Origin of the sequence: Rhodococcus sp. MH15, from assembly GCF_019266045.1 — a bacterium.
Taxonomy (GTDB): Bacteria; Actinomycetota; Actinomycetes; order Mycobacteriales; family Mycobacteriaceae; genus Rhodococcus_F; species Rhodococcus_F qingshengii.
The window spans coordinates 517191-574058 of the sequence record NZ_LPNP01000061.1; the positions used below are offsets into that span (position 1 = coordinate 517191).

Below are 56868 nucleotides of genomic sequence, written 5' to 3' on the forward strand. Positions count from 1 at the left end.
GTCGCGCATCAACTGCGAACGTTGGAGCGCAAGGGCTTCCTTCGACGCGATCCCAATCGCCCTCGTGCAGTCGATGTTCGGGGTCTCGACGAGGTTGCGGCCGATACCGCCATCGCGTCGGTGTCGAAGCATTCCGGCGAGTACAACAGTGCCGACCCGCTGCCAGAGCCGGCGTTCGTCCCCATTCTGGGCCGCATCGCTGCCGGCGGACCGATCCTCGCCGAGGAAGCTGTGGAGGATGTGTTTCCACTCCCCCGCGAGCTCGTCGGCCAAGGTTCGCTCTTCATGCTCAAGGTTGTCGGTGAGTCGATGATCGATGCAGCGATCTGCGATGGCGACTGGGTTGTCGTCCGTCAGCAGAACGTCGCCGAGAACGGTGACATCGTGGCCGCAATGATCGACGGCGAAGCCACCGTGAAGACGTTCAAGCGTACGAAGAAGGAGGTGTGGTTGATGCCGCACAACGACCTCTTCGAGCCGATTCCCGGCAACAACGCCGTCATATTGGGCAAGGTTGTCACGGTCATGCGGAAGATCTGAGTTCGCTCGCACCCTCGATCACAAGACTCTGGGCCCCGGCATCAGCCGGGGCCCAGAGTCTTTTCGTGACGATCAGCGGTGCATCACCCGAATCAGAGGTTCAACGAGCGTCCGATGATCTCCTTCATGATCTCGGTTGTGCCACCGTAGATGGTCTGCACACGAGAGTCCATGTACGCCTTGGCAACCGGGTATTCCTTCATGTAGCCGTAGCCTCCGTGCAGCTGGAGGCAGCGGTCGATGAGCTTGACCTGAGCTTCGGTGGTCCACCACTTTGCCATCGCAGCTTCCTGCACGGTCAGCTTCTCGGCATTGAGCTGCTCGATGAACTTGTCCACCAGGATGCGCACTGCCGTGGTCTCCGTTGCCAATTCGGCCAGTACGAATCGGGTGTTCTGGAAGCTGCCGATGGACTTGCCGAATGCCTTGCGGTCACGGCAGTACTGGATCGTGCTCTCGAGAACCGATTCCATTGCGGCGGCAGCAACGACGGCGATCGAGAGTCGTTCCTGGGGAAGGTTCTTCATCAAGTAGAAGAAGCCCATTCCCTCTTCGCCCAGCAGGTTGGCAGCGGGAACGCGTACGTCGGTGAAGCTGAGTTCGGCGGTGTCCTGAGCCTTCATGCCGATCTTGTCGAGATTGCGTCCACGCTCGAAGCCGGGCATGTCCCGCTCGACCACGAGGAGGCTGAAGCCCTGAGCACCCTTGTCCGGGTCGGTGCACGCGACAACGATGATGATGTCGGCGTTGATTCCGTTGGTGATGAAGGTCTTCGAACCGTTGAGTACCCAGTGGTCCCCGTCGCGAACTGCTTTCGTCTTGATGCCCTGCAGGTCGCTACCGGTACCCGGTTCGGTCATCGCGATCGCCGAGATCAGCTCACCCGACGCGAATCCGGGTAGCCAACGCTGCTTCTGCTCCTCGTTGGTCAACTCCAGGAGGTACGGCGCCACCACGTCGTTGTGCAGCGTGAAGCCGATACCACTGAAGCCACCCTTGGTGGTTTCCTCGGTGATGATCGCGTTGTAGCGGAAATCCTTGACACCGCCGCCGCCGAATTCCTCAGGTACCGCGGTTCCCAGGAATCCCTGCTTTCCGGCCTCGACCCAGACGTCACGATCGACGATGTTCTGCTCTTCCCACTTCTCGTGGTTCGGTGCCACGTGCTGTGCCAAGAACTTCTGGTACGACTCCCGGAAGAGTTCATGTTCCGGTTCGAACAGGGTGCGCTCCACGCCAACTCCTTGCAATTCGATATACGGCACTTCAGTGATGTACCCGGTGGGGACGATGTACCCGGTCGGGATGTTTTCGCTGAGACTGGGCACGCCGAAGTTCGCGGGCCCACGTCACTGCCTCCGACGGTAGAACCTGTTGCGATACCCGTCGATGACCCGAACGATCACGATTCGTGACTGTAGCGGTTATCTGTTACTCGAAGTACGGAATTTGGCGAGGTATCGCATGATCGGGTAGGCGACCAGGATGCCGATCGACCCCCAAGCGATGCCGCCCAGCTCGACCGAACCAATGGTCAGCGTCAGGTTCCCGATGCCGGCAACCAGTGCGGCAGCGGCGACGGTCAGGTTGACCGGATCGGTGAAGTCCACCTTCGCTTCCATCCAGATGCGCACACCGAGAATGCCGATGAGTCCGTAGAGAACCATCGTCGCACCGCCGATGACGCCGTTCGGAACCGTGAAGACCAGTGCACCGAATTTGGGCGAAAATGCCAGGATCACGGCGGTGGCGGCCGCTACCCAGTACGCCGCGGTCGAGTACACACGCGTCGCTGCCATGACCCCGATGTTCTCGGCATACGTGGTGGTTCCGGATCCGCCGCCGGCGCCCGCCAAGGTCGTGGCGAGACCGTCTGCAAACAGCGCATTGCCGGCCAGATCATCGAGGGACTTACCCGTCATGGCGGACACCGCCTTGACATGTCCGACGTTCTCGGCGACCAGAACGATCACCACGGGCAGCGCGAGCACGATCACCGACCAGTCGAACGACGGTCCGTGCAGACTCGGCAGCCCGAACCAGTCGGCTTCGCGCAGAGCGGACACTCGTTCACTGTCGAGACCACCGATGACCGCGGCGAAGACCCAGCCGATCACGACGCCGACCAGAATGCCCAACCGGCCGAGCAGCCCGGGACCGACGACCGTGACCAGCAGGATCGAAACGAGCGTCACCGTGGCGATCAGCGGCTGCGATTCGAAGGAGCCGACCGCCGTCGGAGCGAGGTTGAGACCGATCAGCGCGACGACGGCGCCTGTCACTACCGGCGGCATGACGGCGTCGATGACCCGGCTGCCGATCAGACGTACGGCGACGCCGATCAACATCAACACGATGCCGACGGCCATGACGGCACCGAGCTGCGCGGCCGGGCCTGACCCTGCTGACGCTGTCAGCGGCGCGATGAACGCGAAGGACGAACCGAGATAGCTGGGGATCCGGCCCCGGGTGATGAGCAGGAACAGCGCGGTGCCGATACCCGAGAACAACAGCGTCGTCGTGACGGGAAAGCCGGTAATGGTCGGAACGAGCAGTGTCGCTCCGAACATCGCGATGACGTGCTGCATCCCGATCCCGATGGTGCGCGGCCAACTCAGTCGTTCGTCCGGCGCCACGACGGCGCCGTCGGCGATCCGCTTGCCGTCTCCGTGGACAGTCCAGCCGATTCCGCCGGTCCCGGTCATTGTTTCTCGTTCGATCACAGGTCGAAATACTAGAGGTCAGGCGCTCGGTCTCCGACCGAGACCGACGAAACCACTTCAGCTGATTGCGTCAGCCGCCGCTTTGCGCGCTGCCACGGGATCACCGGTTGCCAGCACGGCCGCCGCAGCCGCCTCACATTGCGCCATGGTGACGGACCCGACCTTCGCTCCCACACCCGCGACCGACGCCGCAGCGCACGACAGCGAGGAAACGCCGAGACCGGCAAGTACGCAGGCCAACAGTGGATCGGCGGCCGCCTCACCGCAGACGCCGACACGCTTGCCTGCCGCCTGACCGGCCTGGGCCGTACGTGCGACAAGGGCGAGCACCGCGGGCTGCCATGGATCGGTCAGGTCGGCGAGTTCGGAGGACATCCGATCAGCGGCCATCGTGTACTGAGCGAGGTCGTTGGTACCGATCGAGAGGAATTCGACGTGTTCGAGAATCTGGTCGGCCAGCAGCGCCGCCGCCGGGATCTCCACCATGACTCCGGGAACGAGATCGCGTGCCCGCACCGCATCGGCAAAGCGTTTCGCCTCGGCCGGGGTGGCGATCATCGGCGCCATGACCCACGGGGACGAGTTGGTCGACGCCGCTGCTGCGGCGATCGCGTCGAGCTGGCGGTCGAGAATCCCCATGTCCTGCCAGGCGATTCGGACCCCACGAACGCCGAGGGCCGGATTAGCTTCCTCTTGGTGGTTGGCGAATTTGAGCGGCTTGTCCGAACCCGCGTCCAACGTGCGAATGATGACCTTCTTGCCTGCGAAGGCCTCGAGAACTTCGGCGTAGATCGCCGCCTGCTCGTCTACGGTCGGTTCGGTCTCACGGCCGAGGAAGCAGAGTTCGGTCCGGAAGAGCCCGATGCCTCCCGCTGCGGTCAACGCCGCGGCGCGAGCGCCCGCGCCGTCTTGAACATTGGCGAGAACGTCTACCGGCCGACCGTCCGACGTCCGGCCTGGTCCGGTCCACGTGCTGACGCGTTCGCGATCGATCCGGGATTGTTCGACCAGTTCGCGCGCCTGTTCGGGATCCGGCTCCGCGATCACGTCGCCGGTGGTTCCGTCGATCAGAATCGGTGTTCCGGCCGCGATGGATTCCAATTCCTTCGCAGCCACGATGCACGGGATGCCCAACTGCCTCGCGATGATTGCCGTGTGGCTGGTCGGGCCGCCGAAGATGGTCACGAGTCCGATGATCTTGGTTGCATCGAGGCCCGCGGTGTCCGCAGGAGCCAGATCGTCCGCGCACAGCACCGACGGCGTCTCGGGCATCGGAACTCCGGGTTCGGGCAATCCGGAGAGTTCGGCGATCACGCGGTCGCGGATGTCCTCGAGATCGGTGACGCGCTCGGCCATCACACCGCCGACGTTGGTGAACAGCACCACGAACTGCTCCGTCGCCGCGATCGCAGCCTGCACTGGGGGCACTCCGCCGGCGATCGACTTCTTTGCCGCCCCGATCCAGCCGCGATCGGCTGCCATCGCCGCGTTGGCCTGCAAGACCTCGGCGGCCGCGCCTGTGGCTTCGGCAGCCCGTCCGAGAAGGCGGTTCTCGACAGCCTTCGCTGCTGCGACGAAGGCGTCTGCAGCGGCCTCTCGATCGGCCTCGTCGAGTGCGGGCGCATCGGTGACGAGTTCTGGTCGGCTGGACGGCCAGATAGCCGGGCCGTAGGCAATTCCGGGCACGACGGGGGTGCCGTGCACGGTGATTCGGTTGAGCTGTTCGGTCATCTGTCCTCCTTGAGCGATGGGCCCGGTGTCACACCGGATCACCTCGAGCGCGTAAAGCCCGCACCTTCGTTGTGACGAAGATTACTCCCAAGTCTTGACATGTCAACACACTCGGGCGTAAAACAACATAAAGCAACATTCACTGTGATCCACAACGCACCGTCGGATCACATTTCGGAATCGGAGAGCACGTGTACGCGGAAGAACGCCAACAAGCGATCGGCACCATGGTGTCGCAGCGCGGACGCATGTCCGTGGCGGCGCTGTCGGAGACCTTCGGTGTGACCACCGAGACCGTGCGTCGCGATCTGGCCTTCCTCGAGCGGATCGGACAGATCAGGCGTGTACACGGCGGCGCCGTTCCGACCGGATCCCTCCATGTGACCGAACCGGGCATGGCGGAACGCGATCAGACCCGCGCGCAACAGAAGGACCGGATCGCCCGCTGCGCGGTCACCTATCTCCCTCCTACCGGCGGCAGCGTCATCTTCGACGCGGGCACGACTACGGGCCGCATGATCCCCGAACTACCGACCGAGAACGACTTCACGGCCGTGACCAATTCCGTGCCGATCGGCGCACGACTGGCATCGATGAACTCGATTTCCCTGATCCTGCTCGGCGGACGAGTACGCGGGGTGACGCAAGCCGCGGTCGGCGAGGACGCTCTGCGCCTGCTGAGCACGTTGCGGGTCGACGTCGCCTTCGTCGGAACCAATGCGATCAGCGTCGGGCACGGACTCTCCACCCCGGACAGCGAAGAGGCCGCCGTCAAACGAGCGATGGTCAAGGCCGCCAATCACGTTGTCGTGGTGGCCGATTCCAGCAAAGTCGGCCGCGAGCACTTGATCAGCTTCGCGCCACTCGACAGCATCGACGTCCTCATCACCGACGAAGAGATCAGTCCCACAGACACATCCGAGTTCCACGACCACGGAATCGAGGTGGTGATCGCATGATCGTCACACTGACAGCCAACCCGAGTATCGATCGGACCGTACAACTCGAGCAACGGCTCGAACGAGGCTCCGTCCTACGTGCCCACTCCACTCGCAGCGACCCCGGCGGCAAGGGGGTCAACGTGGCGCGTGTTCTCGCCGCAGCCGACCTCGACGTGCTCGCGGTGCTACCGGGAAATGGTGGCGATCCCTTGCTCTCGGCGCTCGCAGCCGGTGGGATTCCCCACATCGGCGTCGCCACAACGGGTCCGGCTCGCACCAACATCACCATCGCGGAACCGGACGGGACCACGACGAAGATCAACGAACCCGGCGCAACGCTGTCCGGTTCGACGCTCGACGCCCTGGCACAGGAGTTGATCGCCCGCGCCGATACCGCACTGTGGTTCGCGCTGTCCGGCTCACTGCCTCCCGGCGTTCCGCTGGGGTGGTACGGCGAACTGGTCGCCGCGCTGCGCGATCACCCGTGCAAGGTGGCGGTCGACACCTCGGACGCCCCACTGACGGCACTCGCCGAAGGCTTCCCCGGCTCGGCACCTGATCTGCTCAAACCCAACGGCGAGGAACTCGCGCAACTGACCGGCGTCGACGGCCACGTCCTCGAACGTGCTGCCGAGAACGGTGATCCCGGGCCTGCGATCACGGCGGCGCAGCGATTGGTCGATCGCGGCGTCGGCAGCGTGCTCGCCACGCTCGGCGCAGCCGGTGCCGTCCTCGTCACGGCCGACGGCGCGTGGATCGCCACCGCTCCCCCGATTGTCGCAGTCAGTACCGTCGGCGCAGGCGATTCGTCGCTGGCCGGCTACATCCTCGCCGAAGCGGGCGGCGGCTCGGAATCCGAGCGGCTACGTCACGCGGTCGCCTACGGAAGCGCCGCTGCCTCCCTTCCCGGCACAACCCTTCCCACACCCGAACAGATCGATCTGGCAGCGGTTTCGGTATCTGCAGCAGATGCCGCCTCTCCCATCCCCGTCCCCACCGAACTCGCCTGACGCCCTAAGGAACCTGACATGTCCGATACCACCGCAGCCGGCAGTTCCGGCCCGGAGATCATCAGTCCCGAACTGATCTCACTCGACACCGACCTGGGTTCGACCAAGGAAGATGTCATTCGTTCTCTCGCAGCGCGATTGACTGCAGCGGGACGGGCGAGCGACGCCGCGGGACTGGTCGATGCCGCACTCGCTCGCGAAGCGCAGTCCGCGACCGGACTGCCCGGCGGAATCGCAATTCCCCACTGCCGCGCCGAGGCTGTCTCGTCCGCGTCCCTGGGGTTTGCTCGACTCGATCCGAAGGTCGACTTCGGTGCACCCGACGGCCCCGCCGATCTGGTCTTCCTGATCGCGGCACCCGAAGGCGCCGGGGCCGAGCACATGAAGCTGCTCTCCTCCTTGGCCCGAGCACTCGTCAGGCCCGCGTTCGTCACGTCACTTCGTGAAGCGTCGACGCCGGACGAGATCGTGAGACTGGTCGACGAGGTACTAAATCCCGCACCGAAGGATCCTGCAACAAAGGCTGCGGCAGCGACACCCCCGGCACCTGTTTCCACCGGGAAACACGCTACCGAGGAGACCCCGGCACCAGCGCCCGCGGAGCGTCACATCGTCGCGGTCACCGCCTGCCCGACCGGAATCGCTCACACCTACATGGCGGCGGACTCACTCGTCGCCGCGGGTGAACGCGCCGGCGTCAAGGTGCACGTCGAAACGCAAGGTTCAAGCGGAAGCACCCCCCTTGACCCTTCGGTGATCGCGGGAGCCGCCGCGGTCATCTTCGCCACCGACGTCGGCGTGAAGGGCCGCGAACGATTCGCCGGTAAGCCCGTCGTCGCTTCCGGTGTGAAGCGGGCAATCAACGAGCCGGACAAGATGCTCGCAGAAGCGTTGCGCGCCTCCGAGAATCCCGCCGCCGCCACCGTTGACGGCACCGCCGCAGCGGCCGCGGATTCCGATGCCGGTTCCGTAGGATTCGGCACCCACCTCCGTCAGGTCCTCCTGACGGGTGTCAGCTACATGATCCCGTTCGTCGCGGCCGGCGGTCTGCTGATCGCACTCGGCTTCCTGCTCGGCGGATACGAGATCTCCGGTCCGGCCAAGGACATCGTTCTCAACAACTCGATCACCAACCTTCCCGACGGTGGTCTGGCCACCTATCTCGGCGCAGTGCTGTTCCAGATCGGTTCGTTGGCATTCAGCTTCCTGGTGCCCGCGTTGGCCGGCTACATCGCCTTCGCCATCGCCGACCGGCCTGGCATCGCTCCCGGCTTCACAGCCGGCGCGGTCGCCGTGTTCGTCGGTGCCGGTTTCATCGGCGGCTTGGTCGGTGGTCTCATCGCCGGTGTCGTCGCGCTCTACATCGGCCGGATCGCCGTCCCGCAGTGGCTGCGAGGCCTGATGCCGGTGGTGATCATCCCGCTGTTCGCGACGCTGGTCGTCGGAGCACTGATGTTCATCGTCCTCGGGCGTCCGCTCGCCGCGATCACCTCCGGTCTCACCGACTGGCTCAACGGACTGTCCGGCAGCTCGGCCATCTTCCTCGGCATCATTCTCGGCCTGATGATGTGCTTCGACCTCGGTGGACCGGTCAACAAGGCGGCTTACGCCTTCGCCGTCGCCGGACTCAACGTCAACGACCCGGCCACTTTGCGCATCATGGCGGCTGTCATGGCTGCCGGTATGGTTCCGCCGCTTGCCATGGCACTTGCCTCGACGGTGCTGCGTCCCAAGCTCTTCAGCGAAGCCGAACGGGAGAACGGAAAGGCTGCCTGGTTGCTGGGTTCGGCATTCATCTCCGAGGGCGCGATTCCGTTCGCCGCTGCCGACCCGCTTCGCGTGATCCCCTCGATGATGGCGGGCGGCGCGGTCACCGGCGCGCTGATCATGGCTTTCGACGTCACTCTCAGCGCCCCGCACGGCGGCATCTTCGTCTTCTTCGCAGTCGGCGGAATCGGCTGGTTCCTGGTCTCGCTCGCCGCGGGAACCGTGGTAGCTGCGCTCGCCGTCGTCGGAGCCAAGGAGTTCTTCCGCAAGGGGCCGTCCGATGCCGAACTCGACCCCGAAATCGTGCCCGCTGCGGCATGATCGACAGCAGGCAACACTGCAGTCACCACCTGAGTCACCAGATCTGCCCGAACACCCCATAACGTCCGCAACGACAGTTCTGCAACGAGGAGATCCCATGCCCAGCAAGACAGTTGCCGTCGGTTCCGCAGTCGGCCTCCACGCCCGCCCCGCCGCTCTCATCGCCGAAGCAGTCGGAGCCTCCGGCGCCACGGTCACCCTCGCAGTCGCCGACGGCGAACCGGTGGATGCAGGGTCGGCACTGATGATCATGACGCTCGGAGCCGCCAAGGACACCGAAGTAACCATCGAGTCCGACGACGCCGACGCACTCGCCAAGGTCGCCGAGCTGGTAGCCGCTGATCTCGACGCCTGACCCGATGTCAGTCGGTGCTGTGTAGCGGGCCGGACACTCTCACGGAGTCAGTGCGAGTGTCCGGCCCAGCCAGTCCATTTCGAGTTCCAGAGCAGTGCCCCACACATCACCCGAGTGCCCGCCGGGAAGGGTGTAGTAGTCCACGTTCATGTCGGCGGCGCGTGCAGCCTCGAACATGATCTCCTGCTGAGGGCGGTAGATGTCGTCGTCCTCACCCGCGACAAATACACCCGACAACTGCGGATACCGATTCTGCGCCATCAGGTCTCGGGCGTTGACCGCGTCGAACGCGCTTTCGTCACCGTCGAACATGGCCGCCACGGTGTCCTCGTGATCACCGGTCGACGGTTCGTCCTGCCCGGAGAAGTCCAGGAACGACGGGTATCGGTCCGGGAAGTTCACGGCCATCTCGATCGCGCATGTCCCGCCGTAGGAGAACCCACCGATAGCCCATTGCGCAGCGTCCGGATTCACTTGAAGGTTCGATTCGATCCAGTTCGGGACGTCCTGGTCCAGATACGTCGCGACGTTGCCGAGGGCAGAATCCATGCAGCCGGGGTTGGCGTCGTAGTCCCCCAACGCGTCGGGCACCACCACGACGGGAGCAAGCCCGAAATGCCTCGACGCATAGGCGTCGACGGTGGTCGCGAGCCGGCCACTGTCCAGCCAGTCGCTGGGGCTGCCGGGCTCACCCGCCACCAACACCAGTACGGGCAACTCGGCACGCGGATCGGCAAGATAGGCCGGCGGGAGATACAGCGTCGCAGGCCTCGCGTCGAATCCCGAAACGTTTCCTGGAATCGCCGCTTCCGTCACGACACCGTTGCTCGGCATCCGCACCGGAACCTGCCAATGAGTTTCGGTGGGCAGTCCCCGTTGAACCCAAGGTTCGGCCCCGGGGAGCGAATCGAAGGCAACGTTCTCGACCGAGCCCACCGGCCAGTGCCCGACCAGTGAGCCGAGTGTGGGATAGGTGCCGGTCTGCGCGTTGACCTGACCTACTGCGACGATCGCGGCCAGCCCGGCGAATGCCGTCACCGAAAGGCCACGCGCAAGCCCTGGGCGCCGAAGGAGAACGAGTGCGGCGCCGATGACTCCGAACATCGCCAGCGCTATCCAGACAAAATTCGACGCCGGTAGCTGCGCGGGCAGCGGCCGAAAGCTGAGCCACACGAACGTCGCACCGGTGGCTGATCCGAGCACTGACAGACCTAGCGCGACCAACGCGGCCCTACGCGGCAACCACCGAAGCAGAAGCAACGTGCCGACGCCGACGATGACGGAACCCACGAGCAGCGCTGCGGTGATGTGTCCGTGCTCGAGTGACATACGCGAGAGCCGCGTCAGGAGTTGATGCCCGTGCATTCGTTCCAGTATCCACATCTACCGTCGGTCTGCGAATTCGTGGAATTATCGGGAATCAGCGGCGTCGTCGAAATCTCACGAATGCCGCGCCCCCGATCGCACATCCTGCCGCGACCAATACGGCCCACACGAATGTCCACGGATCGACCCCGACACCGACCGAACCGGCAGACGAGTCAGCCGTCGCTTCTGTCGCGTCCACGAGCGCTCGCATCACGTACACCGGAGGCAACGCTCCGCCGGCAGATTCCGAACCGATCAGAACATCGCCCGCATCGTTGAATGCCACCGCCTCACCCTGAGGCTCCTTCGGGAGCGGGATCCGCAGCGGTTCGGTACCGGTGAGCGTCGCGCCGATTCCGCCGTCCACGACTTCGTACAGGTACAGGTCGGAGTAACTCCGAAGTGCGATCGCCGAACCGTCCGACGACACCGCTCCCCCGGTGAACATCACCGACACGGGCTTCTCCGGTCCGAGGGACACGGCTCCGACGCGCTCGAGCGGCGTCGGGCCGGGCTGCGCCAAGTCACTCAGTTTCTGATCCCCGATCGGTGTGTAGACACTGCTCTCGCCGAACAATTCCTTGGTCACGACAAAAACGTGGCCGTCGGGGTCGAGCAGTATCGACTCGGTGTCGTGCGCACCGTCCGGGTACGTGAGGCGGTGCAACATACCGTCACCGGAATCGAGGTCCATCGTGATGAACGCCACTGTTTCGCGGGTCCGGAGGTTGTCACCGGTGTCCGACAGAACGAGCGTTCGCCCACTCACCGCAAGATCTTCGACGTCGTAAGGATCTATCGGGACCGGAATCTGTTTCTGGACAACACAGTTCAGGTCCATTTCGAATACGAAGTCGTCACTGCCGCCGTCGCCCATCGCGTAGATCCGATCGTCGACGACGACCATCCCCGACAACTCCTGGAGCGCAGGATCGGTAGGCGTACAGAGTGGGACGAACTCGCTCGGTTCGAACGACGACGCCTGTGCGAGCGCTCCGGGAAGCAGTGCGGTTGCCGTAGTCGCAGCAATCACCGCGACCACGGCCCCGAAACTACGCACTCGGTGCGTACTCGACCAATGCCGAGGCCAACATCTGTGGCACACGTGCGTGCACCCGCGTTCCCGCCTCTTCGTGAGTCGATTCCAAAATCGTTCCGTCCGAGTGGATTCGAGCCATCAAGTCACCGCGCGTGTACGGCACCAGCACGTCGACCTCGACCTCCGGCCGAACCAGCACCTCGCTGAGATGTGCTCTTAGTTCGGCGATTCCCTCACCCGTACGCGCCGAGACGAACACGGCACCAGGCAACAGACCACGTAGTTGCGTCAACGTAACCGGATCTGCCGCGTCGATCTTGTTGACCACGATCAACTCCGGCGGAGCCTTCGAATCCGTCTCGCGCAGAACATCGGTGACGACTTCCCGCACAGCCTTGATCTGTTCTGTCGGCAACGGATCCGAACCGTCGACGACGTGCAGCAGCAGATCTGCGTCGGTCACTTCCTCGAGAGTCGAGCGGAATGCCTCGACCAACTGAGTCGGCAGGTGTCGCACGAAGCCGACCGTGTCGGTGAGAACGTACTCGCGGCCGTCGTCGAGTGCTGCGCGGCGAGTGGTCGGGTCCAAGGTGGCGAACAACGCGTTCTCCACGAGCACACCCGATCCGGTGAGCGAATTGAGCAGACTCGATTTGCCCGCGTTGGTGTATCCGACGATGGCGATCGACGGGATGTCGCTCTGCAATCGACGTGTGCGCTTGGTGTCGCGAGCGGCCTTCATGCCCTTGATCTCGCGGCGTAGTTTTGCCATGCGCTCACGAATACGGCGGCGGTCCGTCTCGATTTTCGTCTCACCGGGACCACGCAGGCCCACACCGCCGTTACTGCCGGCACGGCCACCGGCCTGGCGCGACATCGACTCGCCCCAACCACGCAGACGCGGGAGCATGTACTCCATCTGAGCAAAAGCGACCTGCGCCTTACCCTCACGCGAAGTGGCGTGCTGAGCAAAGATGTCGAGAATGAGAGCTGTCCGGTCGATGACCTTGACCTTGACGATCTTCTCCAGCGCCGTGAGCTGCGCCGGCGTCAGCTCACCGTCGCAGACGACGGTGTCGGCGCCGGTCGCCAGGACTACTTCGCGCAGTTCCTGCGCCTTGCCGGAACCGATGTAGGTGGCAGCGTCAGGTTTGTCGCGGCGCTGAACCAGTCCTTCGAGGACCTCGGAGCCGGCCGTCTCGGCAAGTGCGGCCAACTCGGTCATGCTCGCCTCGGCCTGCTCGGCAGTTCCCTGCGTCCAGACGCCGACCAGGACAACTCTTTCGAGTCGAAGCTGGCGGTACTCGACTTCGGTGACGTCCTCGAGCTCGGTCGACAGACCGGCCACGCGGCGCAGGGCGCCGCGATCTGCGAGTTGCATCTCACCGGTCGACGGGTTGCCCGATGCGGACGCTGCCGTGTATTCGGCTTGCGCGTACTCGGACTGCTCGTGAGCGGTGGACTCTTCGTTTTCATGTGTGTTCGTCATACAAGATCCATGGTCCCACGAAACCTGGCCACGGTGCATCCGTATTTCCTGCAGGCGTATTTCCCGCGGGCGATATCACACGAGCGATTGCCACCAGGCATCGCTGATCGTCCCGTTCGCCACCAGAACCGAGGGCCCCCGCAACGACCCTTTGCCGCCTTCGACGGTGACCTGCACCTCGCCACCGAGCACGCGCACCAGTACCGAGCCTTCATCGCGGCCGTCGTACCTCAGCGCCGCGGCCGCCGCTGCGACCGTTCCGGTTCCGCAGGAACGAGTCTCGCCCACACCACGCTCGTGTACGCGCATGTGGACCCCACCGTCGTGGATCGGCGTCACGATCTCGATGTTGACCCCGTGCGGGAAGAACCCGGGATCGAAGCCCGGAGAAACACTCAAATCGAGCGCACTCAAAACTTCTGCCGTCACGTGCTCGTCGACACACGCCAAATGCGGATTACCGACGTCGATGCCGACGCCGGCGAAGACGCGGCCGTCGATTGTTGCCGAACTGGTGCCGAGGTCCTTGATCGGGCCCATCGCCACAGTCACGTCACCATGTGTGGCGTCGTAGCCGTGCACCACGACCGGACGCGCTCCGGCGCGGCTGCCGACCACGAACTCGTCCTTGCTCTCCAAGCCCGAGGCCTTGAGATAGTGGGCGAATACCCGAACGCCGTTTCCGCACATCTCGGCGATGGAGCCGTCGCTGTTGCGGTAGTCCATGAACCAGTCTTCGGCAGCGACGCCGTCGGGCAGCGCACCGAGCACGCCCGCGTCCGCAAGTGCGCCTGCCCGGGCGACACGAAGGATGCCGTCGGCGCCGAGGCCACGCTGACGATCACACACCGCTGAAACTCGCGCCGGCTCGAGATCGATCCGAACGTCGAGGTCAGGGAGAACAACGAAGTCGTTCTGCGTGCCGTGGCCCTTACTGAAATCCATGGTCGCCATCCTATCCGGACCTACCGAGCGACTTACGCAGGTGACGCGGTGACCACGACGTTCTGTTCGTACGTGAATCCAGACGGCAACGAGGGGTCGGGCACGGTTGCGCCGCCGCAGGTCACCAGGACAAGCCTGGGCGCACCGGATTCGGAGAAGAACTCCGCAGGCAAAGCCACCTTTTCGTACAACTTCAGGCTCGCTGCGTGATAGGTGAACATCGTTCCGGTGTCGTCACTGACATAGATCGGTGTTCCAGGCTTCATCTGGTGCAGCGCCCACAAGGCGCCGTGCGTGCGGTCACCGTCGTCGACGTGGCCGGCAACAAGATTGGTACCCTCCGAAGATCCGAACTGCACGCCGTTGGTGAAATGCGAAACCTTGTCAGGATGCGGAAGGATCATTCCGCGGTTGGCGCCGAACCCACTGGTCACGATGTCGGCTCGCACATCGAGATCGGGAATCGCGAGCGTGTTCGGCGGCAGATCCGTTGGCGCAGGCGCCCACGTCGCCCCTGGATCGGTTGGAGCTCCCACGTCGAAGGGTGCTTCGGGAACAGGTGCGCTGATGGGCTTCCCGGCCGCACTCACCGCAAAGTAGATCAGTACCCCGCCGACCGTGAGAAATGTGACGAGCAGAAGAACCAGCGGTAGCCGACCCGCGCGTCGACGTTTCGGATGCGCGTGCGCCGCGGTCTGCGCCATGCTCGTTGACCTCCAGTTCATCGCTCGCGAAACCGATCGATCGCGAAATAGCTAACTGTAAGATAGCTGATCCGCTCGATCGTGTTACAGACCGCGATCTGCGAGCGCCGCGAAGGCGGAGTTGGGCAGCTCCGGATCGGCACCGTCGAGCCAGTGCACGCGTGCGTCACGACGGAACCATGATCGTTGTCGGCGAACATAGCGCCGTGTCCCGATGAACGTCCGTTCGAGTGCTTCGGCCAGATCGTATTCACCGTCGAAATGTGCGAGCACCTGTGCGTAGCCGATGGCTCGCGGCGCGGTGACGCCATCACGCAATCCTTGCTCGACGAGCACGGCAACTTCGTCGACAAGTCCGTCTGAAAACATCAGCTCTGTTCGCAACCGAATCCGGGCGTCGAGTTCTTCCGTATCCCGATCCACGCCGAGAATGCGAGTTCCCCATCGAGGGTCACCGATCTGCGGCGCCGAGGCCGCGAACGGCAGACCTGTCAGCTCGACGACCTCGAGCGCCCGAACCATCCGCCGACCGTCCGTCGGCAGTATCGACGCCGCTGCTACCGGATCAGCAGCAACAAGCGCCGTATGCACCGCACCGACCCCTCCTTCGGCGAGCACCGCCTCCCACTTCGCACGAACCTCGGGATCGGTTGCCGGAAAGGACCATTCGTCGAGCAAAGACTGGACGTACATCATGGATCCGCCGACGATCACCGGAACCTTGCCCGCCGCGATCAGATCCTCGGCGATCGCGATCGCGTCGCTTTGATAACGCGCGACGGTGGCGGTCTCCTTCACATCGAGAACGTCGAGCAGGTGATGCGGAATCCCACGGCGCTCGGCCGGTGTCAGTTTGGCGGTCCCGATATCCATGCCGCGATAGAGCTGCATCGCGTCGATGTTGATGATTTCACCGCCGAATTCCTCGGCCAGTGCCAGCGCGAGATCGGACTTTCCCGACGCTGTCGGACCGACAACTGCGATCGGGCGAAGTTCTTCAGGGACGTTCACGGCCGCCACGTCCCGACGTGGTAACCGACGCCGAACGGCGCATCGCTGTAGTCGACCGTCGCGCGAGGATGGGCCGACCGAGACGAGCCCGTAAAGACACCGGCCAGGACCTGCCACGCCGCGCGCCCCTGGGCTCCGACACTGCGGCAGAGCCGCGGATCGAGAGCAAGCAGCGCCTCCGGGTCCCCGGCCGTCAGGGCGTCGTCGATGGCCGACTGCACACCCGCGGCGCGCTCGTCGAAGCTTCCTGGCGCCTTTGCCGTCAGCGTGGACGCACCGTCAGCAACGATCAGAAGCCCTTGCGGTCGGTTGTCGCTGTCGAGTTGCTTGCGCAGCTGCTGCCCGAATTCACGACATTCATTCGCCGACGCCTTTGCACTGACGACGTGCATGTCGACGGTTATCTCCACGTCTGTTCGGCCACGCAGCCAGCCGGCAACAAGGGCGCACAGTTCGAGAGATGGCACCGGTTCGCCTGCCGCATCCGCGTCCAGTGACGTCCGGACATCGGCGCCGAATCCAGCGAACGTACCGATCTGCCCACGTCCGACGCCCGATCGCCAGAGTTCGCCTGCTGCTTTCTCGGGTTCTGCATTCTCTAGGCCGACGCCGACGCCCACCCAGTGCACCGCCTCGTGAGCGAGCCGGCGCACGGCGGTTGTCGCTGCAGCACGCACCTGAGCGGACTCGGCCGAATCACCGGACAATTCCGGCACGAGTAACGGCGCCGAGGGGACGAGAACAGCGGAAGTCAACACAGTTGCCACGCTAGTCGACCGCGAGGTGGCGACCTCACACCCTCTTACCTGATTCAATAGTCGGAGAACGTGAGTACCGGGTTCAATGGAACCAGGAATGCGATCAGGCAGCCGTGACGCGCGGCAGAGACGAGGACCGATGACCGAGAACAGTGAACCCACCACCGGCGCCGACAGCAGTTCGGCCAGCCCGAGCCCGGCAGCACCCAAACCCGGCGCTCCCAAACCTGGTGGACCACGCCCCGGTGCGCCCCGCCCCGGAGCACCTCGCCCCGGACCAGCAGCCTCGCATGCCGTCACCCCCGCACCGGCCAGCGACCCGAGCAAGTTCGGACGCGTCGAGGAAGACGGAACCGCCTGGGTGAAGACCGCTGACGGTGAACGTCAGATCGGTTCGTGGCAGGCCGGCGACGCCACCGAGGGCCTCGCCCATTTCGGTCGTCGCTACGACGACCTCGCGACCGAGGTCTCGCTACTCGAGGCTCGTCTGACGTCGGGCGCCGGAGACGCCAAGAAGACCAAGGCTGCCGCCATCGCTCTGTCCGAATCCCTCTCGACCGCTGCAGTGATCGGTGACCTCGACGCTTTGGCTCGCCGACTCGACGTGATCGTTGCCGGTTCCGACGAGGCCGCAGCGCACGCGAAGGAAGAGAAGGAACAGTCGCGCGCGGCAAGCACCGCCCGCAAGGAGGCCCTCGCAGTCGAGGCCGAGCAGATCGGCTCGGAGTCGACCCAGTGGAAGACCGCGGGTGATCGACTGCGCGAGATTCTCGACGAGTGGAAGACGATTCGCGGAATCGACCGCAAGGTCGACGACGCACTGTGGAAGCGTTACTCGAAGGCTCGTGAGTCCTTCAACCGACGACGTGGAGCCCACTTCGCCGAACTCGACCGGGATCGTGCGAGCGCCCGTTCGACGAAGGAAGAACTGGTCGAGCGTGCCGAGAAGCTGTCGACCTCCACTGAATGGGGACAGACCGCCGGGGAATTCCGCGATCTGCTCAGCGAGTGGAAGGCTGCCGGCCGCGCACCGCGCGAGGCCGACGACAACCTGTGGAAGCGCTTCAAGGGCGCTCAGGATGTGTTCTTCGCCGCGCGCAACGCTGCTGCATCCGAGCGCGATGCCGAATTCGAGCAGAACGCGGTTGCAAAGGAGGAGCTGCTCGCTGCCAATGCGAACATCGATCCGGCGCACGGACTCGAGAACGCCCGCGCAGCGCTTCGCGATCTGCAGGAGAAGTGGGACGCGATCGGCAAGGTGCCGCGCGACCGAATGCAGGAACTCGAAGCGAAGCTCCGGGCCATCGAAACCAAGGTGCGCGACGCGGTCGACGCCGAGTGGCGTCGCACCGATCCGGAAGCACTTGCCCGGGTCGCGCAGTTCAAGGAGCGGGTGAGCCAGTTCGAGGAGCAGGCCGCCAAGGCTCAGGCTGCCGGCAAGACGAAGGACGCCGAGAAGGCTCTCGCTCAGGCCAAGCAGTGGCGTGAGTGGGCCGAAGCTGCCGAAAGCGCCGTCAACGAGTAATCGACGACGAGCTGTAAAGACAACAAAAACGCCGGCTGACTCCGAAAGGAGTCAGCCGGCGTTGTCTTGTGCTTTGGATGGACGGCCTGCTGTGTCAGCCGACGTTCCATTCCTGATGCTTCTCGGCTTCGGCCGCAGCGATCCGGCGTTGCTCCTCGGCGGCGAGCTGAATGTTGGTTCGTGTCCAGACCACCTTGAGCCAATGGAACGTCAAGAACACGACGGCAAACCATCCGATGATCAGCCCGATCGACGGTCCTGCCACATTGAAACCGGCGGGAATGGTCTGACGCGACCAGACGGCCATCATGCCGAGAGCGCTCGCCACGGCACTGCCGGCGAGTGCGACCCAGGCCAGACTCCAACGCCGCGTGACCAGCGCTAGCATCGAGAATCCGATGCCGAAGATGACGACGAACCACACGAACAAGCGTGAGAACAGTGCAATCCGTTCGGTTTCCGCGTCCTGGTTGTACGCGAGCACATCCCAGCCGTTCGCAACTCCCGCATGGGGCAGGGCAAGGGTGCCGACCAGCACGAGCACCGCAACCGCGACAACCATGGCGCGCACACCCGGATCGATTTCTCCCGCGACCTTGCGTTCCGCGTCGTCGAGATCCTTGCGGTAGCCCTCGAAGGCGTCGTCGCCCGGCTGTGGTGTCGTGTTCTCGTGTTGCGAGGTCATGCGTTGCATCCCATCTGGACGGGTTGTGGGGCCGGGGCACCGATCTTCGGTAGTCCGAGACCTACGCCGATGGGCGGGGTCTTGGGTGTGATGCCCTTTTCGAACGAATCACCGGCGCGGGTCCGACGGTGCGTGAGCACTCCGTCATCTGCCACGAGGTGATGAGGGGCTCCGTGGGTGACGACGACCGTCACCACGTCACCGGGTCGGATTGTGCCGTCGAGGTTTCCCTCGGGGCGGAAATGCACCAGGCGGCCGTCTCGCGCGCGACCACTGAGACGTTGAGTCGCCGCGTTCTTCCGACCCTCCCCCGCTGCCACCAAGAGTTCGACCTCGGTGCCGACGAGCTTGCGATTTTCCTCGATGTTCACTTCTTCCTGAACGGCGAGCAATCGCATGTAGCGTTCCTGGACAACCTCTTTGGGAAGCTGATCGGCCATCTCCGCCGCCGGCGTGCCCGGGCGCTTGGAGTACTGGAAGGTGTAGGCGTTGGAGAATCGCGCCTTACGCACGACGTCCAGCGTCTCCTCGAAATCCTCTTCCGTCTCCCCCGGGAACCCGACGATGATATCCGTGGTGATGGCGGCGTGCGGCATTGCGGCGCGCACCTTCTCGATGATCCCGAGGTACTTCGACTTGCGGTACGAGCGCTTCATCGCCTTGAGAACCTTGTCCGAACCGGACTGCAACGGCATGTGCAGTTGCGGGCAGACGTTGGGAGTGGTTGCCATAGCTTCGATGACGTCATCGGTGAACTCTGCCGGGTGCGGCGATGTGAACCTGACCCGTTCGAGGCCGTCGATGTGTCCACATGCCTTCAAGAGGGAGGCGAAGGCTCCGCGATCGCGCGGTTGCTCCGGATCGGCGAACGACACGCCGTAGGCGTTGACGTTCTGTCCCAGCAGGGTCACTTCCGAGACACCCTCGTCGACGAGTGCCTGCACCTCGGCCAGAATGTCGCCGGGACGTCGATCCACTTCCTTGCCACGCAGGGCCGGAACGATGCAGAACGTACACGTGTTGTTGCAGCCCACCGAGATGGAAACCCAACCCGCATAAGCAGATTCGCGTTTGGCTGGCAGTGTCGACGGAAACGCCTCCAGCGCGTCGAGGATTTCGACCTCGGCGCGCTGATTGTGACGCGCACGGTCGAGCAGCGCGGGAAGCGAGCCGATGTTGTGAGTGCCGAAGACGACATCGACGAACGGCGCCTTCTTGACGACGGTGTCACGATCCTTCTGCGCCAGGCACCCGCCGACCGCGATCTGCATGTCGGGGTTCGCCTCCTTGTTCGGGGCGAGCTGGCTGAGGTTGCCGTACAACTTGTTGTCCGCGTTCTCGCGGACCGCACACGTGTTGAAGACGACAAGATCAGGATCGGTTCCGGTCTCCGCCTTCGAATACCCGGCGTCCTCGAGCAGACCGGACAGTCGCTCGGAATCGTGGACGTTCATCTGACAGCCGTACGTCCGCACCTCGTAGGTGCGAACAGACTTCGCAGTCGGCTCCGGAACTGCAGTCGGCTCCGGAAGTGCAGGGGACATTTCGTCGATCAGTGACACGCTTCAGCCTAGCTCACGTCCACTACGACGTGTAATAACGCCCTGATAAACAGCCGAAACGCGACATAAACGTCGTCACAGTAAAATTTCCATTACATATGGCAAGAACCATGGCGAAATCACGGGCGTCGACGCAAACTACGCCTAAGGTTCTCGTTTATGACCCAAGCCGACGATGCGACGACGCCGACCACCTCCGGCGATTCCACATCCATGATTTCGATGACCTCGGTGAACAAACACTTCGGGGAACTTCACGTCCTGCAAGAGGTCAATCTCGAGGTACCCAAGGGCCAAGTGGTGATCGTCCTCGGTCCGTCGGGCTCCGGTAAGTCGACTCTGTGCCGCACCATCAATCGCCTCGAACCCATCGACTCCGGCACCATCGCCGTCGACGGAAAGACGCTCCCCGAAGAGGGCAAAGCACTTGCCGCACTTCGTGCCGACGTCGGGATGGTCTTTCAGTCTTTCAACCTGTTCGCGCACAAGACGATCCTCGAGAACGTCATGCTCGCACCGATGAAGGTCCGCAAGGCGAAGAAGGACGAAGCCAAGAAGACGGCGCAGGCATTGCTCGAGCGCGTCGGTATCGCCAATCAGGCCGACAAGTACCCGGCGCAGCTTTCCGGCGGTCAGCAACAGCGCGTCGCGATTGCTCGCGCTCTTGCGATGCAGCCGAAGGTGATGTTGTTCGACGAGCCCACCTCCGCTCTCGATCCCGAGATGGTCAACGAGGTCCTCGACGTCATGACTTCCCTCGCCAAGGAAGGCATGACCATGCTCGTGGTCACGCACGAGATGGGATTCGCCCGCAAAGCCGGCGATCGTGTGCTGTTCATGGCTGACGGCCAGGTCGTCGAGGACACCACGCCCGAAGAGTTCTTCACCCATCCCAAGTCGGATCGGGCCAAGGACTTCCTCGGCAAGATCCTCACGCACTGATTACAGTCTCCCCTCCGACAGTCCTGTCCTCGTCCACAAGACAACTTGCTCGACTGCACCGTTCACCTCGGCTGCACCGTTCATCTCGACTGCACTGTTCGTGTGTCGACAACTGAGAGGATCTTCATGAAGATCAATCGTTCCGTCCGTTTCGGAATCGGAATCATGGCCATCGCGTTCGCTGCCACGGCCTGTGGCGGCGGCGAGGAGAACAAGTCGATCACCGAGAGCGCTTCCGACGGCACTCTCACCGTCGGCATCAAGTTCGATCAGCCCGGCCTCGGTCAGCGCAATCCGGACGGCACCTTCTCCGGCTTCGACGTCGAGGTAGCCCGTTACATCGCAAACGAACTGGGCGTAAAGCCCGAAGGCATCACCTTCAAGGAATCTCCGTCAGCCCAGCGCGAGACCCTGATCCAGAACGGCGAGGTCGACTACATTGTGGCCACCTACTCGATCACCGACACGCGCAAGGAAAAGGTCAGCTTCGGCGGCCCGTACTTCATCGCAGGCCAGTCGCTGCTCGTTCGCTCCGACAACACCGACATCACCGGCCCCGATTCCCTGACCGGCGGCAAGAAGCTCTGCTCGGTGTCGGGTTCGACTCCGGCGCAGAACATCCAGGACAACTACGCCAAGGACGTCCAGCTCCAGCCGCTCGACACCTACTCCGCTTGTGTCGAGGCTCTGCGCAACGGCGCTGTCGACGCTGTCACCACCGACGACATCATCCTCGCCGGCTACGCTGCCCAGTACCCGGGCGAGCTGAAGGTCGTCGGAGAACCGTTCACGACCGAAAAGTACGGTGTCGGCCTGGCCAAGGACGATTCCGAGGGTCGCGGCAAGATCAACGATGCCATCGAGAAGATGATCTCCACCGGCGCGTGGGAAGAAGCCTTCAACAACACCGTTGGTGCTTCGGGCTACCCGATCCCGGCCCCGCCCACCGTTGATCGTTACTGACCTGCTTTTTTCACCGTCAATCTCGCTGCGGCTCCCCATTTCGGGAGCCGCAGCGCGTGACGCCACCAACGGAGATCCCGTGATCTGGGGAGACGGCAAGTGAACCTTCTGAGCAAGTACGGCGACCAGATTCTGGAAGCCTTCTGGACCACGATCCAGCTGACGTTCTTCTCCGCGATCGGCGCCGTCATCATCGGTGTCCTGATCGCGGCCATGCGCGTGTCACCGGTTCCGGTCGCCCGATTCCTGGGTACCGCGTACGTGACCGTGTTCCGCAACACCCCCCTGACACTGATTCTGCTGTTCTGTCTGTTCGGTCTGTCGCAGACGCTCGGAGTCAATCTCGCCAAGTCGGACTCACCGACGTTCTTGACAGACAACAACTTCCGACTCGCCGTACTCGGCCTCAGTGTCTACACCGCCGCGTTCGTGTGTGAGTCACTTCGATCGGGAATCAATACCGTTCCGGTCGGCCAGGCCGAAGCGGGCCGATCACTCGGTCTGTCGTTTGCACAAAATCTTCGGCTGATCGTCTTGCCTCAGGCTTTTCGCGCGGTCACAGCACCGCTGGGTAGCGTGCTGATCGCACTGACCAAGAACTCGACCATCGCCGCGGTGATCGGCGTTTCCGAAGCGTCAGCGCTGATGAAGAAGATGATCGAGAACGAAGCCGCGATCTTTGTCGTCGGTGGAATCTTCGCTGTCGGTTTCGTGATCCTGACACTTCCCATGGGCTTGATCTTCGGCAAGCTGAGCAAGCGATTCGAGGTTTCACGATGAGCAACCGCGCAACAGTTCTCTACGACGCGCCCGGTCCGAGAGCGCGAAATCTCTACCGATTCGCGTCCCTTGTCGTCGCCGCACTCATGGTGGCAATCGGGTACGTCGTCTACCGCGCGCTCGACGAAAAGGGCCAGCTGACAGCAGCGAAGTGGGATCCGTTCCTCGAATCCACCTCGTGGACAACGTATCTGATACCCGGCATCCGGGGAACGCTGATCGCGGCTGCGATGTCCATCGTCTTCGCGCTCATCCTCGGTTCTGCACTGGGTATCGGCAGACTCTCCGAGCACAACATCATTCGGAAGATTTGCGGCGTCATCGTCGAATTGTTCCGAGCAGTACCGGTTCTGATTCTGATGATCTTCTCGTATCAGGTGTTCGCCGAATACGAGGTCTTCAAGTCCAAGTACCTCGCACTCGCGGCAGTCGTCGTGGGTCTGACTCTGTACAACGGTTCTGTGATCGCCGAGATCGTCCGTGCCGGAATCAACTCACTCCCACGAGGGCAAAGTGAGGCCGCCAAGGCACTTGGTATGCGCAAGACGCAGATCATGGTGACGATCCTGCTTCCCCAGGCGGTTACCGCCATGCTCCCGGCCCTGATTTCACAGATGGTCGTGGCGTTGAAGGACTCCGCCCTCGGTTACCTGATCGGATATGTCGAGCTGGTGCGTCAGGCCCAACAGCTCGGCACCTTCTACGGAAACTTCCTGCCGGCGCTCATCGTGGTCGCCGCGATCATGATCGCTCTCAACTCGGCTCTGACCTTCCTGGCAACCAAGGTGGAGAAGCGCCTGCGGTCCGGGAAGCGAAAGGGCAAGGGCCCCATCGCGGCTCCGTCCGCCGACCCAGCTGTTTCGGTTCCGGGTATGGACCTGACCAAGCCGTGAATCAGATGGAGCCGTGAGTCGAATCCAGCCGCGTTAGCGTGAATACACAACAGGGCGGGGGTACCACCGAATTTCGGTGGTACCCCCGCCCTGTTGTTCTGAATGCTGCACTTCGCTACGAGTCGGTGACCGCCGCCATCTCGGCTTTGACCACCTCGTACGACATCCCAGCTGAATATCCCTTGCGTGCCAGCATCGAGACCAGTCGACGCGTGACCTTGTCGCGATCATCGACGGGCTTGTTCTTCAGCTTCCGCCGAACCAGCTCCGCTGCTCGCTCGCGTTCATCTTCCGGATCGATCTGTGACAACGCTTCGGAAGCGGTGTCCTGGTCGATTCCTTTGAGCCGCAACTCGACTGCAAGCGCACGCTTTCCCTTGCCCGAGTACGTATGCCGCGAATGAACCCACTGGTTCGCGAAGTCTGCGTCGTCGATCAACCCGATTTCTTGGAGTCGATCGAGGACCTTGGCAATGATCTCGGGCTCGAAGCCGCGCCCGCTCAGCTTTGTTTCCAGCTCGGAACGACTGCGCGCCCGGTCGGTCAGGAGGCGTAGGCAAGCATCTTTGGCCTGCGCCTCCGTCCCACCCTCTGCGCGTTGCGACGGCTTCTCGGATCGTTGACGGGATCGACGCCGAGGCGCGCCGTACTCTTCACGAGCATTCTCGCCGTTGTCACCGTCGTCGAAGCTCATGACTGAACTCAGAAGTCGGCGGGAGCTTCGTCGGTTGCAGTGACGTCAGCACCGATACCGAGCTTTTCCTTGATCTTCTTCTCGATCTCGTCGCGGATATCGGTGTTCTCCAGCAAGAACTTACGAGCATTTTCCTTGCCCTGACCCAACTGGTCACCTTCGTAGGTGTACCAGGAGCCGGACTTGCGGATGAACCCGTGCTCGACACCCATGTCGATGAGCGAGCCTTCCTTGCTGATGCCCTGGCCGTAGAGAATGTCGAACTCGGCCTGCTTGAACGGCGGCGCGACCTTGTTCTTGACGACCTTGACGCGAGTGCGGTTACCCACTGCGTCGGTACCGTCCTTGAGAGTTTCGATACGACGGATGTCGAGGCGGACCGAAGCGTAGAACTTCAGTGCCTTACCACCGGTGGTGGTTTCGGGAGAACCGAACATCACACCGATCTTCTCGCGAAGCTGGTTGATGAAGATGACGGTGGTGCCCGAGTTGTTCATGGCACCGGTGATCTTGCGCAGCGCCTGGCTCATCAGTCGAGCCTGCAAACCGACGTGGCTGTCACCCATCTCGCCTTCGATCTCGGCGCGAGGAACAAGAGCGGCCACGGAGTCGATCACGACGATGTCGAGGGCGCCTGAACGGATCAGCATGTCGGTGATTTCGAGGGCCTGCTCACCCGTATCGGGCTGCGAGACCAGGAGTGCATCGGTATCGACGCCCAGCTTGGCTGCATAGTCGGGATCGAGTGCGTGCTCCGCGTCGATGAACGCCGCGATACCGCCGTTGGCCTGAGCATTGGCAACTGCGTGCAGTGCCACGGTGGTCTTACCCGAGGACTCCGGGCCGTAGATCTCGATGACGCGGCCACGCGGCAGTCCGCCGATACCCAGCGCGACGTCGAGCGCGATGGAACCGGTGGGAATGACGGCGATGGGCTGGCGGACACCCTCACCCAGGCGCATCACCGAACCCTTGCCGAAGTTCTTGTCGATCTGCGCCAACGCGAGGTCGAGTGCCTTGTCCCGATCAGGTGCCTGTGGTGCCATCGTGATCCCCATCCTTGTTTCAGTCTTCAGTGCCTGCCTGAGCAGACTCCGTCTCTTCAGCGCCTGCCTGAGCCGACCCTGTTGGTGTGTTGCGATCAGAGTAGATCCGGCCACCGACAGACTTTTCGATCTTGCTTTAGCGCTTGTCGATCACCGCGTTTGTAGGTCACCGCGTTTGTAGAACATCGAAAGTTCGCAGTTACCAAAGAAGCGTCACCACCGAACAGGTTCAGCATAGACGAACACGTGTTCGAACAGAAGATGGGAGACGTTCGACACGCCGAAGAATCAGCGGCGGGCGGGTGGTACGTCGAACTCCACACAGAGCGCACGCCACACTTCGCGAGGCTCCCAGCCTGCTTCGACGGCCTCCGCGGCAGTCATTCCGTCGAGACTCTGGAGTACATGGTCGATCAGCATCGAGTCGCCTCGTACCTGCCCGAACTCTTCGCGCACCATTTCATGAAATTCGGTCAACCGCACAGCCGCCACCGTAGTCCACAGAGCGGTGCACCTGCATTCAGGCGCAACGTGCTCACGCCGTCACACCTCCGTTGACCACCTGTCGGCACACCGCCACCGGATCGGTGACCTGCGACGCAGTCGCGGCAGCCGCTCTCGCAGCTTCCGCGAATCGTTTGTCGGAGAGCACCTGCAGTACGGCATCGCGAATCGACTGAGCATCTGCGGGCCGCACGATCACCGACGTCCCTGCCCGCGCAGCGCGATTGGCCAACTCCCACTGGTCCCCGCCCCCGGGAACGACGACCGTCGGCACGCCGGCCAGCAGGGCCTTCGCCAACATGCCGTGCCCGCCGCCACATACCAACACCGACGCGTCACGCAGCATCGCGTCCTGGCGTCCGAGACCTGCACGAACCCAATCAGGATGCTCACCTTCAGCCCCGTCGAGCATCGACGCAATCAGCCGCACACCGGCTCCGCCGAGTCCTTCGACCGTGCCCTCGAACATTCCCACTGCGCCGGTGTGCGCCGTGGAGGGCGCCACCATAACCAGCGGTTCGTCACCTGGCGGTGGATCCAGAATCACCTCGGTCGGCTCCCACAGAAGCGGTCCGACGACGTGAGCGCGCTCCGGCCAGTCGGGGCGAGGCACTTCGAGTGCCGGAAGTGTTGCGATCAGCCGCGCTTGCGGACCGGGATCCAGAGCGGGCAGTCCGACACCGACACGGGCCTGGGATCGCTGGGCCAACCCTTGCTTGATCGAACGTCCCGTCGCTGCGCGCATCAGGGTATCGCGAAGTCGACCACGAATTCCGACGCCGGGAGCGAGCCCACTGCCGATCGGCGGCAACCCCCGTGAAGGTGAGTACAGCGGGTGAGGCGAGAGTTCCACCCAGGGGATGCCAAGTCTTTCGGCGGCCAATCCGCCTCCGGCAGTGAGGATGTCGGAAACGACGAGATCCGGGGAGACGGACTTCAGGTCGGGAAGCAGTTCGGTGGAAATATAGGCGGCGCGCGAATGAATCCGAGCGCCTGCATCAAGATCGTCGTCTCCCGGCCGCGGGGCCAAGCCCTTGAGCGGCTCGGCTTCCACGCCGGCTGCTCGCGCTGCCTCGACCCACCGGGTCCCCGTGTACAGGATCGGTTCGTCGCCGGCCTGGATCAACGCCAGCGACAACGCTATTGCGGGAAAAGCATGACCCGGGTCCGGCCCGGCAACAACGGCTACACGCACCGGATCAGAGTGTCACACCGAGTGAAAGGCCTGTTCCGCCGCACCCAGTGCGCGTTCGCGATCCGAAGCCACCAATCCGATTCTCGTCCTGCGATCGAGGACGTCGTCGACGTCGAGGGCGCCTTCATGCGACACCGCGAAATCGAACTCGGCACCGCAGATCTCCAAGTCCGCAACCGACCGGAGACGATCGCCGCTCGCCGCGGCAACGACCTCGGCCTCGGTGCCGTATCGCGCCACCAATGACGCGGGTGCCTTGATCTTCTTCAATTCCGCCGGTGATGCAGCGCCTACCAGCGGCAACGCGCGTGTCCGACATGCCCCGGCGCTCAGCGACCCGACCTCGACCGCAGCGTCGACGGCGTCTTCGGCCATCTTGCGGTACGTCGTGAGTTTTCCGCCTACCACCGTGACCAAGCCCGAGTCCGAACGGACTACAGCGTGATTGCGCGAGAGGTCGGCCGTCGAGCCTTCACCGGTGTCCAGCAGCGGACGCAGACCCGCGAAGGTCCCCAAGACGTCCCCACGGGTCAGCGGAACTTCCAACGCCGTGTTCACGGTGTCGAGCAGGAAGCCGATCTCGTCCTCGGACGCCGTCGGTACGTCAGGCACCGGTCCCGGCGCTGCTTCGTCGGTCAACCCGAGGTAGATCCGGCCGAGCTGGGCGGGCAGGGCGAAGACGAAACGGTTGGTCTCGCCGGGAATCGGCACGGTCAGTGCTGCCGTGGGGTTCCCCAATCGCGCTGCATCGAGCACCAGGTGCGTCCCGCGGCTGGGGCGCAGGGTGATGCTGGAGTCGACCTGATCAGCCCAGACACCGGTCGCATTGACCACGACGCGGGCACGCATCAAGAACTCGGACCCGGTCAACTCGTCACGCAAGGTGGCCGACGTTCCGGATACGTCGTATGCACCGACGCGGGTCAGGATTCGCGCGCCGTGCGACGCTGCGGTTCTGGCGATACCGACGACGAGGCGGGCGTCGTCGATGAGCTGCCCGTCGAACGCGGTCAAGGCGCCTCGTAGGTTTTCCCGCTTGACCGCGGGAGCCAATTCGCGCGCCCGCGCAGCGCTGACCGTCCGCGATCTGGGCAGCACCGAAGCCGGGGTTCGCGCCGACATGCGCAGAGCGTCACCGGCCAGGAAACCGGTACGCACCAGGGCCTTCCCGAAGAACGACGTTTCGGGCAACAGCGGTACGAGTTGAGGCATGGCGCGAACGAGGTGCGGCGCGGTGCGCGTCATGAGGATGCCGCGCTCGACCGCACTTTCACGCGCTATACCGACATTGCCGGAAGCCAGGTACCGAAGGCCGCCGTGTGCGAGTTTCGAACTCCAGCGGCTGGTGCCGAACGCGAGGTCGTGCTTTTCGACCAGCGCAACACTGAGCCCACGAGTCACGGCGTCGAGAGCGACACCGACACCGGTGATTCCGCCGCCGATCACCAGGACGTCGACCGAATCGCCGTTCGCCAACTGCTCGAGTTCACGAGTACGCCGTTGTGCGTTGAGCGCTGAATCGCTGCCTGCTGAATCTAGGGGGCTCACAGCTATTCTCCCGAATTCTTGACGGGTGCCAGATAAGCAGCGACCGCATATCGAAGTTGCTCGACCGACGCATCGGAGGAAAGCTCCGGCTCGAGAGTCGGCGCAGAAATGACGACGGACTGAGCCATCAGTAGAACCATCGCCGCGATCTCGTTGACGCTTCCCTCGCGAATCGAACCATCCTGTTGGCCGGCCGCGACAACGGATGTGATCAGCTCGAGAATCGACTTCTGGCTCGCGCCGAGCCGGTCCACGATGTAGGTCGTCAGCAATTCTTGATCGGCTTGCCGAATTTTCACGAAGAGCGGATGGTCGCGAATCTGGCCGACGACGTCACCGATCGCCTCCACGAGCAACGTGCCGGCAGACCCGTTGAAGGTCACCTCGGGCAGCACCGATCGGATCTCCCGGGTGAGCAGGTCCGCGACGACAGCTCGCGTGTCCGGCCATCGCCGGTAGACCGTCGGTCGGCTCACGCCGGCCCGACGCGAGATCTCGGCAAGTGTGGTTCGCTGCATTCCGAAATCGAGGACACACGACCTTGCTGCGTCGAGAATCACGTCGTCGATCTCGCGGCTGGGGATGCGCTGACCATCTGCCTTGCGAGGGGCAATTGAGTCATCTGCGTTACGGATTACCATCGTGTGTAACACAATACCGGACAAGTCACCGGTAATCCCGTCGGGACTTGCGATTTCTCTCGCTCAGAGATCATCAGAAATAGTACAACTCGAAACCAACTGCTCGCTCGGCGTCGAAACCAGGCTTCGGTCCGCTGACCATGTCGATCTGTGCGCGCGCCTGTTCCCGGATCGGCGTGGAACTCAGCGCCGCCAGATATCGCGCATGTTCCGCGAGCGAATCCACGGCGCGATCGACCGTCGACGTCACGTCGACGCAGTGTGTGGGAGTCATCGTATTGACCGCAACCCACCGAACACCGGACCACGGCGCCAGTCCCTGCGCCGTCAACGAGGGAAAGATCCATTCGTTTGCTGCGTCGGCAGTTGCGTCGAGAACGCTGATCCCGAGTGCACGGTGATCTGCGCTGTTCAGATAGCCGGGGCCCCAGGTGTGGGAGAAGTTCATCGTCACCACCAATTCCGGACGGTGGCGGCGAATTGCTGCGGCGAGAGTCGAGCGCAACTCCAAGCCTTCCACGAGACGACCGTCGGGCAGGCCGAGGAACTCCACCTCACCGACACCGACGATCGCGGCCGAGCGACGCTCTTCTTCCTCGCGGATCGGGCCGGACTCCTCGGGCGACAGACCGGCGATTCCGGCCTCGCCGCGCGTGGCCAGGATATATCGCACGTCTTTGCCGCGATCGGTCCACTGCGCCACTGCTGCGGCTGCGCCGTATTCGATGTCATCGGGATGCGCCACGATGACAATCGCGCGCTGCCAGTCCTCGGGGAAGTTTTCCATAGGGCAGATCTTGCCCGTCAGAACCGCGAAGCGGGCGAATTGTCGTCACTTCCCGACATCGCCTTCACCAGGAAGTAGATTCCGAAGCCGACAGCGCCGACCACCAGAACCCAGAAAAGCCCCTTGATCAGCGCACCGACCACCGCGAGTGCGACCCACACCAGTACGACGGCCAAGACGATCTTCCAAAACATGCTTACCTCCAACGTGCCGTTGAATAATCAGTCGAATCGGACAGGTGCTGCGTCGTCCGTAGAACCAGCCTGACAGGTCTGGCGTGACAAAGCAGCAGCTCAGCGGCAAGTTCAGGTAAAGATCAGGGTTCACCCCGAGACCGGCCCTCACGCAGGTCAGGTGTCCAACCCATGGGTGCCTGCTCCTGGCGTAAACTCGCGAAGTTCGATCCCGTATGCCGAAGGAGCACGTCCGCAGTGTCTACGACCCGTTTCCCCGCTCGCGATCTCGCGCATGTAGCCGTCTTCGCCGCACTCATCATCGCGCTGGGCCTACCCGGGTCGATCAACATCGGCATTTCCGGCGTGCCGATCACCCTTCAGTCCATGGGCGTCATGATGGCCGGCGCTCTACTCGGACCGCGCAAGGGTGTTCTCGCCGTCCTGACGGTCATTGCTCTGGGATTGGTCGGTCTACCGGTCCTTGCCGGCGGTCGCACCGCACTCGTGTCTCTATCGAGCCCGACAGCCGGATTCCTCATCGGTTGGATCCCGACGGCATTTGTCATCGGATGGCTGACCGCCAAGATGCTGCCCAAGTACCGGATCATCGCGGGCATCGGCATCAACCTTCTCGGCGGCGTCGTCGTTCTCTACGCGTTCGGCATCGTTGGAATGATGGTCCGCGGACACATGAGCTTCGTTGCCGCATGGTCGGCCAACGCCGCCTTCATCCCGCTCGACGCCGCAAAAGCAGTCGTCACCGCGTTGGTCGCGTCCCAGGTTCACCGGGCATACCCGGCACTACTGCGCGACTCGGTGATCTCGTCGAACAAGACCGTGGTGGCGAATTAATCTCCGATGAGTGAGATCGTCTTCGAGAACGTCGGACACAGCTTCGGTGAACGAACGGTCCTGCAGCAGATAGATCTGCGACTGAGCGAGCAGCGAATCGGAATCGTGGGTGCGAACGGAAGCGGCAAGTCGACGCTCGCTCGCATGATCAACGGACTGGTCGTTCCGACGGAAGGACACGTCCACGTCAACGGCTTGGACACGGCGAAGAAGGGCCGCGACGTACGCAAGCAGGTCGGATTCGTCTTCACCGATCCCAACCACCAGATCGTGATGCCGACGGTTGCCGAGGACATCGAATTCTCGCTCCGCCGTAGCGGATTGGGCAAAGCCGAGCGCGCCGCAAAGGTGGCCTCGGTGCTCGAACGCTACGGCCTCGCCGGGCACGCCGACCATCCCACCCACCAGCTTTCGGGCGGGCAGAAACAGCTCCTCGCGCTCGCGGCCATCATGGTGACGGAACCGAACGTACTCGTCGCCGACGAACCCACCACGCTCCTCGACCTTCGCAACTCGCGACTCATCAGCTCGGTATTCGAGTCACTCGATCAGCAACTGATCGTCGTGACCCACCAACTCGATCTCCTCGAGTCCTTCGAACGGGTGTTGGTCGTCGACCAAGGCCGCGTCGTCGCTGACGGTTCCCCCGCCGACTCCATCGATCACTACCGGTCGTTGGTCTCGTGACCACTCTCGGCGTCTACCGTCCGGGCCGCTCACTCCTGCACCGGATGCCGACGGGAATCAAGCTCTTCGCCTTGGTCGTGGCCATCCTCGCCGTCTCGATCTTCGTTCGTGAGCCGTGGCAACTGGCAGCTCCCACGATCGTAGTTGTGGCCCTGTACGCGATTGCGCGCATTCCTCCGATGACTGCAATCCGGCAGCTGCGTCCGGCGCTGTGGATGTTGCTCTTCATCGGGGCGTTCCAGCTGGTAGTCGCGGGATGGCAGCGAGCGGCCGTCGTGTGCGGGGTTCTGATCATCTCGATCGCCTTCGCGGCGATCATGGGTCTGACCACACGGATCTCCGAGATGCTCGACGCGATCACCAGATTTCTGACACCCTTGCGACGCTTCGGCGTCAATCCCGAACGGATCGCCTTGCTCCTCGCAATGACGATCCGGTGTATCCCGCTGATGTTCGAGGTCATCACACAGGTGTCCGAGGCACGCAAGGCGCGAGGGCTCGGATTCTCGCTGCGATCCTTCGCAGTGCCGGTCATCGTCGGCACCCTGATGACCGCAGATGCGATGGGTGAAGCATTGGCAGCCCGCGGCGCCGACGACTGAGCGCCAATCAGACCAGGAACTGTCAGTTGTACTTGCGGGTGATGTCGTCCACCTCGCCGATGGCGTCGGCAAGCGCCGAAAGTCGCTCGGCGGCCGCGTGCAGCGCCGAGAGTTCTCGGTTGAATCCCACCAGAGCCGAAGGGCTGTGAGGCGCTGTCAATGCAGCTGCGGAGGTCACCAGATCCTCGTACTGATCCAACCCCGACTGCAACTCAAGAACTGCGCCGTCGATGGTGGGATCAAGAGGTTCGGTCACCTTGGGTGTAGCGGCCACGGCGCGTTCCATTGCGACGACATCCGAAGACACCGCGAACATCGCTCTCAATGCCGAATCGGCGGTAACAGTGATTTCGTCCAACTCACCGGGGTCGATGGTGTCGGCGCGCCTGAGCACACTCAAGATCTCGAACAACGAAGTCTCGGCGCCGATGAGGCGAGACATCGGGATGAACGCGCGAGACGACGACGGTGGCAAGCGCCGGCGAATCGGCGCCGACGGCGGTGGGCCGGAACTCATCGAACGGTAACGGCCGACCGCGATGACGGCGGGAACCGCGAACAGTGCCGCTCCCCCGCCTGCCACGACCACCGACCACTCGGGGGCCGACGCAACAGCAAGGCCGGCCGTGCCGACCACTGATCCGCCGGACATGAAACCCCAACGCTGAGCGCGTCGACGTGCACGGGCACGTTTGCGCTCGAATTTGGCGCGCGGGTCTTGCCACCGCCGAGCGGCATCCGCCGCAGACAGTCCGACCTCGCGCAATGTGTCCGCGGTGCGTCCCAACGCTCCGAAGGCGCCGGATACGGAAACGGGAACGGCCGACCGGGGCTCGCGCCCAGGTCGACCGTCTCGTGAAGAAAACATCAGAGCATCACTGCCGACATCGAGGATTCGGCTACTGCCCGGTCTGACCGGCAGCCGGGGGCTGCTTCTCGACGGACGGCGTCGCAGGAGTGGCTGCTGCGCCGCCGGACGGCAGTGCCTCGCCCTTCATGGAAGCACGAATCTGCTCGAGGCGACTGTGCCCTGCCATCTGGACCGAGGCCTGCTGGACCTCCATCATGCGGCCTTGAACGGAGTTCTGAGCGAGTTCGGCAGAGCCGAGTGCGTCGGCGTAACGCCGCTCGATCTTGTCGCGCACAGCATCGAGGCTGGGTGTGTTGCCGGGAGCCGACAGCGTGCTGTCCATGGACCGAAGGGACTCGCTCACGCGCTCCTGCATCTTGGCCTGCTCCAGCTGGCTGAGCAGCTTGGTGCGCTCGGCAACCTTTGCCTGCAGAGTCATCGCGTTCTGCTCGACAGCCTTCTTGGCCTGAGCGGCGGCCTGCAAGGACTGGTCGTGCAGTGCCTTCAGATCTTCGACGCCCTGCTCGGCCGTCACCAACTGGGCCGCAAAAGCTTCGGCAGCGTTGGTGTACTGGATCGCCTTGTCGTTGTCGCCGGCAGCAGCGGCCTGATCGGCGAGGTTGACGGCCTGGCGCGCGTTGGCGTTGAGCTTTTCGACCTCGTCGAGTTGACGGCTGAGCTTCATCTCGAGTTGACGCTGATTACCGATCACCGACGCAGCCTGCTGGGACAACGCCTGATGCTGGCGCTGTGCGTCCTCGATCGCCTGCTGAATCTGAACCTTTGGATCTGCCTTCTCATCGATCTTCGAATTGAAGAGCGCCATCAGGTACTTCCAGCCCTTGACGAAAGGATTAGCCATTGGTTTGATCCTGCCTCCATCTGATGCGCCGCGCCGAACGCGACCCGGAGCGCGACCGTCGCGCACCGAAACAAGGGCTGCGCCCTATCTGCTCTGACCCCACCTGCTGGAAACCGGCGGTTACGTACAAAATCTATCGGTTACGGCCGGTAGTGGCTACGCCGCCGCCAACCTTCGAGCGTTCGGTGCCGGAATCACGACGCGGGTATCGCGTGCGATTGTCGGCGAACCGGAAGCCGAGACCGAACCGGAAGCCGACACGGCGGGTTCGGCGACCTGTCGACCAGCTACCGGAGCGCTCTTCTTCGTGGCCAGGGTCTCGCTCACGTCGACCAGCACGTCGGACAGTGGGACTGCGAGCGCATCACAGATCGCCGCCAACAGTTCGCTCGATGCTTCCTTACGTCCACGTTCCACTTCGGACAGATAGCCCAAGCTCACACGCGCGCTGTTCGACACCTCACGTAGCGTGCGGCTCTGCGAAACGCGCGTACGCCGGAGACTGTCACCGATTGCCTCACGCAATAGCAGCGCCATCTCGCTCCTCCTTCATCCGTGACCTCATCGTGCATGGTCGTACGTCTTCACAATCGTCAACGTCCGAACACATCCGATTGGTTCCCGAGCCTATCGTGCCGCACGCTCTGCGACACGATCACGTAACCGCGACACGGCAGTTGCGACCGCGGTTGTCCGAATCTCCCACCGTTCGCCGCCGAGCGCGAGCGGTACGCATTCGGTTCCGTCCGGGCCGGCGATACCGAGAAACACCGTTCCGACCGGGTGTCCGTCCTGCTCACTCGGACCGGCGACTCCGGTCAGTCCGATACCCCAGTCGGCGCCGCACCTCGTCCGGGCGCCGAGCGCCAATGCCACGGCGGTGCTCTCGGACACGGGGCCGTCCGTTGCCAGACGCTCAGGATCCACGCCCGCCAGCGTCGCTTTCAAGTCGGTCGCGTACACGACCAGGCCCCCACGCAGCACCGCGCTCGACCCTGGCACGGACGCGACCGCAGCCGTGAACAAGCCAGCCGTCAGAGATTCGGCGGCGGCGACAGTATGCCTCGCGGCGCCAAGGGCGTCGACGAGTTCGACCACTCCGAGTGCGAGCAGCGGGTCCGTCATGACTCGACTGCGCGAACTCCGGCGCGAAGCCTGATCGCCTGCACGATGTATTCGATTCCCGTCGCCACCGTCAGCACGACGGCAGCAGCCATCAGCAATCCGCTGACGATGTCCCAACTGCTCGGCAGCGGGCAGAGGTAGAACCCGATCGCGACGGCCTGCACGAGGGTCTTGAGCTTGCCGCCCTTGCCCGCCGGGATGACCGCGTGCCGCAGTACCGCGAACCGCAACAGCGTGATTCCGAGTTCTCTGGCGATGATCACTCCGGTCACCCACCACGACAGGTCACCGAGAACCGAAAGACCGATCAGCGCGGCGCCGATCAGTGCCTTGTCCGCGATCGGGTCCATGAGTTTGCCGAAATCGGTGACCAGACCGTACTTCCGAGCCAATTGGCCGTCGATCCGATCCGTGATCGCGGCGACGATGAACACGCCCATTGCCCCGAGACGCCACCACGTCGAGTGTCCGCCGTCGACGAACAGAACAACGAGAAAAACCGGAACGAGAACCATTCGGACCATCGTGAGAATGTTCGCGATGTTCAGCAACGGAACCGGGTTGTCCGCGACAGGTGTGCCGTCGGACGGGCCGACGGCGGCGCGATGGGCGTCGGTCTGATCGCGCGGGGTACTCATCGGATCACCGCACAGGCGGTGAGCCGAACCCGGGACAAAGCCGAGCGGCGCGGGAATTGCGTGGGGCGGACAGGCACGCGACTTAGAATATCGGTAGGGCCATTGACTAATGTGCACCACATGACTTCGACCGCGCCGACCTATACCGAGAGCCAGTTGATCGTGCGTCGCGCGCGAACGTCGGACATCCCCGAAATCAAGCGTCTGATCGACATCTACGCCGGCAAGATCCTCCTCGAGAAGAATCTCGTGACGCTGTACGAGGCAGTCCAGGAGTTCTGGGTCGCCGAGCGAGGCGGCCAGGTAATCGCTTGCGGCGCACTGCATGTGCTGTGGGCGGACCTGGGTGAGATCCGCACCGTCGCAGTCGATCCGACTGCCAAAGGCCAGGGCGCAGGTTTCCACGTCGTCGACAAACTCATCGAGGTCGCCAAGGAATTGGAGTTGGAACGGTTGTTCGTTTTGACGTTCGAGACCGAGTTCTTCCACCGTCACGGATTCGCGGAGATCGACGGCACCCCCGTCACCGCCGAGGTCTATGCGGAAATGTGTCGGTCCTACGACGCCGGCGTCGCCGAGTTCCTCGATCTGAGCTATGTGAAACCCAACACACTCGGCAATACTCGCATGCTCCTGACTCTCTGAACCGTTCAGACTCTTCACACACCACCCTCTCGATCACCAGCCCCGAAAGCGGTTCACGATGTCGTTGTTCCTCGTCGAATACACCTACGCGCCCGAGAAGAACGCTCAGCGCGACGAAGTCCGTAGCGATCACCGCGCGTGGCTCGCGGATCTGGTTTCCCGCTCGATCGTCTTGTCATCCGGCCCGTTTGCAGATGGAAACGGCGCGCTGATCATCGTCGACGCCGCAGACGCCGACACCGTTTCCCTCCTCTTCACCCACGATCCGTTCGCGATCGCCGATTTGATCGAGAAGGTCCGGATCACCGAGTGGGTTCCGGTGTTGGGTCAGTTCAGCGCCTGAGAGCCCCGGCCCCGGCTTACTCCCCCGCCCGGTCGCGAGTCTTCAACAGGCTCGCGACCGTCGTCACCGCCAATACTCCGATGATCACTCCGAGTGAGAGTGCCGTGGAGATTTCCGGGACGGAGACGTGTTCACCTCCGTTGACGAACGAGAGGGTGTTCTCGTGCAACGCGTGAAGTACCAATTTCACACCGATGAACGCCAGGATTATCGAGAGCCCGTACGAGAGATAGACCAGCCGTTCGAGCAACCCACCGATCAGGAAGTACAGCTGCCGTAGACCCATCAGCGCGAAGGCGTTGGCGGTGAACACCAGATACGGTTCCTGGGTCAGACCGTAGATCGCCGGAATCGAATCGAGCGCGAAGAGCACGTCGGCAAACCCGATTGCGATGAGCGCCAACAACAACGGTGTCACGACGCGCTTGCCGTCGATCCGGGTGATCAGTTTGTCCCCGTCGTATTCCTCGGTTGTCGGCAGCACCCGCTTCACGAGTGAGATGATGCGACTGTCGCGCTTCTCCTCGGCTTCCTTCTCATGCCCGTGATCGCGGATCAGGGTGTACGCGGTGTAGATCAGGAACGCACCGAAGAGGTAGAACACCCAGCTGTACGCATTGATGGCGGCCGCACCGACTCCGATGAAGATTCCGCGCATCACCAATGCGAGGACGATGCCGATCAGCAGGACTTTCTGCTGGAACTCTCGCGGGACGGCGAACGTCGACATGATGATCACGAAGACGAACAGATTGTCGACCGAGAGCGCCTTCTCCGTGACGTAGCCGGCGAAGTACTCACCGCCGTACGTGGTGCCCCAGATCCACATCACGACGAGGCCGAAGACGATGGCGATCGAAATGTAGACCGTCGACCAGAATGCGGACTCCCGGAAGGTCGGCGCATGCGGAGTGCGGACGTGGGCGAAGAAGTCGAAGACGAACAGGCCTAGGATCACCACGATCGTGATTCCCCAAGCCAACGGCGTCACATGCACGGGTTCCTCCGGTCGTCTGTCGACGGCTTCTCCGCCGAGGTGTCCCTACTCGTCTGCAGGTGCCTCATCCGGGTCGCCGCCGCGTATCGACCACAGCAGACCGTCGAGCTCCTCGGGCTTCATGAGCACCTCGCGTGCCTTCGAGCCCTCGCTGGGTCCGACGACGCCGCGGTTTTCCATGAGGTCCATCAGTCTGCCGGCCTTGGCGAACCCGACTCGTAGCTTGCGCTGCAACATCGACGTCGAACCGAATTGACTCGTGATGACCAATTCCACGGCCTGCAGGAGGACATCCATGTCGTCCCCGATGTCAGGATCGACGTCTTTCTTCTCCCCTGCCTTCTGCGCGGTGACACCTTCGGTGTACTCGGGCTCGGCCTGGTTCTTCGCGAAGTCGACAACCGCCGAGATTTCCTCGTCGGTGATGAACGCGCCCTGCATACGGGTCGGCTTACCCGCGCCCATGGGCAGGAAGAGGCCGTCACCCATACCGATGAGCTTCTCGGCGCCGGGCTGATCGAGGATGACTCGCGAGTCCGTCAGTGAAGACGTCGCGAACGCCAGACGCGAAGGCACGTTGGTCTTGATCAGGCCGGTGACGACGTCGACGGACGGGCGCTGCGTTGCCAGCACCAGGTGGATACCGGCAGCACGGGCTTTCTGCGTGATGCGGACGATTGCTTCTTCGACGTCGCGCGGCGCGGTCATCATGAGGTCTGCCAGCTCGTCCACGATCGCCAGGATGTAGGGGTACGGACGGTAGACGCGCTCGCTGCCCAGCGGGGCGGTGATTTCGCCGGACTTGACCTTGGAGTTGAAGTCGTCGATATGACGCACCCGGTTGGCCTGCATGTCCTGGTAGCGCTGTTCCATCTCCTCGACCAACCAGGCCAGCGCTGCCGCTGCCTTCTTCGGCTGAGTGATGATCGGCGTGATCAGGTGCGGGATACCTTCGTACGGCGTGAGCTCGACCATCTTGGGGTCGATGAGGATCATCCGTACTTCTTCCGGCGTTGCTCGGGTGAGCAACGAGACGAGCATCGAGTTCACGAAGCTCGACTTACCCGAGCCGGTCGAACCTGCCACCAGAAGGTGGGGCATCTTCGCGAGGTTCGCACTGACGAAGTCACCTTCGATGTCCTTGCCCAGACCTATCACCAGTGGGTGGTGATCGCGTCGGGTGCTCGGCGCGTTCAAAACGTCGGCGAGGCGAACCATTTCGCGGTCGGAGTTCGGTACCTCGATGCCCACTGCGGACTTACCCGGAATGGGGGCCAGGAGGCGGACGTTGTCGGTTGCCACGGCGTACGCGATGTTGCGGGCGAGCGCGGTGATCTTCTCGACCTTCACGCCTGGGCCGAGTTCGACCTCGTAGCGCGTCACCGTCGGTCCGCGGGTGAAACCGGTAACAGCGGCATCGATCTTGAACTGTTCTAGGACTTCGCTGATCGCCTCGATCATCGCGTCGTTCGCAGAACTGCGGAGCTTGGGCGGGTCTCCCTCGATCAGCAACGTCGTCGGCGGGAGGTTGTAGTCGCCGTCGGTGACCCGATCGGTGACGAAGTGTTCCTTCTCCTCCGGCTCCGGTTCGGGTTTCGGCACGGGCTTGGCGATGGGGACCGAACGCGCAGGCACCTTGGGGCGCGGTGCCGGCGTCTCCACGACGGGCGCTGCCGCAGCCGCGACGGGCTCGTCGGGTACTGCGGTGTCGTCGGCGTTCCACAGACCGAGGACTTCGGTCTTCTTGTCTCCGGATTCGAACTCGTCCGTCGGGTAGTTGTCGATCGGTGCGCGTCGGCTGGTCCGCTTGGCGGGCTTGAGCGGCGGCTCGGCGTAGGTGTCGACCGGGTAGCCGTCGGCGTCGAACAGTGAAGGATCGTAAGCAGATTCGCCGTAGTGGTGCTCACCGTCCTCGTCGAATTCGGATCCGTAGTCGCCGTATTCATCCGAGCGATACGAGGCGCCGAAGAAGGACTGGAACTTGCTCGGCACCTCACGCAGAGTCGTTCCGGTCAGAAGGAGGATTCCGAATCCGGCGGCGATGACCAGCAGCGGCGCAGACAGCCAGACGGTGAGCCCGTTGGTGAGCGGGCCGCCCACGACGTATCCGACAAACCCTGCGCCGTTGGAGCGACCGGTGGCGTCTGTCGGTGAACCCGAGATGATGTGCCAGAGGCCGAGCGCCGGCAGACCGACCAGCAAGGATCCCATGATCAGTCGGGGCCGGATCTCAGGTTTCGGTTCGGTGCGCATCAACAGGATCGCGAGGCCGACGCCGACGATGGGGAGCACGGCCGAGGCCGCGCCGAAGATCGCCCGCACGAGGGTGTCGATGCCGCCGCCGATCGGACCACCGGCCTTGAACCAGACGCCACCGGCGATGACGACGCTGAATGCGATCAGGCCGAGCGCTATTCCGTCGCGGCGGTGGCCGGCTTCGATCTCGCCGACCTTACTGACGGTGCGTGTGGTGGCGCCGACGCCGCGGGCAGCCAGGGACCACCCGGCTCCGATTCCCTTGCCTACAGCGGCCAACGGGCTGGCCCGCTGAGAGGTTTTCGATACCGGGCGTCGCGCGGCCGACGACGTACCGGACGCCTTCTTGGGCGCCGGCTTGGAGCCTTTGCCCGACGCGGGGCGCCCACCAGCCCTGGCCGAAGTCGTGACATTTCGAGGAGTCGATACGGTTCGCGTGGTGCGCGAGGCACGAGGTTTTGCGGTTGCGCGCGCGCTCGGAGTAGAGGCTGACGACCTGGTCGATGCCCTGGACGTAGACGTGCTTGTACTGGATCCCCGGGCGCTCGACTTACCTGCCATGGAGTTCAGGCTAGTCTGTGCGACCCCATCTGGACCATCCGCAACACCAGCAACACTGGTGGCGAGTGCGAAACGTGATCTTCACAACCCGTCTGTCGAGCTCGGCTCCGGCAGAAGGGGGCCATCAGAAACTGCGATCGAGCGCCATCACGGATTGAACGTCGGCCAGTTCACCTTTGGCTTCGATCTTCACCTCGTTGCGACCGAAAGCGTGCAGCAGCAACTCGGCGGGTTCACCCTGCAGGACAACACTGCGAGAGCCGGATTTGTGGACGACCGCACTCTCGCCGGACGGAAGTTCGAAAATGACCTCGACAGCGGCTTTGCGGTAACCCATCTTGCCGATCTGCCGGGCGTACTTCCACAGCTGAGCCTGCCGACCCTCCGACAACGGACGCGGCGCCCAGTTCAGATGTGCGCGTCGTACATCTTCGTGGTGGATGAACATTTCCGTGGTATTTACCTGCGCGTCGAGCCAGTACATCGGCGACCACCGAGGCGGCCCACTCCGAACGTCGTCGAGGATCTCCTCCCACGGACGCGCCGCTGCGGCCTTACGCACGCTCTCGGTGTGACCGGCAAGAGGGCTCAACATGATTCCGGGAGCGGCGTCGAGACGCCGCTCCCGGACTATCAGATGTGCTGCCAGGTCACGATTGGTCCACTCCCCACACAGTGTCGGAGCATCGGGGCCGAATTCGACCATGCTGTCCACCAGGGCGAGTCGTTCGTCATGAGCGAAGGTCACCTTCGCCAAAGTACTCGAACCGGACCGGGTTCGAGCGGAAGCGACCTGCTGTGCCGAATCTACGGAACCGCGATGACCGTCGGAATGATCATCGGACGGCGGCGGTACTTGTCCGCAACCCAGCGTCCGACGACGCGGCGCACCGACTGCGCGATGCGATGAGCGTCGATGACGCCTTCGCTCGCCAACCGGGCCAGGTCCGATTCCACGAGATCCGCGGCAGCCTTGAGCGCAGTCGGATCGTCGGAGAAGCCGCGACCGGACACCTCGGGGGTGCTGACCGCACGGCCCGTCGACTCGTTGATGACGATGGTGATCGCGATGAAGCCGCCCTCACCGAGCACGAGACGATCGGACAGCGTCGGCTCACCGACATCGCCGACGGACAGACCGTCGACGTAGACGTGTCCGACCGGTACGCGTCCGACGATCTCGGCGAGGCCGTCCACCATGTCGACCACGACGCCGTCCTCGGCCAATACGATGCGCTCTTCCGGCACGCCGGTTGCCTTTGCCAGCGCGGCATTGGCACGTAGGTGCCGCCATTCACCGTGGACGGGCATGGCATTGGTGGGCCGAACCGCGTTGTACAGGTAGAGCAACTCACCGGCGGACGCGTGGCCCGAGACGTGAACCTTGGCGCTCTGCTGGGTCACGACGGTGGCACCGCGCTTGGCCAAACCGTTGACCACGGCAAAAACGGAGTTCTCGTTGCCCGGGATCAGCGAAGACGCGAGAACGACAAGGTCGTTGGCGCGGATGTTGATCTGACGGTGTTCGCCGCGCGCCATCCGCGAGAGCGCTGCCAACGGCTCACCCTGCGAACCCGTCGAAATGAGCACCAGGCGATCGTCGGGAAGGGTGGCGGCGGTGTCGATGTCTACGACGAGGCCGTCGGGCACCGTCAGGTAGCCCAGATCCTGGGCGATCTGCATGTTGCGGACCATCGAGCGGCCGACGAAGACGATGCGGCGGTTGTACCGAGCGGCTACGTCGACGACCTGCTGGATGCGATGCACGTGGCTGGCGAACGATGCCACGATGACGCGCTGCTTCGCCTTGCCGATGACGTTGTCGAGCACTCCCCCGATTTCGCGCTCGGGCGTGACGAATCCCGGAACCTCGGCGTTCGTCGAGTCGACGAGGAACAGGTCGACGCCCTCGTCGCCCAGGCGGGAGAATCCGGCGAGGTCGGTCAGGCGGCCGTCGAGAGGCAGCTGATCGAGCTTGATGTCACCGGTGTGCAGTACGACGCCGGCGTCGGTGCGAATCGCGATCGCGAGAGCGTCGGGAATCGAGTGGTTGACCGCGAAGTACTCGCAGTCGAACGGGCCATGGGTGGTGGTGTTTCCCTCGACGACCTCGACCAGGTTCGGACGCAGGCGATGCTCGCGGCACTTGGCGGCAACGAGAGCGAGAGTGAACTTCGCGCCGATGACCGGAATGTCCGCGCGCAGACGCAGCAAGAACGGCAGAGCACCGATGTGGTCCTCGTGTCCGTGAGTCAAGATGACGGCTTCGACGTCGTCCATACGGTCTTCGATGTAGCGGAAGTCCGGGAGGATCAGGTCGACGCCAGGCTGCTGGTCCTCGGGGAACAGCACACCGCAGTCGACGATCAGCAACTTGCCACGGTGCTCGAACACCGTCATGTTGCGACCGATTTCGCCGATGCCGCCCAGCGCGACGATGCGCAGACCCGATGCCGGCGCCTTCGGGGGTGTTCCGAGGCGACCCGTGGGATCGACGGCCGGACGGTTCTCGGGGCGCTTGTTTCCGCGCCCGTTGCCCGACTTCGATGCTGCCGGTCGGTTACCGCCGGAAGATTTGCGCGGCGACCTCTCTTCGGTCGACTTCTTGGGTGCAGCAGATTTGGTGGCAGCGGACTTGGTTGCTGCAGATTTGGTTGCTGCGGCCTTCTTGGGCGGGGCGGCTGCGGCGGGGGCCGCTTCTGCCGCCGGCGCAGCTGGTGCCTCTACCGGTGCGGCCTTTGCGGCCGTTTCGGGAGCCGGAGGCGAAGGCGGACCGGCTTGACGACTGGCACTACGACGTCGGGGGGGACGGGTCATTTACAAAACTCCTGCCGCATGCAGATCGGCGGCAAGACCGTCGATCTGCTCTTTAGTGGGTGCAACCTGCGGAAGGCGTGGTTCTCCGACATCGATTCCGATGAGTCGCAGACCCGCCTTCGAAGCGCTGACACCGCCGAGGCGGGCAACGGAACGAATCACAGGGATCAAACTGAGGTTTATCTCGCGTGCGCGGGCGATGTCGCCGGACACGAACGCGGTGTGAAGGTCACGGAGACGACCCGGAACAAGATGGCCGATGACGCTGACGAAGCCGGTGGCGCCGACAGCGAGCCACGGCAGATTCAGCGGGTCGTCGCCGGAGAAGAACTGAAGCTCGGTGGTGCCGATCAACTCTGCGCCGGCGTTGAGGTCGCCCTTGGCGTCCTTGACGGCCTTGATTCGCGGGTGCTCGGCGAGTCGGCGGATCGTCTCGGTCTCGATGGGAACGACGGAGCGGGGCGGAATGTCGTACAACATGACGGGCAGGTCGGTCGCGTTGGCGACGGCGGTGAAGTGTGCAAACAGTCCGGCCTGGGGCGGACGTGAGTAATACGGGGTGACGACGAGCAGACCGTGCGCTCCGGCGCGAGCCGCGTCACGTGCGAGTTCGACGCTGTGAGCGGTGTCGTTGCTGCCGGCGCCTGCAACGATCTTCGCGCGGTTACCGACGGCGTCGATCACTGCGCGGAGCAGGTCGAGCTTCTCGGACTCGGTGGTGGTGGGAGATTCACCGGTGGTACCGGCAAGAACGAGGCCGTCACAGCCGTTGTCGACGAGATGGGCTGCGAGGCGCACTCCCGCGTCGACGTCCAACTTCCCGTCGGCAGTGAACGGGGTCACCATCGCAACGGAAATGGTGCCGAACGGACGCTCGACAAGAGAAGCGGAATCACCGTAGGTCATGGTCAGAAGGTTACCCGGTTCAGCTCTTACTTCTGCACACGAGTCACGACTCGGCCGCAAATGCGCTGACGGCAATTTCCGATCCGTCGCTTCCGCGAAGAATCTCGTAGTCCCCGAACACATTTGGCGCGACATCACGAAGCTGACGCAGGCACTCGACCGCGACTCGCCGGATCTCGACATCCGCATGTTCGGTGGCACGCATCTCGACGAAGTGCCGCCAGGCCCGATAGTTCCCGGTCACGACCAAGCGCGTCTCGGTGGCGTTGGGCAGCACCGAGCGCGCAGCCTGCCTGGCTTGCTTGCCCCGCATCGGGGCACCGGGCACCGATTGCAGTTTCCCTTCGAGGGCAGTCAGCAGTTCCCCGTAAGCGCGACGGCTTTCGTCGGTGGCATTCAGAAACAGTGCTTCGAGCTCGGGATCACCTTCGACAGCAGGAGGCACGACGACGTTTGCATCGTTCTCACGGACGAATCGCTGCGAGAGTTGCGAGTACGAGAAGTGCCGGTGACGAATCAATTCGTGAGTGCACGAGCGCGAGATACCGGTGATGTAGAAGCTCACTGTCGCATGCTCGAGCACCGAAACGTGTCCGACCTCGAGCAGATGCCTCAGATAGCCGGCGTTGGTTGCGGTTCGCGGATTCGGCTTGGACCAACTCTGGTAGCAGGCTCGACCGGAGAACTCGACCAGCGCTTCGCCACCATCCGCGTCCGTCTCCCACGGAATGTCCTCGGGCGGGAAGAACTCGGACTTCGCCACCAACTGCACCTTCAGCGACACCGTGTTCGGCACAACCCACTCCTCGACAAGCACGAAACGACCAGCACGAAACCCGGGCGCCGTTCGCCTCAGGTGCTGGGCAACTCTATAGCGGTCGACCGCCCTCGATACCGAGTGACGTCATCACGTCCTTGACTGACGTCACTTTTGACGCCACTGTGGTGTCATGGACATTTCGGAGTACACCGCAAAGCTGCAGAACGACCTCGCCACTGCAGCCGGACTCGGCGACGATCACACGCGCCGGATTGCGGCGTCGTTGTCCGCCGCCATCGAACCCTCGGTCCGCCTGGTCTTGTTGGCCGCGGCGACGGAACTGGCCAAGGAGATCGGGGCGAAGCTGGGCGACCGAGAGGTCAAGGTCAATCTCGACGGAAGCGAATTACTGGTCGACGTCGTTCGCCCGCCGAACTCGACCGGCGGCGAGGGTGCAAACGAGAAGGCAGACGACGAGAAGAAGGACTCAACCTACTCGTTCGACGACGTCAGCGGAGATATCAGCCGGGTGACGTTGAGGATGATGGAGCAGATCAAAGCCCGCGCCGAGGAGGCCGCCAATCAGAACGGAGTCTCCCTCAACTCGTGGGTTTCACAAGCCGTCCAGGGCGCATTGCGGGACCAGATGCGCAAGAACGGCATGGACTAGCTCGACGCCAACCCGATCACCGAATGATCTAATTGCGCAACTGCAGTAATCACGAACCGTTGCCGCAAGGCGAGAAGGAGCACGTTCATGGCCGTTTCGGGCGTCAAGGAATTCGAGATCAAGGCTGATCCGGAAACGGTGATGAAGGCCGTAGCAGCCGTCGATCGGCTGCCGGAGTGGTCGTCTGCACACAAGAAGATCACCATCGAGAGCACCCACGACGACGGTCGCCCCCATCGCGTTCGCATGGCCGTGTCCATTCTGGGAATCAACGACGAGCAGGTAGTCGACTACACCTTCGAGGGCGACGAGAAGGTGACCTGGACCCTCGTGGAGAGTGGTCAGCAGAACCAGCAGGACGGCTCGTACGTCTTGACTCCCACCGACGGTGGAACCAAAGTCACCTTCGAACTGACCATCGATCCCAAGATCCCGCTGCCGGGCTTCCTGGTGAAGAAGGCACAGAAGACGGCCCTGGAAACAGCGAGCAAGGGCCTGACGAAGTTCGTCGAAAACTTCTGAGCGCACACGCAATTCAGGCGGCCCTTACTTCGGCGTTCATCGCCGGGTAAGGGCCGTTTGCTGTGAAGCCGAGCTGTGTTTTCGCGGAAGTCCCTGCCGATGTTGAAGATTCGCCGGTAGCCGGGGACCGCCCGGAGTAACGTCGGCCGCGTGTCCGCCGAGACCGCAGAGCCCAACTCCATGGCACCCGTGCGCATCCTCGTCTACAGCGACGACGCACACACGCGCGAGCAAGTTCGGCTCGCTCTCGGAGAGCGCCCACATCCGTCGATGCCCACCATCGACTACATCGAGGTCGCGACGGCACCGATCGTCGTAGCCAAGCTCGACGCCGGCGGAATCGACCTCGCCATCCTCGACGGCGAGGCGAGTCCGGCGGGCGGCATGGGCGTCGCGAAACAACTCAAGGACGAGATCGCCGACTGTCCACCGATCCTCGTACTGACCGGTCGACCCGACGATGCGTGGCTGGCGTCGTGGTCGAGAGCGGAAGCCTCAGTGCCGCGGCCGATAGATCCGATCGAACTTGCTTCCACCGTCATCGCGCTTCTGCGTCGACAACTGAGCCGGTGAGCACCCGTTGCAGCGGTGATTCGTTGCGGCGCCGACTACTTCGGACTTTCGAGAGCGAAACTCGGCACCCCGAAAACGAACCCAATGTCGGAGGCCTCCCCTAGTGTGGGTGTCGCAGGTCACATAAGTATCGAATTGCTGGCAGTATCGAAATCGAACGGCACCTTCGGGCTGGGCGGACATCCGCACAGCGGAGAGGAGTTCGGGTGACATGAACGCTTACATCCCCATTCTCGTCCTCGGGGTCATCGCGATGGCCTTCGCTGTGGTGTCGGTTGTTCTCGCGTCCGTGGTCGGCCCGAAGCGGTACAACAGGGCGAAACTCGAAGCCTACGAATGCGGAATCGAACCGGCACCCCGTACCGCCGGTGGCGGGCGGTTTCCCGTCAAGTTCTATCTGACGGCAATGCTGTTCATCATCTTCGACATCGAGATCGTCTTCCTCTATCCGTGGGCGGTGCATTTCGATTCGCTCGGCTTGTTCGGCCTCGCGGCGATGGGCCTTTTCATAGTCAACGTCTCGGTGGCATACGCATACGAATGGCGACGAGGCGGTCTCGGTTGGGACTAGGCCAGCGGACACAGGTACAGCACACATACGTCAGACAAAACCGGTCACACCGCAGCTGTTACGACTGAAAAGAGTCGGATATGGGTCTCGAAGAAAAGCTCCCCAGCGGATTTCTACTGACCACTGTCGAGGGCCTGGCAGGGTATGCCCGCAAAGGATCACTGTGGCCTGCCACCTTCGGGCTCGCGTGCTGCGCGATCGAGATGATGGCAACCACGTCCGGTCGCTTCGACCTGGCGCGGTTCGGCATGGAGGCATTCCGCGCGTCGCCGCGACAGGCAGACCTTCTGATCGTGGCCGGGCGGGTCAGTCAAAAGATGGGGCCGGTACTTCGTCAGGTCTACGACCAGATGGCCGAGCCGAAATGGGTTCTGGCCATGGGTGTGTGTGCGTCGTCCGGCGGAATGTTCAACAACTACGCAGTGGTACAGGGCGTCGACCACATCGTGCCGGTCGACATCTACTTGCCCGGCTGTCCGCCGCGGCCGGAGATGCTCCTGAACGCGATCATCGAACTGCACCGAAAGATCCAGGAGATGCCCCTCGGCGTGAACCGCGAAGAGGCACGCGCGGCAGCCGAGCGCGCCGCACTGGCATCCACCCCCACCATCGACATGAAGGGGCTTCTGCGATGACCGCGGGCAACAACGGATCGAGGGGGATGTTCGGGGTCCGCGGCAGTGGTGACACCTCGGGCTACAGCCGGCTCGCCCCGCCGATCTCAGTAGAGGACAAGGCCTCTCGACCGTTCGGTGAATACTTCGACGAAGTTGCGGACTCGTTGGACGCCGCATTGCGCAGCGCGGGCAGCACTTTCACCGATGCAATCGAGCGGGTAGTGATCTTTCGAGACGAGATGACGCTGCACGTCGAACGGTCTCACCTCCCGCAGGTCGCGCGCAGACTGCGCGACGAACCGGAACTGCGCTTCGAACTTTGCCTGGGTGTCGATGGAGTCCACTATCCGCAGGACACCGGTCGCGAGCTCCACGCCGTGTATCCATTTGCTTCGATCACGCACAACCGCCGGATCAGACTGGAAGTGTCCGTGCCGGACTCCGATCCACATATTCCGTCCATCGTCGGGATATACCCCACCAACGATTGGCACGAGCGTGAGACCTACGACTTCTTCGGGATCGTCTTCGACGGTCACCCGGCCCTGACCCGTATCGAGATGCCCGACGACTGGAAGGGCCACCCACAGCGCAAGGACTATCCGCTCGGCGGTATCCCGGTCGAGTACAAGGGCGCCCAGACTCCTCCACCCGACGAGCGTAGGTCGTACAACTGATGAACGAGACGACAGGAAGCAACTCCGGTGCCACGACGGAAACCGTCGTCACAGCATCGGGTCAGGACTGGGACGACATCGTCACCGCGGCCGCTCGCCAGCGAACCGGCGAGGCCGAACGGATCGTGGTCAACATGGGCCCGCAGCATCCGTCCACTCACGGCGTCTTGCGCCTCATTCTCGAAATCGAGGGTGAGACAGTCGTGGAAGCTCGGTGTGGAATCGGCTACCTGCACACCGGAATCGAAAAGAATCTCGAATACCGGAACTGGACGCAGGGCGTCACTTTCGTTACTCGAATGGACTACCTGTCACCGTTCTTCAACGAAACCGCGTACTGCCTCGGAGTCGAAAAACTTCTCGGCATCACCGACGACATTCCCGAGCGAGCCACCGTCATTCGCGTGATGATGATGGAGCTCAATCGAATCTCGTCGCACCTTGTCGCCCTGGCAACCGGTGGAATGGAACTGGGCGCCGTGACGGCGATGCTGTTCGGATTCCGCGAACGCGAATTGATTCTGGACGTGTTCGAGACGATCACCGGACTGCGGATGAATCACGCCTACATCAGGCCTGGTGGTCTCGCTCAGGATCTACCCGACGGGTCGGTCGCGAAGGTACGAGAACTGTTGAAGGTCCTACCGAAACGGTTGCGTGACGTCGAACTGATGCTCAGCGACAACTCCATCTGGAAAGCCCGCACCCAGGGAATCGGATATCTCGATCTCACCGGCTGCATGGCGCTCGGCGTGACGGGGCCGGTCCTACGCGCCACGGGTCTCCCCCACGATCAGCGTCGAGCGCAGCCCTACTGCGGCTACGAGAACTACGAGTTCGACGTCGTGACGCACGACGGATCCGATTGCTACGGAAGGTACGTCATCCGTGTCGAGGAGATGAAGGAGTCCCTCAAGATCGTCGAGCAGTGCCTCGACAAACTGCAACCGGGGCCGGTCATGGTGGACGACAAGAAGATCGCCTGGCCTGCCGATCTCGCTGTCGGACCGGATGGCCTCGGCAATTCGCAGAAGCACATCGCCAAGATCATGGAGTCGTCCATGGAGGGTCTGATTCACCATTTCAAACTGGTCACCGAAGGAATCCGCGTGCCGCCCGGCCAGGTGTACGCCGCCGTCGAGTCCCCGCGTGGCGAGTTGGGTGTGCACATGGTCAGCGACGGGGGAACCCGGCCGTACCGCGTCCATTTCCGGGATCCGTCATTCACCAACCTTCAAGCGGTAGCGGCGATGTGCGAGGGAGGCATGGTGTCCGACGTGATCGCCTCGGTTGCCAGTATCGATCCCGTCATGGGCGGAGTGGACCGATGACCGGCCCGAACGGCTCGTCACGGGTGTTCATCGAACTCGGGCCGCGCCCGGACGAGCCCACGCAACTGGTACGCCCTGGCGCACGATCGAGTTATCCGCCTGACGTACTCGCCCGACTCGACGCCGATGCCGAAACCGTCATCGCTCGTTACCGTGAGCCTGACGCCGCGGCGACCACCAGTCGATCAGCCCTCCTGCCGCTCCTTCATCTCGTGCAGTCCGAGGACGGGTACATCACCCCGGCCGGGATCGATTTCTGCAGTGCCAAGCTGGGTTTGACCGGCGCCGAGGTTGCCGCCGTTTCCACCTTCTACTCGATGTATCGCCGTGGTCCGACGGGTGAGTATCTGGTCGGAGTCTGCACCAACACGCTGTGCGCGATCATGGGCGGAGACGACATCCTCGCAGCACTCGAAGAGCATCTCGGGTCAGCAGGCTCCAGAGACGAAGGCGGACACTCCATCTCGACGTCCGACGGCAAGATCACCCTCGAACACATCGAGTGCAATGCGGCGTGCGACTACGCCCCCGTCATGATGATCAACTGGGAGTTCTTCGACAACCAGACTCCGGAATCGGCGCGCTCACTCGTCGATGCGCTCCGCGCCGGAGAGCGCGTGACACCCAGTCGCGGTGCCACACTGTGTTCGTTCCGACAGACCGCACGCACCTTGGCCGGGTTCCCGGATACGCGAATCGAAGCAGCCGAAGCACAAACAATCGGCGGGGCAACTCTTGCCGGACTGCGTATCAGCCGATCTCACGACGACAACCCACCCGGCTCGGCCTCAGCAGCCGACGCTCCCGGCGAAGGGAAGTGACATGACACTCGCCCCCGTACTGAGTCGCTACTGGGATCAACCGAACTCGTGGACTCTCGACAGCTACCTTCGTCACGACGGCTACCAAGCCCTACGCAAAGCGCTAGCCATGTCCCCCGACGCCGTGATCGAAACGGTCAAGGACGCGGGCCTTCGTGGGCGCGGTGGCGCCGGTTTCCCGACGGGCCTCAAGTGGAGTTTCATCCCACAGAGCACCGAAGACAAGCCAGGAGACGGCAAGCCTCACTATCTCGTCGTCAATGCCGACGAGTCCGAACCGGGCACATGCAAGGACATGCCGTTGATGATGGCGACCCCACACACGTTGGTCGAGGGAGTCATCATCGCGGCGTATGCAATTCGAGCGGCCAAGGCGTTCATCTACGTCCGGGGCGAGGTGGTCCCGGTCCTGCGACGTCTGCAGACCGCCGTGGCCGAGGCCTACGCGGCCGGATACCTGGGCCGCAACATCCTCGGTTCGGGATTCGACTTGGATCTCGTCGTGCACGCGGGAGCAGGCGCGTACATCTGTGGTGAGGAGACAGCCCTCCTCGATTCGTTGGAGGGACGACGCGGTCAGCCTCGACTGCGGCCGCCATTCCCCGCCGTCGCCGGCCTCTACGCCTGCCCGACCGTCGTCAACAACGTCGAGTCCATCGCGAGTGTGCCGTCGATCGTCCTGGGCGGCCCGGAGTGGTTCCGGTCGATGGGAAGCGAGAAGTCGCCGGGGTTCACGTTGTACTCGCTCTCTGGTCATGTCACCACTCCCGGCCAGTACGAGGCGCCGCTCGGCATCACGTTGCGAGAACTTCTCGACTACGCGGGCGGCGTTCGCACCGGGCACACCCTCAAGTTCTGGACTCCCGGCGGATCCTCGACTCCGATCTTCACCGACGAACATCTCGATGTCCCACTCGACTACGAGGGCGTCGGCGCGGCGGGATCGATGCTCGGCACCAAAGCACTGCAGATATTCGACGACACAACCTGCATCGTGCGTGCGGTGCTGCGGTGGACCGAGTTCTATGCCCACGAATCCTGCGGTAAATGCACGCCGTGCCGCGAAGGCACGTACTGGCTGGTGCAGATCCTGCGTCGGCTCGAAGGCGGAACAGGTACTGAAGCTGATCTCACCAAACTTCTCGACATCTCGGACACCATCCTCGGAAAATCCTTCTGCGCGTTGGGCGACGGAGCGACCAGCCCGATCATGTCCTCCCTGAAGTACTTCCGCGAGGAATACGTAGCGCATTTCGACAGCAACGGATGCCCGTTCGATCCTCGCCGATCCGTTCTCGCGACAGGAGCGTTCGTCTCATGACTGCAGCCGACGCTACCAAGAACGACGCCACCAAGACCGACACGGCACCGCCCACTGATCTGGTCGCCCTCACCATCGACGGCCGGGAACTCCAGGTACCCAAGGGCACGTTGATCATTCGCGCTGCAGAGATGATCGGCACACAGATTCCGCGGTTCTGCGATCATCCTCTTCTGGACCCGGTCGGGGCGTGCCGACAGTGCATCGTGGAGGTCGAAGGTCAACGCAAGCCGGTGGCGTCCTGCACGACACCGGTTGCGGACGGAATGGTCGTCACCACACAGCTCACGTCACCGGTGGCGGAGAAGGCGCAGCGCGGGGTGATGGAACTCCTGCTCATCAACCACCCTCTGGACTGCCCCGTGTGTGACAAGGGCGGCGAGTGTCCGCTTCAAAACCAGGCGATGTCGACCGGTCGCACCGAATCCCGGTTCGGTGAGGAGAAAAGGACCTACCCCAAGCCCATCCCACTCTCGTCCGAAATCCTGCTCGACCGCGAGCGTTGCGTCCTCTGCGCCAGATGCACACGGTTTTCGGGCCAGATCGCCGGCGACCCGTTCATCGATCTCCTCGAGCGTGGCGCGCTTCAACAGGTCGGGATCTACGCCAACGAGCCCTTCGAGTCCTACTTCTCGGGCAACACCATCCAGGTGTGCCCGGTCGGCGCGCTTACCAGTACGGCATACCGATTCCGGGCGCGACCGTTCGATCTGGTGTCCAGCCCCAGCGTGTGTGAACACTGCGCCGACGGATGTGCTCAGCGCACGGACCACCGTCGCGGAAAGGTTCTCCGCCGTCTCGCCGGGGACGACCCCGAAGTCAACGAGGAATGGAACTGCGACAAGGGCCGTTTCGCATTCACGTACACGACCCAAGGTGATCGGATCACCACTCCCCTGATCCGCAACGCTGACGGCGAATTGATTCCGGCGTCGTGGCCCATGGCACTCGACCTCGTTGCGCGATCCTTCGCGCAGGCCCGCGGTGACGCAGGCGTACTCGTCGGCGGACGCTCTACCTTGGAGGACGCCTACGCCTACGGCAAGTTCGCGCGAGTTGCTCTCGCTACCAACAACATCGACTTCCGAATCCGTGCTCATTCTGCCGAAGAGGCAGGTTTCCTCTCAGCACACGTCGCCGGCCGCACACTCGAAGAGTCGGTGACGTACCAGGACCTCGAGTCGGCCCCGGCCGCATTGCTGGTAGGTCTCGAGCCCGAGGAGGAGTCACCGATCATCTTCCTGCGGCTGCGCAAGGCCGCACGTTTCGGCAAGACGACGGTGCTCTCCAGCGCGCCATTCGCTACGCGCGGCCTGCAGAAGATGGGCGGCTCTTTGCTTCAGACCGTACCCGGAAGTGAAGCAGCTCTGATGGATTCGTTGGCTCGCCCTGGAAATGAGGAGGGCCAGCTCCTCCGGCAGCCCGGTGCAGTGATCCTGTTGGGCGAACGACTCAGTGAGGTGGCGGGCGGCTTCGCCGCGGCGGTACGTCTCGCCGAAGCGACAGGAGCTTGTTTGGCTTGGGTCCCACGCCGCGCTGGTGATCGCGGCGCCGTCGAGGCCGGCGCACTACCGGGATTGCTTCCCGGCGGACGCCCCGTTGCGGACCCGGCGGCACGTCAGGAGGTGGAATCAGTGTGGAGGGCCTCCATCCCGGCATCCGACGGGCGCGACGCCGCGAGTCTGCTGGATCCGGGGCAGACGACTGCTGCCCTTCTTGTCGGCGGCGTCGAATTGAGTGATCTCCCGAACCCGGCGAAGGCAAGGGCCGCGATCGAAGCAGCAGGGTTCGTGGTGAGTTTGGAGATCCGTCACAGCGGAGTCACCGAACTCGCCGACGTCGTCTTCCCGGTGGCACCGGTCGCCGAGAAGCCCGGAACCTTCCTCGACTGGGAAGGCCGCGAGCGCGTGTTCGACACCGCGTTGAGAACGACAGGAGTGATGCCGGATCAGCGCGTTCTCCACGCGATCGCAGCCGAGATGGGCATCGATCTGGGCCTACCCGACGCAGATTCCGCACGCTCGGAGATACACCGCCTCGGCGCTTGGTCCGGATCGCGCCCCACCTCGCCTCAGGTCCCGTCAGGCACCATGCCCACACCGGCACTGGGCGAGGCAGTGTTGTCGAGTTGGCGAATGCTGCTCGACAACGGCCGATTGCAAGACGGCGAGCCCAACCTGGCGGGTACGGCACGGCTCCCACTCGTACGTTTGTCTGCCGAGACCGCTGCCGAGATCGGCGCCGACAACGGCGATCACGTTGCGGTGTCGACTGAATCCGGTTCCATCACATTACCGTTGGAGATCACCGAACTCCCGCCTCGAACAGTCTGGCTCCCGCTCAATTCACCGGGTAGCACGATCTACGAAACGCTCTGCGTTACCGCGGGTTCCGTGGTGAAGATTGCGAAGGCGGGAGCGCAATGACCACCCACGAGTACGGGACCGTGTCAGCTCCGGTCGACCTGTCGGCGTTCGGGCACGACCCGTGGTGGTTGGTGATCGGCAAGGCTCTCGCCATTTTCGTGTTCCTCGTACTCACACCGCTGGTGGCAATTTACGCGGAACGAAAGGTCATGGCACGCATGCAGATGCGTGTCGGACCGAACCGCGTCGGCCCCCGTGGAATGCTCCAGAGTCTCGCTGACGGAATCAAGCTCGCCCTCAAGGAGGGCATCACACCGACCGGCGCCGACAAACCGATTTATCTCCTCGCGCCCGTCATCGCAGTCGTGCCCGCGTTCATGGCCTTTGCCGTCATCCCGTTCGGTCCGCAGGTGTCGATCTTCGGAACCCTTTCACCCCTGCAACTGACCGATCTTCCGGTCGGAGTTCTCTACATCCTCGCCGTGACTTCAATCGGTGTGTACGGGATCGTGCTTGCCGGCTGGTCGTCCGGATCGACGTATCCACTACTGGGCGCACTTCGATCGACCGCGCAGGTCATCTCCTACGAGGTAGCAATGGGGCTGTCCTTCGCCGCCGTCTTCCTCTACGCCGGAACGATGTCCACGTCCGGAATCGTCAGTGCCCAACAAGGTGCCTGGTACGTCTTTCTCCTCCTGCCGTCCTTCCTGATCTACGTGACAGCCATGGTCGGCGAAACCAACAGGGCTCCCTTCGACCTTCCCGAGGCCGAGGGTGAACTGGTGGGTGGGTTCCACACCGAGTACTCCTCACTCAAGTTCGCGATGTTCATGCTGGCCGAGTACGTGAACATGGTGACGGTGTCCGCTCTGGCCACGACACTGTTCCTGGGCGGGTGGCACGCACCGTTCCCGTTCAACCTGTGGGACGGCGCCAATTCCGGTTGGTGGCCCGTGCTGTGGTTTGTTGCCAAGGTGTGGGGCTTCCTCTTCGTCTTCATCTGGCTGCGCAGTACCCTTCCGCGGTTGCGCTACGACCAGTTCATGAATCTCGGATGGAAGATTCTCATCCCCGCTGCCTTGGTGTGGGTGATGGTGATCGCGACTGTTCGTGCCTTCCGCAACGAGGGTTACAACACCTGGGTCGTACTTCTTTGCGTCGCACTGGTTCTCGGAGCTGCGCTCCTGATCGTGTTGGCCGGGACTTACCGCAGCCGACGCCGTACTGCCGCGTTGGTACCCGATTCGGGGACCCGGCCTTTCGATGCGATGTCGGGCGGCTTCCCGGTTCCACCCCTACCTGGTCAAACGCTGCCGACCCGAAAACTACCGGGTCAGAACGTGCCACCGCCGCGGCGGACAGATGTTTCCGACACATCGGAGGACTCCCATGCCTGATTTCCTCGGACCTATCGCGGGTTTCGGAGTGACGCTCTCGACAATGTTCAAGAAACCCGAGACCGAGTTCTATCCGGAGGAGAAGCGGCCCACCGCGCCCGGATACCACGGTCGCCATCAACTCAACCGGTATGCGGACGGACTCGAGAAGTGCATCGGTTGCGAACTGTGTGCCTGGGCCTGCCCCGCCGACGCGATCTATGTCGAGGGTGCTGACAACACCGAAGAAGAACGGTTCTCCCCCGGCGAGCGTTACGGGCGGGTGTATCAGATCAACTACCTGCGGTGCATCGGCTGTGGCCTCTGCGTCGAGGCTTGCCCCACTCGGGCTCTCACCATGACCAACGAGTACGAGATGACCGACGACAACCGAGCCGGGTTGATCTACGAGAAGGACCGCCTTCTCGCGCCCCTGAAACCCGACATGGCAGCGCCACCACACGCGCTGCGTCCCGGCA

At 63.3% G+C, this 56868-nt stretch carries 58 protein-coding genes (2 of these 58 running past the window's edge); 27 read left to right on the forward strand and 31 right to left on the reverse strand.

All coding sequences use genetic code 11. The features are described 5' to 3' along the window. Window positions 1–540: the 3' portion of a transcriptional repressor LexA gene (gene lexA / locus ATN37_RS10350; RefSeq protein ID WP_007735195.1), read on the forward strand. The gene continues 189 nt to the left of window position 1, outside the view; only the last 540 of its 729 coding nucleotides appear in the window; the start codon falls outside the window, past its left edge; it ends in the stop codon at window positions 538–540. 92 nt (window positions 541–632) lie between these two features. Here the strand turns inward: lexA and ATN37_RS10355 are convergent, their stop codons facing one another. The 3 genes from ATN37_RS10355 to ATN37_RS10365 all read right to left on the reverse strand — a co-directional run bounded on the left by ATN37_RS10355 (window position 633) and on the right by ATN37_RS10365 (window position 4994). Further along, a complete protein-coding gene (locus ATN37_RS10355; protein WP_007735194.1) occupies window positions 633–1775 on the reverse strand; it encodes an acyl-CoA dehydrogenase family protein in 1143 nt (380 codons plus the stop codon). A gap of 189 nt (window positions 1776–1964) precedes the next feature. Beyond that, entirely contained in the window at window positions 1965–3245 is a 1281-nt protein-coding gene (locus ATN37_RS10360; protein WP_003942232.1) for a uracil-xanthine permease family protein, read from the reverse strand. 75 nt (window positions 3246–3320) lie between these two features. After that, complete coding sequence (locus ATN37_RS10365) at window positions 3321–4994, reverse strand: putative PEP-binding protein (RefSeq protein WP_218695086.1); 1674 nt, start codon at window positions 4992–4994, stop codon at window positions 3321–3323. 191 nt (window positions 4995–5185) lie between these two features. Here ATN37_RS10365 and ATN37_RS10370 point away from each other — a divergent pair, with 191 nt between their 5' ends. The 4 genes from ATN37_RS10370 (at window position 5186) to ATN37_RS10385 (ending at window position 9388) form a co-directional block, all read left to right on the forward strand. Further along, entirely contained in the window at window positions 5186–5953 is a 768-nt protein-coding gene (locus tag ATN37_RS10370) for a DeoR/GlpR family DNA-binding transcription regulator (protein WP_003942134.1), read from the forward strand. Continuing rightward, window positions 5950–6945: a 1-phosphofructokinase family hexose kinase gene (locus tag ATN37_RS10375; protein ID WP_007735190.1), complete on the forward strand. Its 996-nt coding sequence runs from the start codon at window positions 5950–5952 to the stop codon at window positions 6943–6945. The genes ATN37_RS10370 and ATN37_RS10375 overlap by 4 nt, the downstream gene beginning before the upstream one ends. A gap of 18 nt (window positions 6946–6963) precedes the next feature. Continuing rightward, the gene (locus ATN37_RS10380; protein ID WP_063316514.1) at window positions 6964–9033 is read left to right on the forward strand and encodes a fructose-specific PTS transporter subunit EIIC; all 2070 of its coding nucleotides are present in this window, start codon (window positions 6964–6966) and stop codon (window positions 9031–9033) included. A 97-nt stretch (window positions 9034–9130) separates the two neighbouring features. After that, the gene (locus tag ATN37_RS10385) at window positions 9131–9388 is read left to right on the forward strand and encodes an HPr family phosphocarrier protein (protein WP_003942144.1); all 258 of its coding nucleotides are present in this window, start codon (window positions 9131–9133) and stop codon (window positions 9386–9388) included. 39 nt (window positions 9389–9427) lie between these two features. Here ATN37_RS10385 and ATN37_RS10390 read toward each other — a convergent pair whose 3' ends face one another. From ATN37_RS10390 to ATN37_RS10420, 7 genes are all read right to left on the reverse strand, one after another. Next, on the reverse strand, window positions 9428–10753 hold the full coding sequence (locus ATN37_RS10390) for an esterase family protein (protein WP_231915020.1): 1326 nt from the start codon (window positions 10751–10753) through the stop codon (window positions 9428–9430). Between the two features lie 55 nt (window positions 10754–10808). Then, window positions 10809–11798 carry a hypothetical protein gene (locus ATN37_RS10395; protein WP_308125202.1) on the reverse strand — a complete coding sequence of 330 codons (990 nt, stop codon included), beginning with the start codon at window positions 11796–11798 and terminating at the stop codon, window positions 10809–10811. A 10-nt stretch (window positions 11799–11808) separates the two neighbouring features. Further along, window positions 11809–13284 (reverse strand): GTPase HflX, encoded by a 1476-nt coding sequence (gene hflX / locus ATN37_RS10400; protein ID WP_003942213.1) that lies wholly within the window; start codon window positions 13282–13284, stop codon window positions 11809–11811. 75 nt (window positions 13285–13359) lie between these two features. Continuing rightward, window positions 13360–14229 carry a diaminopimelate epimerase gene (gene dapF, locus ATN37_RS10405; RefSeq protein ID WP_125050991.1) on the reverse strand — a complete coding sequence of 290 codons (870 nt, stop codon included), beginning with the start codon at window positions 14227–14229 and terminating at the stop codon, window positions 13360–13362. Between the two features lie 32 nt (window positions 14230–14261). After that, window positions 14262–14933 (reverse strand): class F sortase, encoded by a 672-nt coding sequence (locus tag ATN37_RS10410; protein ID WP_003942243.1) that lies wholly within the window; start codon window positions 14931–14933, stop codon window positions 14262–14264. Window positions 14934–15017: 84 nt separating this feature from the next. Next, on the reverse strand, window positions 15018–15953 hold the full coding sequence (gene miaA / locus ATN37_RS10415) for a tRNA (adenosine(37)-N6)-dimethylallyltransferase MiaA (protein ID WP_007735177.1): 936 nt from the start codon (window positions 15951–15953) through the stop codon (window positions 15018–15020). Continuing rightward, window positions 15941–16702: a class III extradiol dioxygenase subunit B-like domain-containing protein gene (locus ATN37_RS10420; protein WP_218695090.1), complete on the reverse strand. Its 762-nt coding sequence runs from the start codon at window positions 16700–16702 to the stop codon at window positions 15941–15943. The genes miaA and ATN37_RS10420 overlap by 13 nt, the downstream gene beginning before the upstream one ends. Window positions 16703–16841: 139 nt before the next feature. Between ATN37_RS10420 and ATN37_RS10425 the strand changes: the two genes are divergently transcribed. Further along, complete coding sequence (locus ATN37_RS10425) at window positions 16842–18227, forward strand: DUF349 domain-containing protein (protein WP_218695091.1); 1386 nt, start codon at window positions 16842–16844, stop codon at window positions 18225–18227. A gap of 94 nt (window positions 18228–18321) precedes the next feature. Here ATN37_RS10425 and ATN37_RS10430 read toward each other — a convergent pair whose 3' ends face one another. Beyond that, the gene (locus tag ATN37_RS10430) at window positions 18322–18912 is read right to left on the reverse strand and encodes a hypothetical protein (RefSeq protein ID WP_003942155.1); all 591 of its coding nucleotides are present in this window, start codon (window positions 18910–18912) and stop codon (window positions 18322–18324) included. Continuing rightward, window positions 18909–20456 carry a tRNA (N6-isopentenyl adenosine(37)-C2)-methylthiotransferase MiaB gene (gene miaB / locus ATN37_RS10435; RefSeq protein WP_047271495.1) on the reverse strand — a complete coding sequence of 516 codons (1548 nt, stop codon included), beginning with the start codon at window positions 20454–20456 and terminating at the stop codon, window positions 18909–18911. Before miaB ends, ATN37_RS10430 begins: the two co-directional genes overlap by 4 nt. Before the next feature lie 231 nt (window positions 20457–20687). On the opposite strand from miaB, the gene gluA reads away from it, so the two are divergent. The 4 genes from gluA (at window position 20688) to ATN37_RS10455 (ending at window position 24052) form a co-directional block, all read left to right on the forward strand. Continuing rightward, complete coding sequence (gene gluA, locus ATN37_RS10440) at window positions 20688–21416, forward strand: glutamate ABC transporter ATP-binding protein GluA (protein WP_007735175.1); 729 nt, start codon at window positions 20688–20690, stop codon at window positions 21414–21416. A 126-nt stretch (window positions 21417–21542) separates the two neighbouring features. After that, window positions 21543–22379, forward strand: coding sequence for a glutamate ABC transporter substrate-binding protein (locus ATN37_RS10445; RefSeq protein WP_020907523.1), 837 nt, complete (start codon window positions 21543–21545; stop codon window positions 22377–22379). Window positions 22380–22478: 99 nt separating this feature from the next. Beyond that, window positions 22479–23159: an amino acid ABC transporter permease gene (locus ATN37_RS10450; protein ID WP_019748198.1), complete on the forward strand. Its 681-nt coding sequence runs from the start codon at window positions 22479–22481 to the stop codon at window positions 23157–23159. Further along, window positions 23156–24052, forward strand: a complete 897-nt coding sequence (locus tag ATN37_RS10455) for an amino acid ABC transporter permease (protein WP_054188531.1) — start codon at window positions 23156–23158, stop codon at window positions 24050–24052. Before ATN37_RS10450 ends, ATN37_RS10455 begins: the two co-directional genes overlap by 4 nt. A 115-nt stretch (window positions 24053–24167) precedes the next feature. On the opposite strand, the gene recX is transcribed toward ATN37_RS10455, so the two are convergent. The 8 genes from recX to ATN37_RS10495 form a co-directional block, all read right to left on the reverse strand. Next, window positions 24168–24746: a recombination regulator RecX gene (recX, locus tag ATN37_RS10460; RefSeq protein WP_054825713.1), complete on the reverse strand. Its 579-nt coding sequence runs from the start codon at window positions 24744–24746 to the stop codon at window positions 24168–24170. An 8-nt stretch (window positions 24747–24754) separates the two neighbouring features. Then, window positions 24755–25792: a recombinase RecA gene (gene recA / locus ATN37_RS10465; protein WP_007735170.1), complete on the reverse strand. Its 1038-nt coding sequence runs from the start codon at window positions 25790–25792 to the stop codon at window positions 24755–24757. Between the two features lie 288 nt (window positions 25793–26080). Then, the gene (locus ATN37_RS10470) at window positions 26081–26275 is read right to left on the reverse strand and encodes a DUF3046 domain-containing protein (protein WP_003942185.1); all 195 of its coding nucleotides are present in this window, start codon (window positions 26273–26275) and stop codon (window positions 26081–26083) included. 52 nt (window positions 26276–26327) lie between these two features. After that, window positions 26328–27491 (reverse strand): glycosyltransferase, encoded by a 1164-nt coding sequence (locus ATN37_RS10475; protein ID WP_042450679.1) that lies wholly within the window; start codon window positions 27489–27491, stop codon window positions 26328–26330. 12 nt (window positions 27492–27503) lie between these two features. Then, the gene (locus ATN37_RS10480; protein WP_058226267.1) at window positions 27504–29039 is read right to left on the reverse strand and encodes a glycerol-3-phosphate dehydrogenase/oxidase; all 1536 of its coding nucleotides are present in this window, start codon (window positions 29037–29039) and stop codon (window positions 27504–27506) included. 2 nt (window positions 29040–29041) lie between these two features. Then, window positions 29042–29680 (reverse strand): TetR/AcrR family transcriptional regulator, encoded by a 639-nt coding sequence (locus ATN37_RS10485; RefSeq protein ID WP_003942216.1) that lies wholly within the window; start codon window positions 29678–29680, stop codon window positions 29042–29044. A 73-nt stretch (window positions 29681–29753) separates the two neighbouring features. Next, window positions 29754–30467 carry a PIG-L deacetylase family protein gene (locus ATN37_RS10490; protein WP_063316521.1) on the reverse strand — a complete coding sequence of 238 codons (714 nt, stop codon included), beginning with the start codon at window positions 30465–30467 and terminating at the stop codon, window positions 29754–29756. Between the two features lie 17 nt (window positions 30468–30484). Beyond that, window positions 30485–30661 (reverse strand): hypothetical protein, encoded by a 177-nt coding sequence (locus ATN37_RS10495; RefSeq protein WP_003942133.1) that lies wholly within the window; start codon window positions 30659–30661, stop codon window positions 30485–30487. Between the two features lie 237 nt (window positions 30662–30898). On the opposite strand from ATN37_RS10495, the gene ATN37_RS10500 reads away from it, so the two are divergent. From ATN37_RS10500 to ATN37_RS10510, 3 genes are read left to right on the forward strand one after another with little or no spacing between them, the layout of a single operon-like run. After that, window positions 30899–31495 (forward strand): biotin transporter BioY, encoded by a 597-nt coding sequence (locus ATN37_RS10500; protein ID WP_007735162.1) that lies wholly within the window; start codon window positions 30899–30901, stop codon window positions 31493–31495. Window positions 31496–31501: 6 nt separating this feature from the next. Further along, window positions 31502–32182 (forward strand): energy-coupling factor ABC transporter ATP-binding protein, encoded by a 681-nt coding sequence (locus ATN37_RS10505; protein ID WP_007735161.1) that lies wholly within the window; start codon window positions 31502–31504, stop codon window positions 32180–32182. Then, window positions 32179–32784 carry an energy-coupling factor transporter transmembrane protein EcfT gene (locus ATN37_RS10510; protein WP_042922628.1) on the forward strand — a complete coding sequence of 202 codons (606 nt, stop codon included), beginning with the start codon at window positions 32179–32181 and terminating at the stop codon, window positions 32782–32784. The genes ATN37_RS10505 and ATN37_RS10510 overlap by 4 nt, the downstream gene beginning before the upstream one ends. 22 nt (window positions 32785–32806) lie before the next feature. Here ATN37_RS10510 and ATN37_RS10515 read toward each other — a convergent pair whose 3' ends face one another. The 5 genes from ATN37_RS10515 to pgsA all read right to left on the reverse strand — a co-directional run bounded on the left by ATN37_RS10515 (window position 32807) and on the right by pgsA (window position 36259). Continuing rightward, window positions 32807–33652 carry a hypothetical protein gene (locus ATN37_RS10515; protein WP_254593743.1) on the reverse strand — a complete coding sequence of 282 codons (846 nt, stop codon included), beginning with the start codon at window positions 33650–33652 and terminating at the stop codon, window positions 32807–32809. A 31-nt stretch (window positions 33653–33683) separates the two neighbouring features. Beyond that, complete coding sequence (gene pspA, locus ATN37_RS10520; protein WP_003942098.1) at window positions 33684–34496, reverse strand: phage shock protein PspA; 813 nt, start codon at window positions 34494–34496, stop codon at window positions 33684–33686. Between the two features lie 156 nt (window positions 34497–34652). Further along, entirely contained in the window at window positions 34653–35033 is a 381-nt protein-coding gene (locus tag ATN37_RS10525) for a helix-turn-helix domain-containing protein (RefSeq protein ID WP_003942191.1), read from the reverse strand. Window positions 35034–35123: 90 nt separating this feature from the next. Further along, window positions 35124–35621: a CinA family protein gene (locus ATN37_RS10530; RefSeq protein ID WP_030535560.1), complete on the reverse strand. Its 498-nt coding sequence runs from the start codon at window positions 35619–35621 to the stop codon at window positions 35124–35126. After that, the gene (gene pgsA / locus ATN37_RS10535) at window positions 35618–36259 is read right to left on the reverse strand and encodes a CDP-diacylglycerol--glycerol-3-phosphate 3-phosphatidyltransferase (protein WP_003942125.1); all 642 of its coding nucleotides are present in this window, start codon (window positions 36257–36259) and stop codon (window positions 35618–35620) included. The genes ATN37_RS10530 and pgsA overlap by 4 nt, the downstream gene beginning before the upstream one ends. Window positions 36260–36379: 120 nt before the next feature. Between pgsA and ATN37_RS10540 the strand changes: the two genes are divergently transcribed. Together ATN37_RS10540 and ATN37_RS10545 are read left to right on the forward strand one after the other, a co-directional pair. After that, window positions 36380–36904 carry an amino-acid N-acetyltransferase gene (locus tag ATN37_RS10540; RefSeq protein ID WP_007735157.1) on the forward strand — a complete coding sequence of 175 codons (525 nt, stop codon included), beginning with the start codon at window positions 36380–36382 and terminating at the stop codon, window positions 36902–36904. A gap of 58 nt (window positions 36905–36962) precedes the next feature. Continuing rightward, window positions 36963–37247 (forward strand): YciI family protein, encoded by a 285-nt coding sequence (locus tag ATN37_RS10545; RefSeq protein WP_003942124.1) that lies wholly within the window; start codon window positions 36963–36965, stop codon window positions 37245–37247. Window positions 37248–37263: 16 nt separating this feature from the next. Here ATN37_RS10545 and ATN37_RS10550 read toward each other — a convergent pair whose 3' ends face one another. The 6 genes from ATN37_RS10550 to thyX all read right to left on the reverse strand — a co-directional run bounded on the left by ATN37_RS10550 (window position 37264) and on the right by thyX (window position 45580). After that, window positions 37264–38244 carry a TerC family protein gene (locus tag ATN37_RS10550; protein ID WP_019748181.1) on the reverse strand — a complete coding sequence of 327 codons (981 nt, stop codon included), beginning with the start codon at window positions 38242–38244 and terminating at the stop codon, window positions 37264–37266. Between the two features lie 45 nt (window positions 38245–38289). Further along, window positions 38290–41061, reverse strand: coding sequence for a DNA translocase FtsK (locus tag ATN37_RS10555; RefSeq protein WP_030535561.1), 2772 nt, complete (start codon window positions 41059–41061; stop codon window positions 38290–38292). A gap of 124 nt (window positions 41062–41185) precedes the next feature. Beyond that, window positions 41186–41809 carry a TIGR03085 family metal-binding protein gene (locus tag ATN37_RS10560; RefSeq protein WP_007735153.1) on the reverse strand — a complete coding sequence of 208 codons (624 nt, stop codon included), beginning with the start codon at window positions 41807–41809 and terminating at the stop codon, window positions 41186–41188. Window positions 41810–41868: 59 nt separating this feature from the next. Beyond that, a complete protein-coding gene (locus ATN37_RS10565; protein ID WP_050655788.1) occupies window positions 41869–43878 on the reverse strand; it encodes a ribonuclease J in 2010 nt (669 codons plus the stop codon). Beyond that, a complete protein-coding gene (gene dapA / locus ATN37_RS10570; RefSeq protein ID WP_003942142.1) occupies window positions 43879–44784 on the reverse strand; it encodes a 4-hydroxy-tetrahydrodipicolinate synthase in 906 nt (301 codons plus the stop codon). It lies immediately after the preceding gene. 43 nt (window positions 44785–44827) lie between these two features. Beyond that, window positions 44828–45580 (reverse strand): FAD-dependent thymidylate synthase, encoded by a 753-nt coding sequence (gene thyX, locus ATN37_RS10575; RefSeq protein ID WP_003942250.1) that lies wholly within the window; start codon window positions 45578–45580, stop codon window positions 44828–44830. A gap of 154 nt (window positions 45581–45734) precedes the next feature. Between thyX and ATN37_RS10580 the strand changes: the two genes are divergently transcribed. The 12 genes from ATN37_RS10580 to nuoI form a co-directional block, all read left to right on the forward strand. Then, window positions 45735–46214, forward strand: a complete 480-nt coding sequence (locus tag ATN37_RS10580; protein ID WP_217018760.1) for a toxin-antitoxin system HicB family antitoxin — start codon at window positions 45735–45737, stop codon at window positions 46212–46214. Window positions 46215–46301: 87 nt separating this feature from the next. Continuing rightward, the gene (locus ATN37_RS10585; RefSeq protein ID WP_003942203.1) at window positions 46302–46736 is read left to right on the forward strand and encodes an SRPBCC family protein; all 435 of its coding nucleotides are present in this window, start codon (window positions 46302–46304) and stop codon (window positions 46734–46736) included. 180 nt (window positions 46737–46916) lie between these two features. Further along, window positions 46917–47309 (forward strand): hypothetical protein, encoded by a 393-nt coding sequence (locus tag ATN37_RS10590; protein WP_217018895.1) that lies wholly within the window; start codon window positions 46917–46919, stop codon window positions 47307–47309. Between the two features lie 211 nt (window positions 47310–47520). Next, entirely contained in the window at window positions 47521–47880 is a 360-nt protein-coding gene (locus tag ATN37_RS10595) for an NADH-quinone oxidoreductase subunit A (RefSeq protein ID WP_003942165.1), read from the forward strand. Window positions 47881–47960: 80 nt separating this feature from the next. Continuing rightward, window positions 47961–48515, forward strand: a complete 555-nt coding sequence (locus ATN37_RS10600; protein ID WP_003942234.1) for an NADH-quinone oxidoreductase subunit B family protein — start codon at window positions 47961–47963, stop codon at window positions 48513–48515. Beyond that, window positions 48512–49174 carry an NADH-quinone oxidoreductase subunit C gene (locus ATN37_RS10605; RefSeq protein WP_217018759.1) on the forward strand — a complete coding sequence of 221 codons (663 nt, stop codon included), beginning with the start codon at window positions 48512–48514 and terminating at the stop codon, window positions 49172–49174. Before ATN37_RS10600 ends, ATN37_RS10605 begins: the two co-directional genes overlap by 4 nt. Next, window positions 49174–50505, forward strand: coding sequence for an NADH dehydrogenase (quinone) subunit D (gene nuoD / locus ATN37_RS10610; protein ID WP_054188537.1), 1332 nt, complete (start codon window positions 49174–49176; stop codon window positions 50503–50505). The genes ATN37_RS10605 and nuoD overlap by 1 nt, the downstream gene beginning before the upstream one ends. Next, complete coding sequence (gene nuoE, locus ATN37_RS10615; protein ID WP_003942123.1) at window positions 50502–51326, forward strand: NADH-quinone oxidoreductase subunit NuoE; 825 nt, start codon at window positions 50502–50504, stop codon at window positions 51324–51326. The genes nuoD and nuoE overlap by 4 nt, the downstream gene beginning before the upstream one ends. A gap of 1 nt (window position 51327) precedes the next feature. Continuing rightward, window positions 51328–52647 carry an NADH-quinone oxidoreductase subunit NuoF gene (nuoF, locus tag ATN37_RS10620; RefSeq protein WP_050655787.1) on the forward strand — a complete coding sequence of 440 codons (1320 nt, stop codon included), beginning with the start codon at window positions 51328–51330 and terminating at the stop codon, window positions 52645–52647. Then, on the forward strand, window positions 52644–55073 hold the full coding sequence (locus ATN37_RS10625) for an NADH-quinone oxidoreductase subunit G (RefSeq protein WP_217018758.1): 2430 nt from the start codon (window positions 52644–52646) through the stop codon (window positions 55071–55073). The genes nuoF and ATN37_RS10625 overlap by 4 nt, the downstream gene beginning before the upstream one ends. Further along, complete coding sequence (gene nuoH / locus ATN37_RS10630) at window positions 55070–56410, forward strand: NADH-quinone oxidoreductase subunit NuoH (protein ID WP_218695092.1); 1341 nt, start codon at window positions 55070–55072, stop codon at window positions 56408–56410. The genes ATN37_RS10625 and nuoH overlap by 4 nt, the downstream gene beginning before the upstream one ends. After that, window positions 56403–56868, forward strand: partial view of an NADH-quinone oxidoreductase subunit NuoI gene (nuoI, locus tag ATN37_RS10635; protein ID WP_003942192.1) — the 5' portion only. It continues 92 nt past the right edge of the window; 466 of the gene's 558 nt are visible here — the first part of the coding sequence; it begins with the start codon at window positions 56403–56405; its stop codon lies beyond the right edge, outside the window. The genes nuoH and nuoI overlap by 8 nt, the downstream gene beginning before the upstream one ends.

Excerpts from the sequence above, each read along its gene's own strand:
- ATN37_RS10360 (WP_003942232.1), bottom strand. The coding sequence starts at position 3,245 with ATGACCGGGACCGGCGGAATCGGCTGGACTGTCCACGGAGACGGCAAG.
- ATN37_RS10365 (WP_218695086.1), bottom strand. The coding sequence starts at position 4,994 with ATGACCGAACAGCTCAACCGAATCACCGTGCACGGCACCCCCGTCGTG.
- ATN37_RS10375 (WP_007735190.1), top strand. The coding sequence starts at position 5,950 with ATGATCGTCACACTGACAGCCAACCCGAGTATCGATCGGACCGTACAA.
- ATN37_RS10380 (WP_063316514.1), top strand. The coding sequence starts at position 6,964 with ATGTCCGATACCACCGCAGCCGGCAGTTCCGGCCCGGAGATCATCAGT.
- ATN37_RS10385 (WP_003942144.1), top strand. The coding sequence starts at position 9,131 with ATGCCCAGCAAGACAGTTGCCGTCGGTTCCGCAGTCGGCCTCCACGCC.
- ATN37_RS10390 (WP_231915020.1), bottom strand. The coding sequence starts at position 10,753 with ATGCACGGGCATCAACTCCTGACGCGGCTCTCGCGTATGTCACTCGAG.
- hflX (WP_003942213.1), bottom strand. The coding sequence starts at position 13,284 with ATGACGAACACACATGAAAACGAAGAGTCCACCGCTCACGAGCAGTCC.
- dapF (WP_125050991.1), bottom strand. The coding sequence starts at position 14,229 with ATGGATTTCAGTAAGGGCCACGGCACGCAGAACGACTTCGTTGTTCTC.
- ATN37_RS10410 (WP_003942243.1), bottom strand. The coding sequence starts at position 14,933 with ATGGCGCAGACCGCGGCGCACGCGCATCCGAAACGTCGACGCGCGGGT.
- ATN37_RS10425 (WP_218695091.1), top strand. The coding sequence starts at position 16,842 with ATGACCGAGAACAGTGAACCCACCACCGGCGCCGACAGCAGTTCGGCC.
- ATN37_RS10430 (WP_003942155.1), bottom strand. The coding sequence starts at position 18,912 with ATGACCTCGCAACACGAGAACACGACACCACAGCCGGGCGACGACGCC.
- miaB (WP_047271495.1), bottom strand. The coding sequence starts at position 20,456 with ATGTCCCCTGCACTTCCGGAGCCGACTGCAGTTCCGGAGCCGACTGCG.
- gluA (WP_007735175.1), top strand. The coding sequence starts at position 20,688 with ATGATTTCGATGACCTCGGTGAACAAACACTTCGGGGAACTTCACGTC.
- ATN37_RS10445 (WP_020907523.1), top strand. The coding sequence starts at position 21,543 with ATGAAGATCAATCGTTCCGTCCGTTTCGGAATCGGAATCATGGCCATC.
- ATN37_RS10455 (WP_054188531.1), top strand. The coding sequence starts at position 23,156 with ATGAGCAACCGCGCAACAGTTCTCTACGACGCGCCCGGTCCGAGAGCG.
- recX (WP_054825713.1), bottom strand. The coding sequence starts at position 24,746 with ATGAGCTTCGACGACGGTGACAACGGCGAGAATGCTCGTGAAGAGTAC.
- recA (WP_007735170.1), bottom strand. The coding sequence starts at position 25,792 with ATGGCACCACAGGCACCTGATCGGGACAAGGCACTCGACCTCGCGTTG.
- ATN37_RS10485 (WP_003942216.1), bottom strand. The coding sequence starts at position 29,680 with ATGGTAATCCGTAACGCAGATGACTCAATTGCCCCTCGCAAGGCAGAT.
- ATN37_RS10490 (WP_063316521.1), bottom strand. The coding sequence starts at position 30,467 with ATGGAAAACTTCCCCGAGGACTGGCAGCGCGCGATTGTCATCGTGGCG.
- ATN37_RS10495 (WP_003942133.1), bottom strand. The coding sequence starts at position 30,661 with ATGTTTTGGAAGATCGTCTTGGCCGTCGTACTGGTGTGGGTCGCACTC.
- ATN37_RS10505 (WP_007735161.1), top strand. The coding sequence starts at position 31,502 with ATGAGTGAGATCGTCTTCGAGAACGTCGGACACAGCTTCGGTGAACGA.
- ATN37_RS10515 (WP_254593743.1), bottom strand. The coding sequence starts at position 33,652 with ATGTTTTCTTCACGAGACGGTCGACCTGGGCGCGAGCCCCGGTCGGCC.
- pspA (WP_003942098.1), bottom strand. The coding sequence starts at position 34,496 with ATGGCTAATCCTTTCGTCAAGGGCTGGAAGTACCTGATGGCGCTCTTC.
- ATN37_RS10525 (WP_003942191.1), bottom strand. The coding sequence starts at position 35,033 with ATGGCGCTGCTATTGCGTGAGGCAATCGGTGACAGTCTCCGGCGTACG.
- ATN37_RS10530 (WP_030535560.1), bottom strand. The coding sequence starts at position 35,621 with ATGACGGACCCGCTGCTCGCACTCGGAGTGGTCGAACTCGTCGACGCC.
- pgsA (WP_003942125.1), bottom strand. The coding sequence starts at position 36,259 with ATGAGTACCCCGCGCGATCAGACCGACGCCCATCGCGCCGCCGTCGGC.
- ATN37_RS10540 (WP_007735157.1), top strand. The coding sequence starts at position 36,380 with ATGACTTCGACCGCGCCGACCTATACCGAGAGCCAGTTGATCGTGCGT.
- ATN37_RS10545 (WP_003942124.1), top strand. The coding sequence starts at position 36,963 with ATGTCGTTGTTCCTCGTCGAATACACCTACGCGCCCGAGAAGAACGCT.
- ATN37_RS10555 (WP_030535561.1), bottom strand. The coding sequence starts at position 41,061 with ATGGCAGGTAAGTCGAGCGCCCGGGGATCCAGTACAAGCACGTCTACG.
- ATN37_RS10565 (WP_050655788.1), bottom strand. The coding sequence starts at position 43,878 with ATGACCCGTCCCCCCCGACGTCGTAGTGCCAGTCGTCAAGCCGGTCCG.
- dapA (WP_003942142.1), bottom strand. The coding sequence starts at position 44,784 with ATGACCTACGGTGATTCCGCTTCTCTTGTCGAGCGTCCGTTCGGCACC.
- ATN37_RS10580 (WP_217018760.1), top strand. The coding sequence starts at position 45,735 with ATGGACATTTCGGAGTACACCGCAAAGCTGCAGAACGACCTCGCCACT.
- ATN37_RS10585 (WP_003942203.1), top strand. The coding sequence starts at position 46,302 with ATGGCCGTTTCGGGCGTCAAGGAATTCGAGATCAAGGCTGATCCGGAA.
- ATN37_RS10590 (WP_217018895.1), top strand. The coding sequence starts at position 46,917 with ATGGCACCCGTGCGCATCCTCGTCTACAGCGACGACGCACACACGCGC.
- ATN37_RS10595 (WP_003942165.1), top strand. The coding sequence starts at position 47,521 with ATGAACGCTTACATCCCCATTCTCGTCCTCGGGGTCATCGCGATGGCC.
- ATN37_RS10600 (WP_003942234.1), top strand. The coding sequence starts at position 47,961 with ATGGGTCTCGAAGAAAAGCTCCCCAGCGGATTTCTACTGACCACTGTC.
- ATN37_RS10605 (WP_217018759.1), top strand. The coding sequence starts at position 48,512 with ATGACCGCGGGCAACAACGGATCGAGGGGGATGTTCGGGGTCCGCGGC.
- nuoD (WP_054188537.1), top strand. The coding sequence starts at position 49,174 with ATGAACGAGACGACAGGAAGCAACTCCGGTGCCACGACGGAAACCGTC.
- nuoE (WP_003942123.1), top strand. The coding sequence starts at position 50,502 with ATGACCGGCCCGAACGGCTCGTCACGGGTGTTCATCGAACTCGGGCCG.
- nuoF (WP_050655787.1), top strand. The coding sequence starts at position 51,328 with ATGACACTCGCCCCCGTACTGAGTCGCTACTGGGATCAACCGAACTCG.
- ATN37_RS10625 (WP_217018758.1), top strand. The coding sequence starts at position 52,644 with ATGACTGCAGCCGACGCTACCAAGAACGACGCCACCAAGACCGACACG.
- nuoH (WP_218695092.1), top strand. The coding sequence starts at position 55,070 with ATGACCACCCACGAGTACGGGACCGTGTCAGCTCCGGTCGACCTGTCG.